Annotated in this window: 20 protein-coding genes and 1 riboswitch; of the genes, 11 read left to right on the top strand and 9 right to left on the bottom strand. The window is 67.2% G+C overall.

The window, feature by feature from the left end:
• Positions 1-2,730 (top strand): translocation/assembly module TamB domain-containing protein (locus tag QMX83_RS05630; RefSeq protein ID WP_282295670.1); only part of this gene is annotated, 2,730 nt, incomplete at its 5' end.
• A gap of 784 nt (positions 2,731-3,514) precedes the next feature.
• Positions 3,515-3,808: a hypothetical protein gene (locus QMX83_RS05635; RefSeq protein ID WP_282295671.1), complete on the top strand. Its 294-nt coding sequence runs from the start codon at positions 3,515-3,517 to the stop codon at positions 3,806-3,808.
• A gap of 40 nt (positions 3,809-3,848) precedes the next feature.
• Here QMX83_RS05635 and QMX83_RS05640 read toward each other — a convergent pair whose 3' ends face one another.
• The 5 genes from QMX83_RS05640 to QMX83_RS05660 form a co-directional block, all read right to left on the bottom strand.
• Positions 3,849-4,835 carry a hypothetical protein gene (locus QMX83_RS05640; protein ID WP_282295672.1) on the bottom strand — a complete coding sequence of 329 codons (987 nt, stop codon included), beginning with the start codon at positions 4,833-4,835 and terminating at the stop codon, positions 3,849-3,851.
• Between the two features lie 159 nt (positions 4,836-4,994).
• Positions 4,995-6,422, bottom strand: a complete 1,428-nt coding sequence (locus QMX83_RS05645) for a hypothetical protein (protein WP_282295673.1) — start codon at positions 6,420-6,422, stop codon at positions 4,995-4,997.
• Positions 6,419-7,828: a heat-shock protein gene (locus QMX83_RS05650; RefSeq protein WP_282295674.1), complete on the bottom strand. Its 1,410-nt coding sequence runs from the start codon at positions 7,826-7,828 to the stop codon at positions 6,419-6,421. Before QMX83_RS05650 ends, QMX83_RS05645 begins: the two co-directional genes overlap by 4 nt.
• Positions 7,825-9,225 carry a hypothetical protein gene (locus tag QMX83_RS05655; RefSeq protein WP_282295675.1) on the bottom strand — a complete coding sequence of 467 codons (1,401 nt, stop codon included), beginning with the start codon at positions 9,223-9,225 and terminating at the stop codon, positions 7,825-7,827. Before QMX83_RS05655 ends, QMX83_RS05650 begins: the two co-directional genes overlap by 4 nt.
• Complete coding sequence (locus QMX83_RS05660; RefSeq protein WP_282295676.1) at positions 9,225-10,901, bottom strand: molecular chaperone HscC; 1,677 nt, start codon at positions 10,899-10,901, stop codon at positions 9,225-9,227. Before QMX83_RS05660 ends, QMX83_RS05655 begins: the two co-directional genes overlap by 1 nt.
• A 123-nt stretch (positions 10,902-11,024) precedes the next feature.
• Here QMX83_RS05660 and QMX83_RS05665 point away from each other — a divergent pair, with 123 nt between their 5' ends.
• From QMX83_RS05665 to QMX83_RS05685, 5 genes are all read left to right on the top strand, one after another.
• A complete protein-coding gene (locus tag QMX83_RS05665) occupies positions 11,025-13,172 on the top strand; it encodes a S46 family peptidase (protein ID WP_282295677.1) in 2,148 nt (715 codons plus the stop codon).
• Between the two features lie 102 nt (positions 13,173-13,274).
• On the top strand, positions 13,275-14,024 hold the full coding sequence (locus QMX83_RS05670) for a response regulator transcription factor (RefSeq protein ID WP_282295678.1): 750 nt from the start codon (positions 13,275-13,277) through the stop codon (positions 14,022-14,024).
• 313 nt (positions 14,025-14,337) lie between these two features.
• On the top strand, positions 14,338-23,883 hold the full coding sequence (locus QMX83_RS05675) for an SdrD B-like domain-containing protein (protein ID WP_282295679.1): 9,546 nt from the start codon (positions 14,338-14,340) through the stop codon (positions 23,881-23,883).
• Positions 23,880-27,233: a hypothetical protein gene (locus QMX83_RS05680; RefSeq protein WP_282295680.1), complete on the top strand. Its 3,354-nt coding sequence runs from the start codon at positions 23,880-23,882 to the stop codon at positions 27,231-27,233. The genes QMX83_RS05675 and QMX83_RS05680 overlap by 4 nt, the downstream gene beginning before the upstream one ends.
• A gap of 10 nt (positions 27,234-27,243) precedes the next feature.
• Positions 27,244-28,257 (top strand): OmpA family protein, encoded by a 1,014-nt coding sequence (locus tag QMX83_RS05685; RefSeq protein WP_282295681.1) that lies wholly within the window; start codon positions 27,244-27,246, stop codon positions 28,255-28,257.
• A 27-nt stretch (positions 28,258-28,284) separates the two neighbouring features.
• Here QMX83_RS05685 and QMX83_RS05690 read toward each other — a convergent pair whose 3' ends face one another.
• A complete protein-coding gene (locus tag QMX83_RS05690; protein WP_282295682.1) occupies positions 28,285-30,165 on the bottom strand; it encodes a diguanylate cyclase in 1,881 nt (626 codons plus the stop codon).
• 87 nt (positions 30,166-30,252) lie between these two features.
• On the opposite strand from QMX83_RS05690, the gene QMX83_RS05695 reads away from it, so the two are divergent.
• The 3 genes from QMX83_RS05695 to QMX83_RS05705 all read left to right on the top strand — a co-directional run bounded on the left by QMX83_RS05695 (position 30,253) and on the right by QMX83_RS05705 (position 36,263).
• A complete protein-coding gene (locus tag QMX83_RS05695; RefSeq protein ID WP_282295683.1) occupies positions 30,253-31,608 on the top strand; it encodes an ATP-binding protein in 1,356 nt (451 codons plus the stop codon).
• A 41-nt stretch (positions 31,609-31,649) separates the two neighbouring features.
• Positions 31,650-35,090, top strand: coding sequence for a PAS domain-containing hybrid sensor histidine kinase/response regulator (locus QMX83_RS05700; protein ID WP_282295684.1), 3,441 nt, complete (start codon positions 31,650-31,652; stop codon positions 35,088-35,090).
• 75 nt (positions 35,091-35,165) lie between these two features.
• Positions 35,166-36,263: a hypothetical protein gene (locus QMX83_RS05705; RefSeq protein WP_282295685.1), complete on the top strand. Its 1,098-nt coding sequence runs from the start codon at positions 35,166-35,168 to the stop codon at positions 36,261-36,263.
• Between the two features lie 5 nt (positions 36,264-36,268).
• On the opposite strand, the gene mntP is transcribed toward QMX83_RS05705, so the two are convergent.
• The 3 genes from mntP to acs all read right to left on the bottom strand — a co-directional run bounded on the left by mntP (position 36,269) and on the right by acs (position 39,775).
• Positions 36,269-36,847, bottom strand: coding sequence for a manganese efflux pump MntP (gene mntP / locus QMX83_RS05710; RefSeq protein ID WP_282295686.1), 579 nt, complete (start codon positions 36,845-36,847; stop codon positions 36,269-36,271).
• A gap of 52 nt (positions 36,848-36,899) precedes the next feature.
• Positions 36,900-37,026: riboswitch (yybP-ykoY riboswitch) on the bottom strand.
• A 124-nt stretch (positions 37,027-37,150) separates the two neighbouring features.
• On the bottom strand, positions 37,151-37,816 hold the full coding sequence (locus tag QMX83_RS05715; protein ID WP_125360565.1) for a response regulator transcription factor: 666 nt from the start codon (positions 37,814-37,816) through the stop codon (positions 37,151-37,153).
• A 15-nt stretch (positions 37,817-37,831) separates the two neighbouring features.
• Positions 37,832-39,775, bottom strand: coding sequence for an acetate--CoA ligase (gene acs, locus QMX83_RS05720; RefSeq protein WP_282295687.1), 1,944 nt, complete (start codon positions 39,773-39,775; stop codon positions 37,832-37,834).
• 271 nt (positions 39,776-40,046) lie between these two features.
• Here acs and QMX83_RS05725 point away from each other — a divergent pair, with 271 nt between their 5' ends.
• The gene (locus QMX83_RS05725) at positions 40,047-41,468 is read left to right on the top strand and encodes a DcaP family trimeric outer membrane transporter (protein WP_282295688.1); all 1,422 of its coding nucleotides are present in this window, start codon (positions 40,047-40,049) and stop codon (positions 41,466-41,468) included.
• Positions 41,469-41,598: the final 130 nt, after the last annotated feature.

Below are 41,598 nucleotides of genomic sequence, written 5' to 3' on the forward strand. Positions count from 1 at the left end.
CGTTTCCAATTCGCGCCCCCCGACCTGACTCCCGTGCCGCCGCCCCCCCCGCCCACCCCGGGCGCGGCCGCGCCGGTACCGGTGACCCTGAAGGAAGCGCGCATGGGTCTGGCCGGCACGCTGAAGCAGTGGGCCGCGGTGGGTGAGGCCTCGGTCGAGCGCGAGCAGCAGAGCGCCGACCTGCAGTTCGACATCCGCGGCAGCGACCAGGCGGCACAGATCAAGCAGCTGCAGGCCAAGACCCCGGGCGGCACGCTGGACGCTACCGGCCAGGTGGCCTGGGCTCCGCAGCTGGACTGGGACGTGGCCGCAAAGCTGGCCGGGTTCGACCCGGGCTATTTCGTGCCGGGCTGGGACGGACGCCTGTCCGGTTCGCTGGCCTCCAAGGGCCGGCAGGTGCCGCCGCCGCCGGGCAGCGCGCCCGGCACCGCAGCGACCTATGAAGCGACTGTGGACGTGCCCGGGATCAAGGGCACCCTGCGCAGTCGTTCGGTGGACGCACAGGGCCGCTTTGCCATTCGCGGCGCGCAGGGCGAGGGTGACGTGCGCCTGGCCGTCGGCAACAGCCGCCTGACCGCCAAGGGCAGCGTCGGCGACCGCCTGGACGTGCAGGCACAGCTGGACCCGGTGCAGCTGGATGACCTGCTGCCCGGCAACAGCGGCACGTTGCGCGGCTCGGTGCAGGTGCGCGGACCGCGCACCGCGCCGGACATCACCGCCGATCTGGTCGGCAACGGCCTGCGTTACGGCGATTACAGTGCCGAGTCGGTCAGCCTCAAGGGCCGACTGCCGTGGCAGGGCGACAGCGGTACGCTGGCGCTGCAGGGCACGGCGGTGCAGGTGGGGATGCTGCTCGATACGCTGAGCGTGAATGCGAGCGGCAGCGTGTCCAACCTGCGGCTGGACGCGCAGGCGCGCAACGAACTGGGCGCGGTGGCGCTGCAGGGTGGGGTACGTCAGCAGGGCAGTGCGTGGCGCGGCGATGTTTCGCAGTTGAACATCGCGCCGGTCAAGGGCGACGCCTGGAACCTGCGCGGCCCGGCGACGTTCGCAGTGCAGGGCAGCACCTTCACTCTGAGCGACACCTGCCTGGGTGCGGCGACCGGCGGCGCGCTGTGCGCCAGTGCGAACTGGCCGCGCGACGGGCTGGTGGTGCGCGGTGATGCCTTGCCGCTGGCGCTGGTGCAGCCGTGGCTGCCGCCACAGTCGGGCCGACGCATCCATCTGCGCGGCGAAGTGACCATGGATGGGCGGATCCGGCCGCGTGGCAATGCGTGGGAAGGCAGCGTTCGGATTGCCTCGCTGGAAGGCGGCATCCGCCTGGGCGACAACGCGCGTGGCGAACTGGTGCGCTATGACCAGTTCTCGGCGAGCGTGGAGATGACGCCGGCGCAGATCGTGGGCAAGCTGGGCGTGGGTTTCCAGGGCAACGGCTTCGTTGACGCGAAGTTCCAGACCGGTTGGGAGCCGAGCGCGCCGCTCAATGGCGAGCTGTACCTCAACATGTCGCGGTTGTACTGGCTGGAGCTGTTCTCGCCGGACATCGTGCGGCCGACGGGCCTGATTGAAGGCCACGTGAGCCTGCGCGGCACGCGCGGGCAGCCGTCGCTGGGCGGCGATGCGAAGCTGAGCAACTTCAAGGGCGAGTTCCCGGCGCTGGGTCTGACCTTCGACCAGGGCTCGGGCAGCTTCGTCGCGCAGCCGGACGGGTCGGCGAAGATCCAGGCGCAGGCGAACTCGGGCAAGGGCACGTTGTATGTGGACGGCGGGTTGTCGTGGTTCGGCGACGCGCAGCCGCTGCAGCTGCACATCCACGGCGAGAACGTACTGCTGTCGAACACGCCGGAACTGCGGATCGTGGCCAACCCGGACCTGGACTTCACGCTGGCCAAGGAAGCGATGCAGCTGCGCGGTCAGGTGCACGTGCCGGAGGCGGACATCGACCTGGAGCGCCTGGACCGTGGCACGTCGGTCTCCGAGGACGTGGTGATCCTGGACCCGGCAGACCCGGAAGAAACCCCGACCTCGCCGCTGGACATGGACCTGACGGTGAGCCTGGGCGACAAGGTGAACATGGCCGGCTTCGGCTTGAAGGGCGGTCTGGGCGGCAAGATGCAGGTATGGGCGCGACCGGGTCGTGAGATGACGGCCAACGGTGCGCTGGAAGTGCGCGGGCGTTACAAGGCGTACGGCCAGGATCTGACGATCACGCGTGGCAACCTCAACTGGAACTACAACGCGGTGAGCGACCCGCGCATCAACATCCGCGCGGAGCGTCGGATTGGCGATGTGACGGCGGGCATCGACGTCACGGGACGGGCGCAGTCGCCGCGCGTGGACGTGTGGTCGGAGCCGGCGATGTCGCAGTCGGAAGCGCTGGCCTACCTGGTACTGGGCCGCAGCCTGACCAACGCGAGCAGCGACCAGACGCAGCAGGTGACGGCGGCCTCGGCTGCGTTGTCGGCGGGCAGTGGCCTGCTGGCGTCGCAGCTGGGCGCGAAGCTGGGCCTGGACGACGCGGGCGTAAGCCAGTCGCGCGCGCTGGGCGGATCGGTGATCGGCTTCGGCAAGTACATCTCGCCGAAGTTGTACATCGGCTACGGCGTGTCGATGGTGGGCAGCGGTTCGGTACTGACACTGAAGTACCTGCTGCGCCGCGGCTTCGACCTCGAACTCGAATCGAGCACGGTAGAAAACCGAGGCTCCCTCAACTGGCGGCGCGAGAAATAACCTCGCGCCTGGCACCGCATCGATGGCTATGCGATTGCAATGATCCGTAGAGCCGGGCTCTGCCCGGCTGCTGTTGGTTCCTGGCGAACAGCCGGTGGTCATCGGTTCTCTGTGTTGGCGGCTCGGGATGGGCGTTCCGGGGGACGCCGTGAATCCATCCATGGAGGCTCGGTCGCCGCATCCATGCGGCTCACGCCCCCTCCAGCCCACCCCAATCCGCCACGACAAATGGTCGGTGGCCAACGGAAATCAAAACCCAACGGCGTCGCTGGCGCTGGACCTGCTTCTGGCTTTGGCTCTGGCTTGGTAGCGTCGGTCGACAGACGACGGCCCTGAAACACCCCACATCCGGTAACGCATGACCCCGGATCGAAACGCGCTTCCCGCGCGAAACCATGCCAATCGCGCCACCGCAAAAATTCTGCTCCTCGACATGCGGCCACCCATCCAACGACGGCTGCGACACCCATCAAAATCCCGAATGGCCCTGTGTCACAACGCCCAATCGCGTTCCGCGATCCGATCACGTCATGCCGCGAAACGGAATCACGCGCACCGCCAACATCACGCAAAAATTCCTACATCCGCTATGGTGGCGTCTGTTGCATGGTTAGCCCAAGAGTCTGAAAGCTCTCGCATATCGAAGTAACAAAGACCGTGCCGGGAGGGTGGCGCAATACAACACCTTCGCGGAAATACGTCACGCCGTTTGGATATGCACGGCTTTCAGCCTCCCGGCTTCCCCGCCATCCCGGCGGGGAAGAATCTCCAATCGAGGCTCTCCATGCAGAAGAAAGACAAAACCCGCATCACCTACCACTGGCACACCCCGCGCAGCGTCCAGGTCCACACGCTGCGTCACGAAGGCATCGAACCCCAGCCCGGCGATCCGCTGATCCCCTGCGTAAAGCTGCGCGGCATGTGGATGGCGCGCGCAGGCATTGAACCAGGCACACGCTTGAAGGTGGAAGCCGGCCCCGGCTTCGTCATGCTCTCAACGCACGAACCCAAGATTGCGGTGACGTACCGACGTGAGGGACAAGCGCCCACAAGCAGCATGACGACGGCTGCCCGATGAACTTACGCCAGTGAATCCCTGCGTGGACGCATGCGGGGATTCACGACTGGGGAGCGCGGGTATTGCCCGCAAAGTTCATCCGCAGCTGCACCTTGGGTGCGGCGCTGCGATGCTCCAGAATCTCCAACACCTCGTAATCGGCTTTCAACCCGTCTTTGGTGATGCGCTGGGTGCGACGGATGCGCGCCTTGATGATGTCGTCCTTGGCGAACTTCACCTGGTTGAGATGAACCCGGCTGAGGAAGTCCTCATCCTGCACAACGGCATAGTAGGTAACGCCGCCGCCTTCGGTGAAGCGCCACTTGTTGCCATCCTGGAACGCGAGGGTCAGTACCTGCAAGGTATCGACGTACTCGTCGCTCTGCAGCGTTTCGTCTTCCGGGCTGGGTGCTTTGAAGTACACCGCCTCAGCGCGCTCGATGGACAGCAGCACACGCTGGACCTGGTGATCCACCACGGCGACGCAGTCGATGCCTTCGTTGCGCAGTGGATCGGTGATGACGGCCTCAAGTGCTCTACGCACCCGGTAATCCTGCAGCAGCACAAGGACGGGCTCTTCAATGTCCAGGTGCTCCCCCTCGACGTGCAGGCGTGATTTGCCCTCGCCAAGGGATTCGATGCGATCTACACCGCGACCGCGGAGCCAGCGAATGACCTGCACCATGCCGACGCCCGCGGATGTACCGATACCCAGCAGGCCAACGAGATTCAGAACGCCCGAGACTGAACCGCCATTGGCGAAATCCATTGCCTTCTGCCACAGCGACTGCGCCAGTTCCAGATCGATACCGAACGAGCCCGACTTGAACGACGCGTGGACATTCAGCGTGACCTTGGCTTGGCTGCCATTGATCAGTTCATTGGCGCGCTCGACCAGTTCACCCATGGCGAGCAGGGCAGGAGCGAGGGCACGCACCTCCATCTGGTGCTGCACCAGGGCGGGGCCGTCATAGACAAGGTGAAAGCGAGCGTGTTGAGTCATGTCCGTCACGTCAGTAGCGTTCCATCGCGGCGTGCGCAATTGCACGATGATCCGTCGGAGCGGAGTCTAACGACGCGAGCGACATCGCCCCAAGGGCGAACGTCGCGATCACCCCGTACGCGATGCGCGCCGCTGAGCACCTCAGGTGGTGTCGATCGACGAACGACGGCCCTGAATTACCTGCATCCCCGTGGGCGGCAAGCGCTAACCATTGGACCAGCGCAATCGCCGGCCTTGATACAGCAGATCCAACGTCCAGTAGAGCAGGGCCCAGGCCAGGGCCGGTGCCACCAATGCACAGGCGGCCAACATCCAGAACAGCCTGAAACCATTGATATCAAGAGGCTTGTCGCGACGGTGCCAGAAGCGGACCTGTGCTAGTCGCAACAGCTTCCAGGACAACGGCCAGCCAACCAGCATGAAAGCCGCCCCATGCCCGGTCAGCCAGGGCCACGCCAAGGCGCAGAGGGCAAGCACCAGCGGAATAAACAGTATCCGTAACCATGGATGCCGTGTTGGCACACTCTCGTCGGCACCTTGATACCGGTACAGACAGAGCTGGGTGAAGTTCACCAGCGTGATCACCGGTGGTCCCAGAAGGGCTGCCAGATACCCAACGGTCACCGTTTGCAGATCAGATCGGGTGGGGGTCTCGCCGCTCCACGCCAGCCACAGCAGGATGGTCCAGCCGATGCCGAGTGCAGTACTGAACGACAGTGACCGCAGCAATCGCGACTGCAGGCGGAATCGATGCGTGACATCGCTTTCGACCGCCATCCAGAAGTGCATCTGGACAGGATCAATGCCTTTGGGCGGCGGTAGGCCGGGCTGGCAGCCCAGCACCTCCATGATGCGGAGAATGTAGTAGGTACGCGTGGAGCGGAAGGAGGCCAGCAGATTGCGCAGATGCGATCGCGGCCGCTGCAGCTGGTCCAGCATGTCGGCAATCTCGGCCACCCCTGGGCGACCCTGGGGATTGCTGGTGAGAAGCAACGACAGAGTGAACTGCTGGGATGGCCGTTGCAGCCAGATGGCATTGGCACGCTGAGCCAACCAGTTCAGCTCATGTACGTCAACGCCTTCGGCCACCTCGTTCCATCCGAACAGTGCATACAGTTCGTACAGATTGGAGTCGCGCATGGCGACTTCGTCACGACGAAGCGCGTCGAGCAGCGCCCTGGATATCGAATCACGCGTGACCAGTGACCAGTCCTTGCTCTGCTGTTGCAGCCAACGGGGAAAATGCGCGTCCTGCGGCTGGTCGCCTTCCTGCAACACCCTGCTCAAGGCCACGAACGGTTCCGGCTGCGGGGGCAAAGGACCTCCATCCGCAGTGTGAACCTGATCTGCCGCGTCGGAGGCGGGCTGCTGCACTGAAGAGGGCGGGGTATCAGCTGCATGCATACGTGATGCGACGCCTGCAGGTGCTCCGAGCGGGAACGCCGTTGATGCCGCTTCGGGTGCTCCTGCACGGCACGCCGCCAGTGCGTCCTGATACGCGTCATGCAGCTGTTGGAAGCCCGCCGGATCTTCATCAGGGCGTGTCTGCCGAAGACGCTGCGCATAGGCGCGTTTGATCGTGCGTTCGTCTGCGTCGGGCTCCAGCCCCAACCACTCCAGTCCCCAACTCACCCGCGCTTCCTCGCATGCCCCGGCGCATTCGCCAGCGGAACCTGGTTTACTGCGTCAACCACCCAGAGCAACAGGGCAATCGCCACCGCGACCTCGCCCACCATCAGTGCGGCCGCGCCCAGCTTCACCACAGGAATGGCGACGAAGATCATCCATGGGCTGAAGCTCACCGCGAACTGGCCGCGTACCCATAGTCGAATGCCAGCCAGTGCCATGGTGCCCCACGCCAGCACACTTCCGAGCATGCGCGCATCCGCCATGTGAATGATCAACAGCGCACCAATCGCAAGTACCGGAATGAACAACAGCCTGGCGATCCAGCTGCGTGGCCTTGGATGCTCCGCGCCCACCTGCCACTGGATGAAGGCGATGACGGGCAGCAGCAGGGATCCAAACAGCAGGATCGCCGCGCTGCCGAACAGGGCAACCTCGTTGATGCTGGCGACTCCGCCGCTCCGCCGTCGCGTCGGATCATCCACCAGGCCTATCGCCCCGAGCAGGGCCAGCCAGCCGAGCGCGCACAGCAGGCTGCGCAGGAGTGCCAGCTGAAGCTTGGGCGCATTGATCTGGTTGCGATGCGCGACGGCCAGCCAGAACCCAACCTGGGCAGGTTGCATCGGCGACGGGGTCTGGGCGGCGTCCCGCACGTCCAGCATCTCCAGGGTGCGTCGCATCGCATCCACGCGCCCGGGCGGTAGTGCGTCAAACAGGCATCGCAGTCGTGATCGTGGCTGGGTAAGGCGTTCGACGCGCGCTCGGGCCTCAGTCGGTGTCACGGCGGGCCCTTCGTGGCTGAGCAGAGTGGTCAGGTCAGTCGGGTCCTTCGCCTGCAGCAGCCAGCGCCGATGCAGACGCCAGCGGCATGCGCTGGCGACGTCGGGGTCCACTCCGCCATCCAGCACGTTCCAGGAAAAGAACGCGCTGAGCTGGTTGAAGTTGCGGGCGTGGATCGCCGCGTCTGTGTGCAGTAGCTGGTGCAGCACCTCGGCACCGATCTGCGGCTTGTCGCGCAGCGACCACAACTCAGGCTGCTGCTGCAGCCAGTGTTCGAGTTCGGCCGGTGCTGCGTCCGAGGCCGCCGCGACCACGCGCTGTGCGAACGCGGAGGCGTCCACTGCAGGATCGATCACCTCGGTCTGGCGAATGGCTGGCCGCACCGGATCGTGCGGGACCACTGCTTCGGCGGTGACCGTCTCCACGGCTTCGATGGCGTCGTCGCTCGACGACGCATGCTCCGCACGCGCCTGCACCCATGCCAACGCGGCCTGGTAGGCCTCATGCAGCTCCTGGAAGCCGGCGGCATCCTCGTCGGGTCGCGTGACGCGAAGACGCTTCGCATAGGCGCGCTTGATCGTGCGTTCGTCTGCGTCGGGCTCCAGCCCCAACCACTCCAGTCCCCAACTCATGCGTTCCGATGCACCCAATGTATTCTGCCGCGGTGACGGTACAGGTCCATGCCCCAGTACACCAGCGCGGCAACCAGTGCCGGCAGGACCAGCATCGAGGCAGCCACCATGACGAACAAGGCACCGCTGCCGGTCGGTGAGGCAACGCCCTTGCGGGCGCAGCTACGCAGCTGTGCAATGCGCAGAATCTGCCAGGACAGCATCCACACGGCACCCAGTGCCAGCGGGCCGCCAAACTCCACCAGTGGCAACAGCCCGCATAGGATCAGCACCATGACCGGGACGCCCAGCGCACGCAACCAGGGATGCCGAACGCGCACCTCCTCGGGGTCCATCTGCCAGTAGTAAAGCGAGCGCTTGGCAAAGCCCAGCAGCACCAGTGCGGGCGGCAGCAGCACCGCACCGGTGGTGAACAGAAGCGTCTCCGCACTCGGCATCTGGGTCAGCCCTTCCGCCCACAGTGAGAACACGATGATGCCCAGGATCACGGCACTGATCACAGACGAGCGCAGCAGCGCCACCTGCAACGCCAGGCGGTGCGTGGGTACCGACTGCCCGCCCCAGAAGTTCGCCTGTCCTGGGTCGATGCCGTCGGGCAGGGGGATGTCAGGATGGCAGCCCAGTACCTTCATCAACGCGACCACCCGGCGCGCGCGCACAGGACGCAGCGCATCCACCAGGTTGCGCCAGCGTGGACGCGGAGTGCGCAGGGCATCCAGTGCCGATCGTACCTGGCGCGGAGTGGGGCGCGACACGTCGTAGCTGGCCATCAGCGCCGATAGTGCGGTGTTCTGCGCCGGCAGCTGCAACCAGGCTTGTCCCGCGCGCTGGACCATCCACTGCCACTGACGCGGATCCACGCCACCGCTGACATCATCCCAGCCAAACAGGCGCTGTAACGCGGTCAGGTTGTCTCCGTTCATCGCCACCTGGTCGTGGCGCAGGGCATGCAGCACGAGCGCACCGATGGCATCGCGCGTGTCCAGTGACCACTCGCGGCTGTGGTCGCGCAGCCAGTTTCGGTAGTCCAGATGGGCCGTATGGCTGCCTTCACTGAGCAGCACGGCGGCCACCGCGCGGGGATCGGGCTGCGCCGGCAAGGACAGCGGTACGCGTTGGCTGGGTGCGAACGTAGCGGGGGGCGACACCGCTGCTGCGGTCTGCGCGGACACCGGGGCCTCCCGTCGCAGCGGCGGATCCTCCAGCGCTACGTTGCCGCCGCGCTCCTGGATCGACCGGCACAGCGCCAACGCCTGCTGATAGGCGTCGTGCAGCTGCTGGAAACCGACCGGATCATCCTCAGGGCGGGTCACCTTCAACGCGCGTGCATAGGCACGCTTGACCGCCCGTTCGTCTCCGCTCGCGGCCAGTTGACGCAGCTCCCGCAGGTTGCTCATCAGAGCGTTTCCAGTTCGTCCAATGCCGTGGCAAAGCGCTTCCGGTCCTGCTCGATCCGGGCCAGATCCTGCGATTCCAGCGTATTGCGGAAGTGCGCGATCCACTCCTGCACACTGCTGCGCATCGCCACGTGCTCTTCGTACACGCGCTCGGCGCGGGTGATCAGGGCCAGGTTCTGCTGCTGTTCGCGCGGATGGATCTTCAGTGACTGCAGGCGTTCCAGACGCTCGCGGATCTCCGCGTCGTCCATCAGGCCCGGGTTCTGCTCGATCAGCAGCTCGTGGCGCTTGCCCGAGCCGGTTTCGGTGACTTCGACCTGCAGCAGCCCGTTGATGTCATAGGTGAAGCGGACCAGGACGCCGCTCTCCCCTTGGCCGGCGGTCAGCGGCACGTTGATCTCGCCCAGCTTGATGTTCTTTTCCACCATCGGACTTTCACCCTGGAACACATCGATGCGGACCTGCTTCTGGCCATCGTGCATCGGGTAAAAGCTGTCCTCGCGGCTGACCGGCACCACACTGTTGCGCGGAATGATGGGATGGAAATACCCGGCCTGGATCTGGTTGCCGACGCGATGCGCCACCTGGGTGCCCAGCGTGTACGGGCACACATCGGTCAGTACCACTTCTTCCAGGGACTCGTCGCGGCTCTTCAGCCCGGCGGCCACCGTCGCGCCCAGCGCAATCGCCTGGTCAGGGTGGATATGACGCAGCGGCAGGCGACCGAACATGCGGGTGACCAGACGCGCCACCATCGGCATGCGCACCGCGCCACCGACCAGCACGATGTCGTCCAGGTCGGACGGCTTCAGCTTGGCGTCGCGCATGGCGCGTTCGATCGGCGCGCGCATGCGCTGCAGGAGCGGCTCGGCCAGCTGGGCGAAGCCGGCTTCGTCCAGTGACCAGGTGAAGGCGTTGCCTTCCAGCTTCAGCTCCAGATCGATGCTGCGCTCGTCAGTGAGCGCACGCTTGAACTGCTCCATGCGCTGACGCAGCACGGCCAGATCCACCGGCTTGAGCCGGCTCAGCTCAATGCGGTTGCGCTGGCAAAAGGTCTTGATCAGCAGTTCCAGGAAATCCTCACCGCCGAGGTAGTTGTCGCCGGCGGTGGCATTGACCTCGACCACGCCGTCGAACAGCTCCAGGATCGACACGTCGAACGTGCCGCCCCCGAGGTCCAGCACCAGCACCCGGCCTTCGCCGGCGCGGTCGCGCAGGCCGTAGGCGAGGGCGGCCGCGGTGGGTTCATTGATCAGGCGCTCGACCTTGATTCCGGCCAGCTCGCCGGCGGCGCGGGTGGCCTTGCGCTGCGCATCGGTGAAATACGCGGGCACGCTGATCACGGCTTCCGTGACCCGCTCGCCCAGTGCCGCCTCGGCATCGGCCAGCAGTGAGCGCAGCACCAGCGCGGAAAGTTCCTCCGGACGGAAGCGGCGGTCGCCCAGCTTGGTCTCGTGGGAGGTGCCCATCAAGCGCTTGAAGGCCGCCACGCTCAGGTGTGGGTGCGTCACCAGCCGGTCCTGTGCCGGCTTGCCGACCAGCACGGTGTCACCGTCCAGGCTGACCACCGACGGGGTCAGCAGGTCGCCGTGTGCATTGGGGAACAGCTCCCCTCCCTGGGCCCGGTGCACGCCGATCAACGAATGCGTGGTCCCGAGATCTATCCCTACGATCATCTGCAATCCCCCTTGCTCAGGGGGTGATTCTAGCCAGCGGATGTCGCCCCTGACCATTGGCCGTTGCCCCCACATGCCCCAGCGGCTATGGTCCCGGGCTGTTTCGTACTGCCGGAAATGCCGATGTCCGCACGCACTGCCCTCTCCACCGCCCTGGCCCTGGGGCTGACCCTGGCCGCCAGCGCCCACGCCGATGAAGGCATGTGGATGCCGACCCAGCTGCCCGAACTGGCCAAGCCGCTGAAGGCGGCGGGCTTCAAGGGCAATCCGGCCGACCTGGCCAACGTGACCGCGCCGCCGCTGAGCGCGGTGGTCCGTGCTGGCGGTGGCACCGGTTCGTTCGTGTCGGCCGATGGCCTGCTGCTGACCAACCACCACGTGGCGATGGGCGTGATCCAGTACAACAGCTCGCCCGAGCACAACCTGATCGACAACGGCTTCATCGCCAGCGGCCGCAGCGACGAGCGCCCGGCCAACCCGGACTTCCGCGTGCTGGTCACCACCGGCTTCGACAAGGTCACCGACGAGGTGCTGGGCGAGGCCCGTGGCAAGACCGGCCGCGCCTATTTCGATGCGGTGGACAAGGCCAGCAAGCGCCTGGTGGCCGAGTGCGAAAGCGCCGGCAACGTGCGCTGCAGCATTGCCGACATGTACTACGGCACCGACTTCTACCGCATCCGCCAGCTGGAACTGAGCGATGTGCGCCTGGTGTATGCACCGCCGCGCGCGATCGGCAACTACGGCGATGAGATCGACAACTTCATGTGGCCGCGCCACACCGGCGACTTCACCCTGCTGCGCGCCTACGTGGGCAAGGACGGCAAGCCGGCGGCCTACAGCCCGGACAACGTTCCGTACCAGCCGCCCGCGCACCTCAAAATGGCGCTGGATGGCCCCAAGACCGGCGATTACGCGATGCTGGCCGGCTACCCGGGCATCACCTACCGGCACCGCACCGCCGCCGAATTCGCTGGCCAGATCGACGCGGTGCTGCCGCGCCGGGTCGACGTGTTCCAGCAGATGATCGACACCATTGAAGCGGCCACGGCCAAGGACGCACAGGCGCGCACCCGCTATGCCTCGCAGCTGCAGTCGCTGAAGAACAACCGCAAGCGCGCCGCCGGCGAGCTGGAAGGCCTGCTGCGCAGCGACGCCAAGGCCCAGCGCGCCAGCGACGAAGCGGCCATGCTGAAGGCCACCGATGCCCAGTACCAGGCCGACATCCAGGCGCTGTTCGCGTCGCTGTCGCAGGGTGCGTCGGTCGGCGAGCGCGACCTGCTGCTGGACCTGGCCGCCAGCCAGAGCCAGCTGCTGCGCTCGGCGCTGATGCTGGAGCGCCTGCGGATCGAGTCGGCCAAGCCGGACGCGGAGCGCGAGACCGGGTATCAGCAGCGCGACCAGGCCCTGATCGAGGGCACCCTCAAGCAGGTCCAGCGCCGCTATGCGCCAGCCGTGGAAAAGGCCCTGCTGACCACGCTGCTGACCCGTTACCAGCAGCTGCCCGACGCGCAGCGCGTGCCCGAGTTCGACGCCGGCTTTGGCCGCACCCCGGCGGCGCTGGCCAAGGCGCTGGATACGCTGTACGCCAGCACCACGCTGGGTGAGGAAGCGCAGCGCTTGAGCCGCTTCGCCGCCGCGAAGGAAGGCAAGGCCCTGGCCCGCGACCCGCTGATCGACCTGGCCGGCCCGCTGGTGGCCGCGCAGCTGCGCCTGGAAGACCAGCGCAAGCAGCGTGAAGGCGAGCAGCTGCGCCTGCGCCCGGCCTATATGCAGGCGCTGTTCGCCTGGCGCGCCAAGCAGGGCCGTGCGGTCTACCCGGACGCCAACCGTACCCTGCGCATCAGCTACGGCAAGGTGGAGGCGCTGTCGCCGCGCGATGCGGTGCATTTCGATCCGGTCACCACCGTGGCCGGCATTGTCGAGAAGAACACCAACGCCTATCCGTTCGACGCCCCCAAGCCGCTGCTGGCAGCCATTGCCAAGGGTGACTTCGGCAGCACGGCCGACCCGGTGCTGAAAACCCAGACGGTCAACTTCCTGACCAACCTGGACACCACGGGCGGAAACTCGGGTTCGCCGGTGCTGAATGCGCGGGGCGAGCTGATCGGGCTGAACTTCGACAGCAACTGGGAGTCGGTCAGCGCCAGCTGGTGGTTCGACCCCCGCTTCAAGCGCGCCGTGCACGTGGACATGCGCTACCTGCGCTGGCTGCTGGCCAAGGTCTACCCGGCCCCCGAGCTGTTGAAAGAGATGGGCGTTCCGGCCGAATGACGGCCCCCCGACCATGGTCGGGGCACCCTTGGGTCGCATTTGACTTCATTCCGGGGCAGACTGGCCCTGGAATCGAGTAGATGTGACAGGTACCGGGTGGCAGTGAAGGAAGACGGTCGCGGTGATCCCGCGGCCCCGCAGACGACATTGGAAGGCCTGCACGTCTGGGTAGTCGAGGACGACCCGGAGCTGTTGGCCCTGAGCGTGGATGACCTGCGCTGGCGTGGTGCAACGGCGCGCGGGCTGGACAGTGCCGAGGCGCTGTACCGGCATCTGGCCGTGGAGCGCTGCGACATCGTGGTGCTCGATATCGGCCTGCCGGGCGAGGACGGCTACGCGGTGGCCCGCCACCTGCGCGGCATGGCCGACATCGGCATCGTCATGCTCACCGGCCGTGGCAGCACCCACGACATGACCCATGGCTTGGCGCTCGGCGCGGACGTGTATCTGGTCAAACCGGTGGCCGGCGACCTGCTCGCCGCTGCATTGGTCAGCCTGCGCCGCCGCCTGCACCGTGATCGGCCGGCATCGGCGGCAGGCACGGCCCCGGCCGTTCCCGGTTGGCAGCTGCAGAGCGACGGCTGGAACCTGCAGGCCCCCAACGGCAAGAACCTGGCCCTGACCGGCGCAGAGCGCGGTTTCCTGCGCGCGCTGATGACGCCATCCAGTGCGCCGGTCGAGCGCGAAACACTGATTGCTGCCATCACTGACACGCCCTGGGACTTCGATCCGCATCGCCTGGACGTGCTGGTGCACCGACTGCGCAGCCGGGTGCAGAACGCCACCGGGCTGACCCTGCCGGTGCGCGCGCTGCGCGGGGCGGGCTATTTATGGACGGAAACCGGCACCTGAGGTGCCAGTTTCCGTTCGCGCATTCCACCTTATCCCCGCGCCGTTGGCGCGCCCCCTTTAACAAAAAGGGGGCTTTCCACCAGATGTACGACGTGCATCCGTCTGCCGTGAGCAAGTGTGAGCGAGGGTGAGTCGCGCGGCACTGACTTCACGATTTATTCACAACACAATGCGCGCCGCCCGGTCCTGCCGGCGACGCCGGTCGCCTGTACGCCCGGGATCCAACCGACAGGGACTGTCCGGGCCGGCTGCGACCATCACGCGCTGACCCACCGCCCCTGCCAGGCCGCAACCGGAACAGGGGAAAACACGCATGTCCAGCCAAAGCGATCGCGCAGTCATCTGCGCGGCGGTGTCGTTGTTCGAGCGCGCGCGCGGATCACGCGTGCGCCACGCCTGGCTGCGACGTGCGCTGACCACCCTGATGCTGCTGCCGTTGCCGGCGCTGGCCATCGACCTGCAGATCACCGACTTCTCCGACACCGGCTACGACCCGGTGCCGGCGGGCACCACGGTGATCTACAACGTCAAGGTCGAGAACGGGGCCAACGACAACGCCACCGGCAGCGTGACCATCTTCGACCTGCCGGCCGGTACCGCACTGGGCAGCACCGCCCCCGCCGGCTGCAGCAGCTCGGCCGGTGCCAACGGCATTACCCGCGTGGTCTGCACCAATCCGTCGCTGTCCGCCAACGGCACGCCGTATGAATTCAAGCTTCCGGTGACCACGCTGGCCTCGCAGCCGGCCACCATCACCGTGCGCGCGGCGATTGGCTTTGCCTCGGCGCTGCCCCCGGCAACCTCCCCGATCAGCGACCTGCAAAACAACGACCCGTTCTTCGGCAGCGACACCAACGTTCCCAACAACCGCACCAGCCAGAACACCACCATCCAGGCGGCGGCAGATCTGGAACTGGAAAAGACCGCATCGCCGGGCCAGGTCATCGGCGGCGGTGAAGTGCTGTACCGCCTGACCGTACGCAACAACGGCCCCAGCGTCACCACCGGTTTCAACGTGGTCGATACGCTGCCGCCGAACGTCACCCTGGTCGGCACCCCCAGTGGCGCGGACTGGTCGTTCAGCCAGCAGAACGGCACCTACAACGGCACCCTGGCGGTGGGCGCAACCACCAGCTACACGTTCCGCGGCAAGGTCAACGTGGGCACTGGCAACATCGTCAACTCCGCGGTGGTCAACGCCGGCTCGGTGCCGGACGCTGTTCCCAACAACAACTCGTCCAGCGTCACCACGGCGGTGACCGCCGGTGCCGACCTGCTGCTGTCCAAGTCGGTGTCACCGGCTCCAGCGGCCGCCGGATCGGAAGTGACCTATACGCTGACCGCGCGCAATGATGGCCCGAGCGCGGCCAGCACCGTGGTGATCGACGATCCGCTGCCGGAAGGTTTCCTCGTCAACGGTGTGTCCGGTCCCGCCGGCTGGACCTGCAGCAACAACGTCGAACGCACCCGGGTCACCTGTAACGCGGCCAGCTTCGCGTCCGGTACGCAGGCCCAGATCCGCATCCAGGCGCAGGTGCCGTCCACCGGTACCAACAGCAGCGGCACCGTCACCAACACCGCGGTGATCAGCGCGGCGACGCCGGACCCGGCCAGTGCCAACAACACGGCCAGCGTCGGCTTGACCGTCATTCCCGACGGTGCCGACCTCCGCATGACCAAGAGCAAGACGCCGCAGCTGGTGCCGGTCTGGAACAACACCGGCCTGCGCACTGACAGCGTCATGACCTCCTCGATCCGCGCCCAGAACATGGGGCCGCGCACGGTCACCGCCAATCTGCAACTCGTGGACACGCTGGCCGTGGGCGAGGAGTGGGTCGATGCCAACGGCAACCCCTACGCCGCCAACACGCCGATCACTGTGGGCAACTTCAGCTGCAGCGTGGACAGCGCGTGGAGCGGCACGGCAGCGCAGGTGGTGACCTGTACCCAGACCACCAACTACCCGGTGGCGGTCAATGCCTACTCGCAGATGCTGACGCTGCGCACGCTGGCGCGCCTGCAGGGCACGCTGACCAACACCGCCTGCACCGGCGGCAGCGGCGGTTCGGCCGAGCCGACCACCGGCGGTGGCATCAACCTCGACCCGAATACCACCAACGACTGCACCGGCGCATCAAGCCGCTCCACCGATGCGCGCGCCGACCTGTCCATCACCAAGCGCACCAATGAGGTTGGCGATGCCGACAACATCCTGCGTGACACCGATGCGTCGGTGACCTACACGCTGGTGGTGACCAACACCGGCGCGCCGACCACCGGCGTGGTGGTCAATGATCCGATCCCGGGTTTCGTATCGGGTGCCACCACGGTCACCGAGGTGACCAGGCCGGCGAACTGGAGTTGCGGTCTCAGCGGCAGCAGCTGGATCTGCCGTTCCCTGACCACCCCGCTGGGCACCAACGCGACCGCGACCATCGCCTTCCGCGTCAACCGCGCGCTGTACGACAGCCAGGCCCAGGGAGCCGTCACCTGTGCCGGTCAGCTGCAACCGGCCGGTCGCTTCTGCAACACCGCCGGTGTCAGCGTGGACCCGTCGGTCACCGGTGCCATCGGCGAAGCCAACCCGAACAACAACTCGGCCTCGGACTGGGTGCAGATCGACCCGGTGACCAACGTGGCCACTACCGCCAAGGACATCACGTCGGGCAGCCCGGGCCGCGTCGGCGTCAACACCACCTACCGCATCACCTACCAGAACCGCGGTCCGTCCCTGGCACGCGGCGTGGTGTTCAGCGACACCTTCACCCTGCCGGCAAACGACGCCGGGTTCGTGCTGGTGTCGGCCTCGCGCACCGGCAGCGGCAACACCGCCTGTACGGTGACGTCGTATGACGCTTCGATCAGTTCGGCCACCGCGCCGGGCGGTACCTCGTGGTTCAACACCGGTGGCACACCGGCCACGCTGCGCCTGACCTGCGCGCCGCTGGACATGGCCTACGACTCCACGCAGACCATGAACGTGGTGATCCGCCCGAACGTCAACAGCGGCAATACGGGCCGCCAGTTCACCAACGTCGGCACTTTCCATTTCGACCCGGACAACACCGGTACCGCCATTCCCGCCAGTGGCACCGACAGCAGCGGCCGCAGCTACAACTACAACAGCAACACCACCGACGACGTGCGCAACGCGGTGCTGGTGTTCGAAGCGGGCGAAGTCGACCTGATCGTCAACAAGATCGACCAGAACTTCGTCGGCGGTGTCGACCCGCTGGGCTTCGACTCGCGTCCCGGGCAGGAAACCAACAACTACATCCTGTACCAGGTCAGCGTGCGCAATGAAGGCCCGTCCCTGGCCACCCGCACCGTCATCGAAGACACCATCACGCCCGCCGCTGGCGCGAACGTCGCCTTCGTCGGCAGCCGCATCGGCACCCAGACCACGCCGCAGGGCGCGCTGGAAGCGCCGGGTGACCGCTGCACCGTGGCTGCAGGCAGCAGCAACCCCACGACTGCGCCGCAGACCCTGTCGTGCAGCATGCCGAGCATCGGCGTGTCGACCACCGAGCAGGGTGTGATCGCGGCCGGTCAGACCAGCTACCTGTACCTGATCTATCAGTACCTGAACTCGCCGCCGGCGACCGGTGCGACGCTGCTCAATGCGGTGACCGCACGCTCTGCCGAAACCGAGCGTGACACCAGCAACAACAACGCGGTGCAGGAAACCAGCATCCGTACCCGCGCCGACCTGGCCACCAGCAAGTACAGCGTGGTGCTGGCTCCGAATCCGGACCCGATGCAGCCCCTACCCGCCGCGGCCACCACCATCAGCCTGCGCCAGCCGTTCTGGTTCGTGGTGGACGTGGTCAACAATGGCCCGGGCCACAGCCTGTCGCGCGACCGCAACGGCGACTCGCCGATGCGCGGTGATGGCGTGGTGGTCACCGATACCCTGCCGACGGGACTGGAAGTGCTCGGCGGTGCCGAAGCGATCACCTGGCAGAAGGCCGGCAACACGGCCGACGCCGGTGTGCAGAGCAACGGCAACGGCAACTGCACCCTGAGTGGCCGCAACCTGACCTGCCGCATGGGCGACCTCGCCCTGGACGGTCGCACCCGCGTGCTGATTCCCGCGCGCTGGACCACGCTGCCCACCAACGGCAACGGCACCAACACCGCACGCGCCACCAGCGACCAGGTCGACCCGGTGCCGGGCAATGACGAAGGCACCACCACCCACACCGTCGTGCGCTCGTCGCTCGCGGGCGTGGTCTTCCAGGACCGCGACCGCGCCGGTGCCAACGGCGGCACCGTGCAGGCCGGCGAACCGCTGATCTCCGGCGTGGAAGTACGCCTGACCGGTGAGGACGCCTACGGCAACCCGGTGTCGCTGACCGCTACCACCGATGCCAGCGGTGCCTATCGCTTCCAGAATCTCGCGCCGGCCAATGGCGCGGGCTACACGCTGACCCAGGTGCAGCCGGCGACCTACGTCAACGGTCCGGTGGCACCGCCAACCAGCGGCGGCCAGGCACCGTCCGCGGGCGGCACCTTTGCCGCCGTCACGCCGGTCGCCACCGCCGATTCGGTCTACACCGGCATCGCGCTGACCGCCGGCGTGGACGCTGTGCGCTACAACTTCCCGGAAGTGCGTCGCCCGTCGCTGGCCGGCTTCGTCTACGTCGACAGCAACTACAGCAATACCCGCAACGCCGGTGATGCGCCCATCGCCAATGCGACGGTCGAACTGCTCGACACCACCGGCAACGTGCTGGCCACCACCACCACCGGTGCGGACGGCAGCTACACCTTCAACGCGCTGGATCCGCTGCAGACCTATACGCTGCGCGAAGTGCTGCCTACCGGCAGCTATCGCAACCGCCCGAGTGCGATCAATCCCGGCCTCATCGGCGGTGTCGCGTGCACGGGCTGCACGGTCAGCACCGGTGTCTCCGGCGATGCACCTACCACCGACCGTATCAACAACATCGATCTGTCCAGTGGCCTGGACGGCACCGCGTTCAACTTCGGCGAAGACGCGATTACCGCCATCAGCGGCCACGTCTACCTGGACCGCAACGGCAACGGTGATTTCGAAGCCGGCGACGCCGGCACCCGCAACTCGCAGCCGAACGGCGGCCTGCAGGGCGTCACCATCACCTTGACCGGTGCCGGTGCAGACGGCGCGTTCGGCACCGCCGACGACCTCGCCGCGGTCACTGTGCAGACCGATGCACAGGGTCGCTACGAATTCGACGGACTGGTCGTTGGCCAGAACTACCGCATCGTCGAGACCCAGCCGCAGGGCTATGCGAACGCGGCCGAAAATGCCAGCAATACCATCACCGTCAACGCGCTGGCATTGACCGGTTCGAGCGGCAACGATTTCGGCGAGAAGCTGGGTTCGTTGGCCGGGCAGGTGTTCGAGGACTTCTCCAACACCGCGGCCGGCAACAACAACGGTCTGCGCGACGCGGGCGAAAACCCGATCGCCAATGTCGTCGTCACCCTGACCGGCATCGACCTGCGTGGCGACGCCGTCAACCTCACCGCCACCACCGATGCCACGGGCGCGTACCGCTTCACCGACCTGCTGCCGCCGCAGGCGGGCACCACCTACACGCTGACTGAAACCCAGCCGGCCGGCTACCTGGACGGGAAGCACACCGTGGGCGATGCCGACACGCGCGGCAGCAACGCCGTGGCCAACGTGTTCTCCGGTATCGCCATCCTCGCCGGCCAGGACGCCAGCGGTTACCTATTCGGTGAGCTGGCCAACGCGCCGATCACCGGCACCGTGTACCTGGACCGCAACGACGACGGCAGCCTCAACGCCGGCGACGTCGGCATTCCGGATGTGTCGGTGCGCATCGTCGGTGCGGGTGCCGATGGCGTGTTCGGTACCCCGGATGACACCACCGTCGACCTGGTGACCAACGCCGACGGTCAGTACAGCTACCCCGGCGCGATTGCCGGGCAGGACTACCGCATCACCGAAACCCAGCCGACCGGTCTGGCGGACGGCCGCGAGCAGCCGACCAACCGCATCGACGTCAGCAACCTGCCGGCGGCCGGTTCGGCCGGCAACAACTTCGGTGAGCGCGCCGCAGCGCTGGCCGGCACCGTGTTCCTGGACCGCAACAACAACGGCCTCCAGGACGCCGGCGAACCCGGCCTGGCCGGCGTGCAGCTGCAGCTGCCGGCGGGCACGGTGAGCGCGCTGGGGACCGCGGTGACCGCCGTGGCCACCGATGCCGACGGTCGCTACCGCTTCGACGACCTGCTGGCCGGTACCTACAGCGTGACCCAGCAGGCGGCCCAGCCGCAGTTCAACGGCGTGACCACGCTCAACGGCGAAACCCGCGCCGGCACGATCGACGCGGCCGCCGCCGGCACGGCGACCGCCGTGGCCGTGCTGCCCAGCGCGATCAGCGCGATCGTGCTGCCGGCCGGCAAGGACGGCATCGCGATGAACTTCGCCGAGATCCTGCCGGTCGCGGTGAGTGGCAGCGTGTTCTTCGATGTGGACAACGACGGGGCCCGCAACGGTGCCGCCGAAACCGGCATCGAAGACGTGGTCATCCAGATCACCGGCACCGACGACACCGGGGCCAGCGTCGATCTGCAGACCCGCACCAATGCCGACGGCGAGTTCACCTTCGTAGGACTGCGTCCGGGCATCTACACCCTGACCGAGCCGCAGCAGCCGGCGGGCACCAGCAATGGCATCACCACCGCCGGCACCGTGGGCGGCACGCCGCAGGGCACCGCCACGCCGGTCACCACCGTACCCAGCCGGATCAGCACGATCGATCTGCGCGTGCCGGGCACCACCTCGGTTGACAACCTGTTCGGCGAGCTGCCGCTCAACAGTGGCATCAGCGGCAAGGTGTGGCTGGACCGCAACAATGACGGCGTGGTCGACCCGGCCGAGACCGGCCTGGCCGGCGTGCGCGTGCTGCTGACCGGCACCGACGTCACCAGCAACACGATCACCCGCAGCACCGTGACCGATGCCGATGGCAGCTACAGCTTCGCCGAGCTGCCGCCGGGCACCTACGTGGTCAGCGAACCCGACCAGCCCACCGGCACCCGCGACGGCCGCACCGTGGCCGGCAGCACCGGTGGCACGGTCACCGCGCCCGGCACCCCGGTGTCGCAGATCAGCGCCGTGTCGCTGGGCGTGAACCAGCAGTCGATCCACAACAACTTCGGCGAGATTCCGGTCAGCCGGATCAGCGGTCGCGTCTACAACGACAGCAACGACAACGGCCGCGTGGACGCGGGCGAGGGCGGCATTGCCGGCGTCAGCATCGTGCTGGACGGTACCGACGACCTCGGTCAGCCGGTGTCGCTCAGCCAGACCACCGATGCCGAAGGCCGCTATCGCTTCGACGACCTGCGCCCGGGCACCTACCGTGTGACCGAGCCGACCCAGCCGCCGCAGACCCTCAACGGCATCACCCGCGCCGGCACCATCGACGGCACGCCGGTGGGCGTGGTCACCGACCGCGCCACCGTGCCGTCGGCGATCAGCCAGATCGTGCTGCCGCTGGGCGTCGATTCGATCGACAACGACTTCGGTGAAATCGGCGACTCGCCGGACCTGATGGTCACCAAGGCCTCGACCGTGACCCGCTTCACCGTCAACAACGTGGCCGGCTACACCCTGCAGGTGCGCAACGGCGGGCAGCAGCCCAGCCGTGGCGAGTACACCGTGCACGACCGCCTGCCGGCGGGGCTGAGCCTGGACGGTGTGCCGGTGGGCACGGGCTGGACCTGCACCGGCGAGCCTGGCGCGGTCCGCTTCAGCTGTGCCAGCCAGCGCGTGCTGGGGGCCGGCGAGGTCTCGCCGGACACCATTGCCGTGCAGGTGCGCGTGAGCGCGTCGGCTGCCGAAGCCGGCACCGTCAACAATGCGGTGCTGGTTGAAGGCGGCGGTGAGAATCCGTTCCGCGCCCCGACCCCGACCGAGCGCAGCGCCTTCGAAGGCGAGGTCACCGACCTGCCGCTGTGCGATGTGGCGATCACCCAGAACGCCTGCCGTGTGCCCAATGCCGTGCAGCTCAGCGCATCGGTGGGCGGTACCGTGTGGTACGACGTCGGCAACGACGACCAGCTGCTCGACGGTGCCGACCAGCGCCTGTCGGCATGGATCGTCGAACTGGTTGACGCCACCACGGGCCGACAGGTCGCCACCACGGTGACCGCCGCCGACGGCAGTTACCGCTTCGGTGACGTCGTGCCGGGCGTGAAGTGGAACATCCGCTTCCGCGATCCCCGCTCGAACGTGCTGTGGCCGTTCCCGGTCACCCGCGAAACCGCCAACGGCGTGCAGACCGCCTGCGACGCGGATGCTGCGATCGCGCGCAGCGGCGTCAGCGCCTGCCGCACCAGCGACAACGGAGTGAGCCAGCTGGAAGTGGTGCTGGCCGCTGGCCAGCACCTGGCCCAGCAGAGCCTGCCGGTGGACCCGTCGGGTGTGGTGTACGACGCCACCACGCGTGACGTGGTGCCGGGTGCGGTGGTGACGCTGAGCCCGGTGGGGATGTGCAGCGGCTTCGACCCCGCGACCAGCATCCTCAACGGCAGTGGCGGTGGCTATCGCATCGAAGGCAGCAGCATCGCCATGACCGTGGGCAGCGAAGGCTTCTATCAGTTCGCCTTCGGTCCGGCCGCGCCGGCGCGCTGCGAGTTCCAGCTCTCGGTCACCCCGCCGGGCGGCTATCAGTTCGTGTCGACGATGATTCCGCCGCAGAGCGGTGCGTTGTCCCCGGCCGGTGCCGCCGGTGCCAACCACGTGGTGCAGCCGAACAGCGAAGCCCCGACCGGTGCGGTCGGTACGGCGACGCAGTACTACCTGAACCTGTTCGCCGGTTCGGCCACGGCGGCCATCGTGCACAACCATCTGCCGCTGGATACGGCGGTGGCCACCGGGCTGGTGATCAGCAAGAACGGTGACCGCCAGACCGCCGAGATCGGCGACACCGTGCAGTACACCATCACCATCCGCCAGACCGCCGGCAGCGCGCTGCAGTCGGTGAACGTGATCGACCGCCTGCCGCGCGGCTTCACCTACATCGACGGCACGGCACGTGCCGACGGTCGCGCGGTGGCTGATCCGGCCGGAAAGCCGGGTCCGTTGCTGGGCTTCGGCGTCGGTCCGATCAGCGTCGGCGGTCAGATCGTGCTGACCTATCGCGTCCGCGTGGGCGTCGGTGCGCAGCAGGGTGACGGCGTCAACCGCGCCCAGGCGCACGGCTGTTCGATTGCCGGTGGCTGCATCGATCCGGTCGGCATCACCCCGTTGCCCGGCGCGCTGGCCTCCAACCGCGCCGAGTACCGCGTGCGCGTCACCGGTGGTGTGTTCACCGACCAGGCCTGCGTGCTTGGCAAGGTGTTCGTGGACTGCAACAACAACCACGTACAGGACCGCGAAGAGCTGGGTATTCCGGGCGTGCGCATGTACTTCTCCGACGGCACCTGGGTGATCAGCGACTCGGAAGGCAAGTACAGCTACTGCGGCCTGCCGGCACAGAGCCACACCTTGAAGGTGGACGCCAGCACGCTGCCGCGTGGTGCGCGCCTGACCACCAGCAGCAACCGCAACCTCGGCGATGCCGACAGCCTGTTCCTGGACCTGAAGAACGGTGAGCTGCATCGCGCCGACTTCATTGAAGGCAGCTGTGCCAACCCGGTGCTGGAGCAGGTCAAGGCCCGCCGCACCCAGGGTGAAGTCAGCGCGCCGGAAACCGAACCGGGCCAGGGTGCGCTGCGCTTTGAAAGCAAACCCGCGCGTGCACCGCAGCAGGCGACCGACACGGCCAACCAGAGACCGATCGTGCAACCCCGAGAACTGAAGCCCGCCCAGGACGCGGCGGCGGAGGGCCAGCCATGAGCCGCGCCCCCCTGATGCGCGGCCTGCCGCGCCTGAGCCTGCTGGCCTGTGCGCTGGCAGCGGTGCCGGCCATGGCGCAGAGCACCGGCACCCCCGGCCGCTTCACCCCGGTGCTGGGCGATGCCAGCACCCTGTACCCGCGCAGCCCGTCCAGCCTGGACACTGCGCCGCACGCTGTGGCCGCGCGCCCCGACGTGCTCGACCGCATCGTGGTCGAACTGGACCGCGACGGTGTACCGGCCGATGGCCAGAGCGCCGTGCACGTGCGCGTGCAGCTGCTCGATGGCAACGCGCGTCCGCTGACCGGCACCACCTTCGTCACGATCGAGAACAGCGGTGGCCGCATCCGCCTGCCGGGTTCGCGCACGGATGAGTTCGGTCCCGGTGCATTGGACGCCGACAAGGTCACGCCGGGCGTGCAGCTGCAGGTGGTCGACGGCCAGGCCGAGTTCGAGCTGATTGCCCCGCATGATCCGCAGGATGTGCTGCTGCGGGTGACCGCCGGCGACCAGACCGCGCAGGGCAGCATCGGCTTCCTGCCGGAAATGCGTGAGCTGCTGGCCACCGGCCTGGTGGAAGGCATCATCAACTTCCGTCGGCGTGGCAATGCCAGTGCGATCGCGCCGGTGGAGAACCACGATGCCTTCGACCGCGACATCCGCCGCTGGGAGCGTCAGTTCAACAACGGCAAGGCCAACGCCTCCGCGCGCACCGCGTTCTTCGTCAAGGGTCGGATCAAGGGTGAGTACCTGCTCACCGCCGCGTATGACTCGGACAAGGACACACGCGGTCGCCTGCTGCGTGACATCCAGCCGGAGGAGTTCTATCCGGTCTACGGCGACAGCTCGCTGCGCGGCTTCGATGCGCGTTCGGCGGAGCGCCTGTACGTGCGTATCGACAACAAGCGCAGCTACCTGCTGTACGGTGACTTCCAGACCGGCGACGGCCTGGCGACCGCCACCGGCATCGGCGGCAGCGGCCCGATTCCGCAGCGCAGCCTGGGTACCTACAACCGCACGGCGACCGGCCTGGGCTGGCACTTTGAAAGCGAGCGCGTGCGCAGCAACGTATTTGCCATGCAGGACTCGCTGCGCCAGGTGATCGAGGAGTTCCGCACCCAGGGCAGCGGTCCCTACGCGCTGCGCAACAACGCAGTGCTGGAAGGCAGCGAGCGTGTGGAAGTGATCACCCGCGACCGCAATCAACCGACCCGCATTGTCTCGGTGCGCGCGCTGGCGCGGCTGGTGGACTACAGCTTCGAGCCGTTCTCCGGTCGCATCCTGCTCAACCAGTTCCTGCCGGCGTTCGACAGCGACCTCAATCCGGTGTCGCTGCGCATCACCTACGAGCTCGACCAGGACACCGAGAAGTTCTGGGTCGGCGGTGCCGATGCCCAGGTCAAGCTGACCGAGCGCATGGAAGTCGGCGCGGCCGCAGTGGAAGACCGCAACCCGTACGCCGCCTTCCGCATGGGTAGCGCCAACGCGAGCTATCGCTTTGGTGACAACACGCTGCTGGTGGCGGAGTTCGCCCGCACCCGCAGCGAGGTCAACACCAACACCATCAACCAGGTCACCTCGCAGGGCTTGAAGGACGTGACCGGTGAAGTGGAAGGCGACGCCTGGCGGGTCGAGTTCGCGCACGACACCGAGCGCTTCGATGCGCGCCTGTTCGCGGCGCGTACCGATCCAGCCTTCAACAACCCGGCCGCACCGCTGTACGGCGGCCGGGGCGAATACAACGCGCAGGTGAGCTACCGCGTTGGGCCGCGACTGGAGCTGTATCTGGAAGGCCTGCGCAGCGAAGACCGCAATCCCGACGGTGGCGAACGCGATGCCGGCGGTGCCGGTGTGCGGGTCAGCGCCACCGAGCGCCTGACCGTGGACCTGGGCCTGCGCAGCATCCGCGAAACCATCGGCGTGACCTCGCCGTGGTCATCGGGCGTGCCGTTCGGCAACGCCGGTGGGCTGACCGGCGGTTTCGCCACCGGCTCCGGTGGCGGTGCACTGGGCTACGGCCAGCAGGCGCTGGATCCGGCCACCGGATTGATGGTGATCAACAGCAGCAGCACCGGCAGCCCGCTCACCAGCGACCTGCCGGTCGGCACCGAGCTGGAATCGAACAGCGCCCGCATCGGCCTGGGCTATCGCCTGACGGACCGCTTCAGCGCCGGCGCTGAAGTGGAGAACAGCGTCAGCGGCGAGGATCGTCGCCGTCTGGCGGCGGGTCTGGACTACCAGGTGTTCGAACGCAGCCGCCTGTATGGCCGCTACGAGAAGCAGACCGGCCTGACCAGCGCCTACGGCATCACCACCACCGACCGCGAGGCCGATGCGCTGGTGTTCGGTATCGACAGCAACTACCTGCGCGATACCCAGACCTTCAGCGAGTACCGCCTGCGCGATGCGATCAGCGGACGCGACGTGCAGACCGCCTCGGGCATCCGCAATACCTGGGACATCGCCCAGGGCCTGCGTCTGAGCAGTTCGGCCGAGCACGTCAAAGTGATCGACGGCAGCACCGGTGACAGCACCGGCCTCGCGCTGGGCCTGGACTACAGTGCCAACCCACTGTGGCGCGGCGCGTTCCGTGTCGAGCACCGCATTTCCGATGATGTGCCGGACACCGAGACCAACGAGGCCTTCGACACCACGCTGGTGCAGTTCATGCTGGCCCGCAAGCTCAGCCGCGACTGGACGCTGCTGGCCCGCAACTACCTGTTGAGCACCCGCTACGACGCGCGCGGTGACGTGCTGCAGGACCGCTTCCAGCTCGGCGTGGCCTACCGCGATACCGACCGCAACCGGATCAACGCACTGGCGCGCTACGAGTACAAGCTCGAGCGCGATGAGAGCGGACTGACCCTGGTCGATGGCGGCATTGTCGACGGTAGCAGCCAGGACGTGCGCACCCGCGCGCACATCGTCTCCACCCATGCCGACTGGCATCCCTCGCGGGCGTGGTGGCTGACCGGGCGCGTAGCCGGCAAGTGGCAGCAGGACCAGTTCGCCTACAGCGACGGTGCACGCGTGAACAGCCGCTTCCGCGCCATGCTGTTCTCCGCGCGCGTGGTCTACGACATCACCGAGAACTGGGACATCGGCGTGCTCGGCTCCACCTTCCGCGGCCAGTCCGGTGCCAACCAGTACGCCTATGGCCTGGAAGTAGGCCGTCTGCTGCGCCAGAACCTGTGGCTGTCTGCGGGCTACAACTGGACCGGCTTTGCCGGCGACCGTGACCTCAACGGTTACGAATACACACAGCAGGGCGTGTTCCTGCGCCTGCGCTTCAAGTTCGACGAAGACCTGTTCCGGCCGGACCCTGTCCGCTACCGCGACCCGGCCCGCTGAGGATGCCCTGATGAATGACGCCTACCGCATGACCCGTTGCACCCGCACCACACTGGCCATTGCCCTGCTGACCGGCCTGGCCGGTGCTGCATCCGCGCAGCAGACCCAGCTGGTTCCGCAGCAGCAGCGCATCACCGATACAGCGATCTACGCTGATCACAGTGCCTATGAAGCGACCCAGGGCCGCATCCAGGCGCTCAATGATGGCGGCCGGCCGATCCGTGATTACCATCTGTCCAAGGCCCAGTGCTGGCTGGATGTATCGTTCCATGAGTACAGCCGCAACGACCGCAGCGATTTTCCGCAGCTGGCGCTGACCGAATCGGAGAAGCTGATCAACGACATGGAGCAGGGCGTGCAGCCGATGCCCACCGATACCCCGCTGGTCAACAACGCCAAGTACCTGCGCGATGATCTCTGGCAGCGCCTGCGTGTGCTGCACGGCGCGCCGGGCTTCATGTGCGCGCAGCAGCAGGTGGCCTGTGGCGAAGTCGAGCTGGTGCATGCCGGCAACGAGTTCAACCAGCAGCAGTGGCGGCATTCCAAGCCGTACATCCAGATCGCCGAGGAACTGGTCAACGACGCCGAAGCGGCAGCGCGCCAATGCGCGGCCGCGCCGGCGGCGAGCAGCGCCGCACCCGGCCCGCTGGTGGCCAATGTGCTGTTCGAGTTCGACCGTGACGGCTACCGCGACATCCGCACCTACTCGCTGGAGAGCGTCGACCGCGCGCTGGCCAGCATCGCCGCGGAAAAGCTGCAGCTGCAGTCGGTGGCCCTGGTGGGCCATGCCGATCGCATGCAGGGTCGCGGCTTCGATGCCAACCAGGCGCTGTCCGAACGCCGCGCCAGAACGGTGCGCGAGCTGCTGATCGGGCGTGGCATTGATGCCGCGAAGATCCGCTACGAGTATCGCGGCGATACCCAGCAGGTGCAGCAGTGCGCAGGCGTTACCCCGCGTGCGGCACTGCTGGAATGCCTGCTGCCCAACCGCCGGGTCGAGGTGCGCTTCGAAGTTGCGCGGTAACGGCCTGCGGCAGGTACGCCGGACCCACTAGTAGCGGGCCGGCGTCCACGGCATCGGCCGGCTGCCGGACAACGACAGCCAGCCACGTGCCATGGCATCGGCCGGGTCATGCAGCAGCGCGTACAGGTCCACCTCCGGGCCGGCCTGCTCGCCCCACAGGCTGGCCCACGCGTTGTGGCCGCTGCGGCGTGCGCTCTGCAGGGCGCGGTCGGCCGCACGCAGGCTGTCGTCCACGACCGCAGGCGCATCGGCGAACAAGGGCAGGGGGGCCAGACCGATACTGGCGGTGACGGTCAGGTGCTGGTCGGGAGCCAGCGCGATCACCTGCCGCTCGATCTGCAGGCAGAGGTGACTGGCCAAGGCCTGCGCCGCCTGTGCGCCGGTGTCGTGACGCGCCACCAGGAAGCCGGCCCCACCCCACCGTGCGACCACGTCGTGGCGGTCGCAGGCGTTGCGCAGGCACGTTGCGACCGCACGCAGGATGGCATCGCCGGCGGCTTGACCGTGCTGGTCGTTGAGCGCCTTGAAGTCGTCCAGTTCCACCAGCAGCAACGCGGTGCGCCGCGCGCTGGCCATGATGGGCATCTCCGCCTCCAGCAGCCGCTCGGCCTCGCGCCGGTTGGGCAGGCCGGTGAGACTGTCGGTGCTGATCAGGGTGGTCAGCTGCTGCCGCTGGCGGCGCAGGCGCAGCACCATCACCAGCGCCACGGCCGCCACCAGCGCCAGCGCGACCACTGCGCTGTTGCGGATCACACGCACACGCTCGAGGTCCTGCACGGCATTGACCTGGGTCGGGTTGATGCTGCGTTCTGCACTCGCCTGCAATTGGGCCAGCTGCGCCAGCGCCTTGTCCTGCGCGCGGCGCTGGTCGAGCTGACGGGCCTCACGCGACAGCGCCACCGCTTTGTCGCGCTCGCCCAGCAGCAGGTGGATGTCGCCCAGCAGTTCCAGGCCCTGGCGGACTTCCTCGTCAAAGTGACCGCGCTTGGCCAGCCCCAGCGCCTGCTCGGCCAACGGCAGCGCGGCCCGGGCATCGTCCTGGTCGAGCTTGACCTGCGCCAGTCGCTGCAGGGTGACCACCTGGCCCTGTGGATCCTGTGCCGCCTGCCACACCAGGGCACCGCGCAATCCGGATTCGGCCGCCGCCAGCTCGCCGCGTGTCCGCGCGATCTCGGCGCGGTGGCTGGCCATGCGCTGCATCATCAGGTCCTGGCCGCTCAGTCGCGCGCCGACCGCTTCGGCGCGCTTGAACGCGACGGACGCCTCGTCATAGCGCTGCAGCAGCAGCAGCGCATAGCCGTAGTTGTAGTAGACCACCAGGTCGCCGGGCGACGGCGGCCGGCGCAGATGGTCGGTCAGCTCGGTGGCCTTGCGCAGGTAGGTCAGCGCACCGGCCGGGTCGCCCATGGACTCGCCACGGATCATCGCGATCATCATCAGCGCGGCAATCTGGCCCTGCACATCGCCCTGCTGCACCGCGTCGTCCAGAAACGCGCTGATCAACGTCAGTGACTCGGCCTGTTTGCCCTGCCAGAGCAGCAGGTGTGCCGCCAGCGAGTGCGCGCGCATGCGGTCCTCGACACCGGCATCATCACGCTGCGCGGCCGCCAGCAGCCGCGCGGGCAGCGCGGTGGTCTGGTCCAGCTGGCCCTGCTGGCGCAGCGCGAAGCCCAGGCAGCCGACCGCGCTGATCTCCACCGAAGTGGGCAGCGACGGCTGCGCGAGCAGGGTCTGCGCCAGTTGCAGCGAGGTCTGCGGCGCGCTGCTGAGCGTCGCCTGGCATTGCTCCACCTGGGCCGCGAGCGGACCCCCGTCACCCGGGCGCTGCGCCTGGGCGGGTAGGGCGCAGAGCGCCAGCAGGCAGGCCAGCGCGGGTACGGCGCGCCGGATGAACGGCTTGATGAGCATGAAAACAGCGACTTCCCCGGGTCGATGGCTACTATACCTGCGTTACCCCCGAGCGCCGGCCCTTCCGGCAGGGACTTCCTGAACCACATGCCCGTTCCGCCGCTTCCTGATCCCGCCGCACCCGCCGCCAGCGGACTGGGCCGCCGCACCGACGCCATGCTGCGTGGCCTGATGCTGCTGGTCGCGCTGTTCCACGTGATCTACGCCGGCTGGCTGGCGCTGCGGACCGGCCCGGGACTGGACCGGATGGTGCCGGCGATGGCGATTCTGCATGTGCTGGTGTGCCTGCTGTGCCTGCTGGAGCACCGCGCCGGACGCAGCGTGCGCGCGGCCAGTACCTTCGTGCTGGCCCAGCTGCCCCTGCTGATGCTCACCTATGGTTACTGGGGCCTGGGCGCGCAGCTGCGCCTGCAGTTGCTGCAGATGGTGCCGCTGCTGCTGGTCGCCGCCGTGCTCGGACACCGCACCTTGACCTGGGCGGCGGCGGCCTTGTGTGCCGTGCTGCTGCTGGGGTCGTGGGTGGATGCATCGGGCGCGATGTTCCGCGGCGACCGGCTGCTGCTGGTCGGCACCGACCTGGGCATCGGCCTGTTCGGCGTGCTGTTCACCGCCTGGCTGCTCCACCACAGCGTGACCGGTCTGCGCGAAAGCCTGCAGGTGGTCCAGCTGCGCAGCCAGGAACTGGCGCGCAAGCGCGATGAGCTGCAGCTGGAGATGCAGGAGCGCGAGCGCGCGCGTGACCAGCTGGTGCACGCCATGAAGATGGAGAACGTAGGCCGCCTGGCCAGCGGCATCGCCCATGATTTCAACCACCTGCTCGGCTTGATCCAGATGTACGTGGCCAAGGCCGGGCGCAGCGAAGGCGCGCCCCAGCAGACCGCGCTGCAGGGTGCCGACGCGGCCGTCCGCCGGGCCAGCGCCGTGAGTCGCCGGCTGATGGATTTCAGCCGTCTGGAAGCGGCGCGGCCCCAGTTGCTGGACGCTGCCGCCACGGTCAATGCGCTGTTGCCGCTGCTGGAACAGGTGTTCGACCGACGGGTGGACGTCGAACTGGACACCGCCGGGGTGCAGTGCCTGATTCACTTCGACCCGGCCCAGCTGGAATCCATCCTGCTCAGCCTGGCGGTCAACGCCCAGCAGGCCATGCCGGAGGGTGGTCGCTTCAGCGTCACCGTTTCCCCGGAGAGTGCCGGCGATGCCGTGACCCTGCGCATCCAGGACACCGGCCACGGAATGAGCGAAGAGGTCCGCCGGCGCTGCCTGGAGCCGTTCTACACCACCAAGCCGGTGGGCCAGGGCACCGGCCTGGGGCTGGCTGTTACGGCCAGCCTGGTGGCCGCGGCCGGCGGCTCGGTGCAGGTGGACAGCCGACCCGGCCAGGGCACCCGGGTCGACCTGCGCCTGCCCTCGCGTCCGCGATCGGCGCGCCCATCTTCGTTATAACCCACTACACTGCTGCCACTCCTGTTCGAGGAAGCTGGCCCTTGGTGTCAAGCTGGATCCTGCTGCTGGTCTCGGTGGCCTACGCCGCCCTGCTGTTCGGCGTGGCCTGGTGGGGTGACCGACGGCCGATGTATCCCGACCGTCCGTGGCTGCGCCCGGTGGTCTACAGTCTGGCGCTGGCGGTGTACTGCTCCTCGTGGACCTTCTATGGTGCGGTCGGCACCGCGGTCCGCAATGGCATCGGCTACCTGCCGATCTATCTCGGCCCGCTGCTGATGCTGCTGTTCGGCTGGCGCATCATCGAGCGCCTGGCGCTGATTGCGCGCAGCCAGAACGTGGTCTCCATCGCCGATTTCATCTCCTCGCGCTTCGGACGCTCGCGGCGTCTGGCGGCCCTGGTGGCCGGCATCGCCCTGATCGGCATCGTTCCGTACCTGGCCCTGCAGTACAAAGCCGTGGCGATGAGTCTGGAAGTGCTGACCGGGCACCACGGCCCGACCGGCTACTTCGAGGACCCGGCGCTTTACGTGGCGTTGTTGATGGCGTTGTTCGCCACGCTGTTCGGCACCCGCCAGATCGATGCCACCGAGCACCACCACGGCATGATGCTGGCCATCGCGTTCGAGTCGATGGTCAAGCTGCTGGCCATGGTCGCGGTGGGCCTGTTCGCCTACCTGTGGCTCAACGACCGCGGCGAGGCGGTGATGCGCGGTGCGCACACGCTGTTCACCGGGCTGCCCCCGGTCGGCTTCATCTCGCAGACCCTGCTGGGATTCCTGGCCATCATCTGCCTGCCGCGCCAGTTCCACGTGGCCGTGGTGGAATGCGCCGACGTCGGCGATGTGCGCCGCGCGCGCTGGATGTTCGGTGGCTACCTGATCGTCATTTCGGCGATGGTCATTCCCATCGCCACCGCCGGTGTGTCGCTGTTTGGGAGTGGCGGTACCGTCGCCGATGACAGCATGGTGCTGGCCCTGCCCTTGGCCGAGGGGCGTCGTCTGCTGGCGCTGGTGGCCTACGTGGGTGGCTTCTCGGCGGCGACCGGCATGGTCATCGTCACCTCCATCGCACTGGCCACCATGGTCAGCAACGACCTGGTGATGCCGGTGCTGCTGCGCCGCAGTGGCGACCACCGCGAAGCGGCGGAGGTTGCCTCGAAGGTGCTGTGGATCCGCCGCCTGGCGATTCTGATGCTGGCCTTCGCCGCTTACAGCTACTACCGCGGCAGCAGCAATGACAGCACGCTCGCCTCGTACGGTCTGATGGCCTTTGCCGCCGTGGCGCAGTTCGCGCCCGGTCTGATTGGCGGCCTGTACTGGCGCGGTGCCAGCCGTCGCGGCGTGGAGGCCGGCATTGTGCTCGGCTTCGGTACCTGGATCTACACGTTGCTGCTGCCGGCACTGACCCACGCCGGTTGGACCGACCCGGCATGGCTGACCGCCGGACCCTTTGGCCTCACCTGGCTGCAGCCGCAACGCCTGTTCGGCATGAGTGGCTGGGATCCGCTGACCCACGGCACGTTCTGGTCGCTGCTGGTCAATGTGGCCGTAATGGTGCTGGGCTCGGTGCGCTGGCGGCCCGGCGTGGACGAACGTCTGCGTGCCGCCCCGTTCCTGGATCCCTATGCCGAACGTCCTTCGGTGGCGGGTGCCTGGCCGGGCCATGTGCACGTGGGCGACCTGCTGGCGCTGGCTTCGCGGGTGGTGGGTGAGCGTCATGCCCGACGTGCCTTCTTCGAGCAGGCGCAGCCGATGGAGCGTGACCTGCAGGCGTCCGCGCCTGCCGACCGTGCCTGGGTGCAGTTCACCGAGCGCCTGCTGGCGGCGTCGATTGGTGCGGCGTCCGCACGCCTGTTGTTGACCAGTCTGCTGCGCGGCTCGGGCATGGACCTGGGCGAGGTGGTCGCGGTGCTGGACGAAGCCGGCCAGGAACTGCGTTTCAACCGCGAGATTCTGTCCACCACGCTGGAAAACATCAGCGCCGGGGTCAGCGTGGTTGACCCGGAGATGCGGCTCACTGCGTGGAATCGGCGCTACCAGCAGATGTTCGGTTATCCGGACGGCATGCTCTACGTGGGCCGGCCGGTGGCCGACCTGATCCGCTACAACGCCGAGCGCGGCGAGCTCGGCGAAGGCGACATCGAGCTGCAGATCAACCGCCGCATCGGCTACATGCGCGCCGGCTCACCGCACATCTTCGAACGGACCCGCAGCGACGGCAAGGTCATTGAGATGCGCGGCCAGGCGCTGCCCGGCGGTGGCTATGTGACCAGCTACAACGACATCACCGACTACAAGCACGCTGAAAAAGCCCTGCTGGAAGCCAACGAAACGCTGGAACAGCGTGTGGCCGAGCGCTCGCATGAAGCCGAGGTCGCGCAGCAGTCCAAGACCCGGTTCCTGGCCGCCATCAGCCATGACGTGCTGCAGCCGCTGAATGCCGCGCGCCTGTTTGCCTCGGCGCTGCGCGACAGTCATCACAACAACGAAGAGCAGCGCCACCTGGCCGAGCGCGTCGATGCCTCGCTGCGTGCGGCCGAGGAACTGCTGGACGGGCTGCTGGACGTCTCCCGTCTGGAGGCCGGCGGCCTGCATCCGGTGGTCGGCGAGTTCGATGTCAGCCTGCTGATGCGCGAACTGGCGGCGCAGTACTCGCCGGTCGCCGCCGGTCGTGGCCTGCGCCTGGACCTGTTCGCGCGACCTGCATGGGTGCGCAGCGATCGCCGCTTGCTGCGCCGGGTGCTGCAGAACTTCCTGGCCAACGCATTGCGCTACACCCGCCAGGGCCGCATCGTGATGGCGGTGCGGCACCGTGGCGACACGATCGAGTTGCAGGTCTGGGACACCGGACCGGGCATTCCCGAACACCACATGCAGCAGATCTTTGACGAGTTCCACCGCTACCAGCAGCCCTTCGACTGGGGCGAACAAGGCCTGGGCCTGGGTCTCTCCATCTGCCAGCGCATTTCGCGCCTGCTCGATCACCAGCTCAATGCACGCAGCCGGGTCGGCAGCGGCAGCATGTTCTCGATCCTGCTGCCGCGCGCGCCGACGCCGCAGTTGCCTGCGCCGGCACCGGCGTCGGTGGAGCGACTGCCCCGGACTGACTCGTTGGCGGGCATGCGCGTGCTGTGCGTGGACAACGACCAGGAGATTCTGGACGGCATGCGCGCGCTCCTGGGGCGTTGGCAGGTGCAGGTGATCACCGCCAGCACGGTCGACCAGGCACTGGAAGAAGTGCAGGCGCAGCCGGACGTGATGCTGGTGGACTACCACCTGCACGACCGTCTGGATGGGTTGGATGCACTGGTGGCGCTGCGCGAGAAGGCGGGGCGCGATATTCCCGGCGCGCTGCTGACCGCCGACGGCCGCGACGAACTCAAACGGATGGCCCGCGAGCGCGGATACCGCCTGCTGACCAAGCCGATCAAACCGGCGTCGCTGCGTGCGTTCCTGACCGCCCACTCACGCCTGGCCGGCTGATTCGGAGTCGTCTCAGTTCTTTCCAGTGCCGTCCTGCCTATCCTGCGCCACCACTCACCTTGGCCGGGAACCTGCATGCCCTCCATTCCCTGCCGTGCCGCACTGAATTTGCCGCTGCAGTCGAACTGGGCGCTGCCGGCGGCGGCCGCCGTCGGGGCCGTGGTCGGAGGCGGCTTTGCGCTGGCCTTCCAGGGCGCGTCCAACCTGCTGCCGGGACTCACCTTCGGCAGCCTGCTGGGGGTGGGCTGCGGCAGTGTGCTGCGTCATCAGGACGCGCACGACACGCGCCTACGTGCGTATCAGGCGCACGTGCGTGCGTTCGCCGACTACCCGTCGGTGCATGCGCTGCTGCGCAGGGCAGGCACCACGGTCGAGGATGATGCGGCGCTGCGGCGCTTGTCGGAGAAACTGGAGGCCAATGTGCTGCAGATGGTCGACCGCTTCAACGCGCATTGCGAGCGGTGGGGATGGACCCCCCACCGTCTGATCGGCGATGTCATCCGGCATTTCTACCTCAGTCACTGCGCCGACCGCGGCGTGATGTTGCTGAGCAAGCGCAGCGTGAATGCCTGCTATCTCGTCGCGGCCCACATCGCGAATCAGGAGGCAATTACCGCGGCGCTGAACCAGGAAGACGTTGCGGCCGGCACCATGCTGCGGCGCATGCACTGCCCCTATCTACGCGTGGACCTGGCCAACGCGCGGCTGGCCGATGCGCACGCCTTCACCACCGAGGTGTGTGATGGCGAATGGGAGGTGCGTCCGGCCAGGTCGTCGACGGGCCTTCGCATCGAGCCGCAGGTGACCGTGATCCGACGCCGACGCGTGCGGGCCGATTGCCACGGTGGCGAGCGCGTGATGCCGGAGGCCGCGGCCATGCCGGTGAACGATGCGCCGTTGCTGCTGCGCGGTCCCCGGCTGCGCGCCAAACTGGCGGAGCTGCCGGCCAGCAGCCGTACCTGGCGCGAGCTGGAACGGATTGAACAGGACCTGGCCGCCAACCGCCCCTGCGGTCATCTCATCCGTTACCAGGGCGAGGAGTACCTCGCCAGCGACCTGCATCTGGAAGGGCGTCGGTGCCCGGGGCGCAATGCGTGGCGACTGCTGCATCGACGCATTCCCGGCGGGTACGAGCTGGTCGACATCGTCGATCCGCACACACCACGCCGGTGAGGGGATCAAGCCCCGGCCGCGCTCAGGTGCTCATACAGGATCGTGGCACCGACAATGATGAGGATCACGCCACCCACGATCTCGGCGCGCTTGCCGACCAGATTGCCCAGCACCCGGCCCAGCATGACCCCGGTGGTGACCATCAGCAGCGTGCACAGGCCGATCACCGCGGCCATCACGCCGATATGCACGTCAAGGAAGGCCAGGCTCACGCCGACCGCCATCGCGTCGATGCTGGTGGCAAAGCCGGTCATGGCCAGGTGCCAGAAACCATGGTGTTTGTCGGGATCTTCGTCGGCATCGTCGCCTTCGGGTTTCACCCCGTTGATGATCATGTGCACGCCCAGCGCACCCAGCAGCACGAAGGCGATCCAGTGATCGAACGCCTCGACATAGGACGAGGCGGCACGGCCCAGCAGCCAGCCGATCACCGGGGTGACCGCCTCGATCACACCAAAGATCAGGCCTGCGCGCAGGGCATCGACGAAACGTGGCTTGCGCATGGCGGCACCCTTGCCGATCGCCGCAGCGAAGGCATCGGTGGACATGGCAAAGCCGATCAACAGCATGGAAACGGGGGACATGGCGTCACACAACAGGCTGGGCGAGGACAGGCAACGGTCCGCGTTCGCGCCCAACCTGACGTTGCGCACGCGGACCGCTGGTCTCGCCAACCATCACAGGCTGCCCGCACCACGGCGCACTGGCCGAGTATGTTGATACGGGCGTTTCCTTTGCAGGAAACAGGCTACTCCCCAAGGGGACGCGAAGCTTAGCACCGCGAATGCGGTTTACGGCTTGATGCGGTGAATTGCGCAGGGGATGCTGGGTTATATAGCTGCTGCTATATCGGTCCCGAAAGCAGCGGGGCAGAGCCCCGCTCTACGTCAATCTTCTTCCGGCGGAAGTACCAGCGGCTCATCATCCAGGGTCAGCTTGCCGGCCATCAGCACCGCCTGGGTGCGGTTGGTGACCCCCAGCTTGCGCAGAATGGCGGTGACATGCGCCTTGATCGTGGCTTCAGACACATTCAAGTCGTAGGCGATCTGCTTGTTCAAACGTCCCGCGCCCAGCATCTGCAGCACGCGGAACTGCTGCGGGGTGAGCTCGCGCAGGCGCTGCCCGACCAGCCGTTCTTCGTGTTCGGTCTCCGGCACGCTGTGCGCTTCTGGCGGGGCCCAGGTTTCGCCATCCAGAATGGTGCCCAGCGCGTGGCCGATCGTGTCCGAATCGGCCGACTTCGGAATGAAACCGAACGCGCCGTGGTCCAGCGCCCGCCGCATGACGGTGGGTTCTTCGCGCGCGGACACCACCACCACCGGCAGGTGCGGGTGCAGGGCGCGCATGTGCACCAGCGCGTTGAAGCCCTGTGCGCCGGGCATGTTCAGGTCCATCAGCACCAGGTCGGCGTCGTTGTGCTCATCAGCCAGGTGATACAGCGCTTCAACGCTGTCGGCTTCGTACAGTTCGACGCCGGGAATCACCCGCTGCACCGCGCCGCGCAGGGCTTCGCGGAACAGCGGATGGTCATCGGCAATCAACAAGGTCGGCATGTGGGGGAGCCTACCTTATTTGACCTTGCGCTCTTCCACCAACGACGCCACCACCGAAGGATCGGCGAGGGTCGAGGTGTCACCGAGCTGATCGGGTGCGTTCTCGGCGATCTTGCGCAGGATGCGGCGCATGATCTTGCCCGAGCGCGTCTTCGGCAGGCCCGGGGCCCACTGCAGGTGATCCGGCGCGGCAATCGGCCCGATCTCCTTGCGCACCCACGCCACCAGTTCCTTGTGCAGTTCGTCGCTCGGGGCTTCGTCGGCCACCAGGGTGACATAGGCATAGATGCCCTGGCCCTTGATGTCGTGCGGGAAGCCGACCACGGCGGCTTCAGCGACCTTCGGGTGCGAGACCAGTGCGCTTTCCACTTCGGCGGTGCCGATGCGGTGGCCGGAGACGTTGATCACGTCGTCCACGCGCCCGGTGATCCAGTAATAGCCATCCTCATCGCGACGGCAGCCGTCGCCGGTGAAGTAGCTGCCCGGGTACGTGCGGAAGTAGGTGTCGATGAAGCGCTGGTGGTCACCGTAGACGCTGCGCATCTGGCCCGGCCACGAATCGCGGATGATCAGGTTGCCTTCGGTGGCTCCTTCCTGGATCTCGCCTTCCGCATTCACCAGTGCCGGTTGCACGCCGAAGAACGGCAGCGTGGCCGAGCCCGGCTTGAGGTCGATGGCACCGGGCAGCGGTGAAATCAGGATGCCGCCGGTTTCCGTCTGCCACCAGGTGTCCACGATCGGGCAGCGGCTGTCGCCCACCACCTCGTAGTACCAGCGCCACGCTTCCGGATTGATCGGCTCGCCCACGCTGCCCAGCAGGCGCAGCGAGCTGCGTGAGGTGCGCTTGACCGGTGCCTCGCCTTCGCGCATCAACGCGCGGATCGCGGTCGGGGCAGTGTAGAAGATGGTCACCTGGTGCTTGTCGATCACCTGCCAGAAGCGCGAGGTGTCCGGATAGTTCGGCACGCCTTCGAACATCAGCGAGGTCGCGCCATTGGCCAGCGGGCCGTAGACGATGTAGCTGTGGCCGGTGACCCAGCCCACGTCGGCGGTGCACCAGTAGATGTCGTCCTCGCGCAGGTCGAACACCGATTCATGCGTGTACGCGGCATACAGCAGGTAGCCGCCGGTGGTGTGCAGCACGCCCTTCGGCTTGCCGGTGGAACCGGAGGTGTAGAGGATGAACAGCGGATCTTCCGCGTTCATGCGCTCGGGCTCGCACTGTGCCGGCTGCGGGTCCACCACATCGTGGAACCAGCGGTCGCGCGGAGCCTGCATGTCCACCGCACCGCCGGTATGGCGCACCACCAGCACGGTCTCCACCGTGGTCGTGCCCGGAATCTTCAGCGCCGCATCCACGTTGGCCTTCAGCGGAATCTTGCGGCCGCCGCGCAGGCCTTCGTCGGCGGTGATGATCAGCTTGCTGCCGCAGTCGATCACGCGGTCGGCAATCGAATTCGGCGCGAAACCACCGAACACCACCGAGTGGATCGCGCCAATGCGCGCGCAGGCCAGCATGGCAACCGCAGCGTCGACGATCATCGGCAGGTAGATGGTGACGCGGTCGCCCTTCTTGACGCCGAGGCTGCGCAGCGCATTGGCCAGGCGGCAGGTGCGCTCGTACAGCTCGCGATAGGTCACGCCCTTGGCCGGTGCGTCCGGGCTGTCCGGTTCGAACAGCAGCGCGATCTTGTCGCCGCGCGCGTCCAGATGCCGGTCCAGGCAGTTAACGCTGGCGTTGAGCTCGCCATCCTCAAACCACTTGATACGGAAATCGTCCAGCTGGTAGCTGACGTTCTTGATCGTCTTGGGCGCGGTGTACCAGTCCAGCCGCTGCGCGGCCTTGCCCCAGAACGCGTCCGGGGTCTCCACCGACTCTTTGTAGAGCTGCTGGTAGGTGTTCTTGTCAATGCGCGCCTTGGCGGCAACGTCCGCCTTGACGGGGTAAAGATCAGCCATGGCACCCTCACTTGCACGTGGACTTGGGTTGTGCAGTTGCAGCATAACCCGCGAATGTTCCCCCTCAGTTTGCCGCATCCATCGCACCCCGCGTTACCCCGGCGGTTAGACCTTGGTCGTAAAACAGCGCATGCCAGGTGGGGCAAGGCTCCTGGCGACCTCCTGCCTTCGACCAATGGCGAATAGCCAGGGTGCGTCAGACGGCCGCACGCTCGGCTCGACCGTGACCCCACACGCGGCGATCACTTTGCCACCCGGGAGAGAGGGCAACATGAGTACCCGTATGTTGAAGACCGTGCGTAAACCCCTGGCGACCTGCTTGCTGGTCGCTCTGGTTGCGCCCGGCATGGCGTTTGCGCAGACCGCCAAAGAGCAGGCACTGGAGGCACGCGTCGCTGAACTGGAACGCCAGGTGCAGCTGCTGTTGTCTTCGCAGCAACAGCAGCAGACGCAGATCACCCAGACCCAGCAGGACGTCACCGCGGTGCGCACGGTGCAGGCCGAGCAGAAGCCGGCGGTACCGGCTGGCAAGCAGCCGATCCAGGTCACCACCATCACCCCGGGCGCAGCACCGGGTACCACGGTCAAGATCGGCGGCTTCATCAAGGCCGACTTCCTGGCCACCCAGACCGACGACGGTCAGCTGGCCGACGACGCCACCGGCCGCGCGCTGTATCTGCCGGGTCAGACCCCGGTGGCCGGTGCCGGCGGCAGCGGCGAGCGCTCCGACGTGGACTTCAACGCCCACGCCAAGTTCTCGCGCTTCAACCTGGGCATCGACAACGTGAGCGAATCGGGCAACAAGGCCGGTGCGTTCTTCGAAATGGACTTCTTCGGCAACTCGCTGGGCAACCAGACCGCCACCAACACCTATGGCGTGACTCTGCGTCACGCCTACATGTACTGGAACAAGTGGCTGGCCGGCCAGACCTGGTCGAACTTCATGGACGCGGCTTCGCTGCCGGAGGCGGCCGACTTCGTTGGTCCGACCGACGGCGTGCTGTTCGTGCGCCAGACCCAGATCCGCTACACCAACGGTGGCTTCAGCATCGCGCTGGAAAACCCGGAAACCACGGTACTCACCGGCACCCGCAATCCGGTCACCGGTGCCTGGACCAACGCGGCCAGCAACTCCGACCGCGGCAGCCTGCCGGACCTGACCGCGCGCTATGGCTGGAAGGGTGACTGGGGCACCTTTGGTGTCGGTGCCATCGTGCGCCAGCTGAAAGTGGACAACCAGGCCACCGGTGCCGACGCCGACAAGATCGGTGGCGGCTTGACCCTGGGCGGCAAGTGGGTGATGGCTGACAGTGACACCCTGCATTACCAGATCAGCGGCGGCGAAGGCATTGCCCGCTATGTGGGTCTGGGTGTCACCGCGGATACCGCCTACGACGTCGCCCGCGACGAACTCAACCCCACGGGCGTGCTGGCCGGTTATGTCGGTTGGCGGCACGCCTTCACTCCGAAGCTGCGCACCAACCTGATCTACGCCCGCAGCGATTACGACAACGATGGCAGCCTCGGCCCGCTGGTCACCAAGAGCGTGCAGAGCATCCGCGGCAACATCTTCTACACGCCGATGCCCAAGGTCGATATCGGTGCCGAGTACATGTACGGCGTGCGTGAGATTGAAGACGGCCGCAAGGGCGACATCAACCGCGTGCAGTTCACCACCAAGTACAGCTTCTGACAGATTTGCCGGGTAGAACCCGGCACTACAAAAACGTGCCGGCGTAACGCCGGCACACCACCATGCTTCGGAGGGGAAGCGTCTCATGTCCAGCACACCTAGTACCCCGCACGATCCCGCGGGGTCCCGG

It is taken from the genome of Stenotrophomonas sp. PS02289 (assembly GCF_029960115.1).
Taxonomy (GTDB): Bacteria; Pseudomonadota; Gammaproteobacteria; order Xanthomonadales; family Xanthomonadaceae; genus Stenotrophomonas.

Coding starts and splice junctions, on each gene's coding strand:
- QMX83_RS05635 (WP_282295671.1), top strand. CDS start 3,515: ATGCAGAAGAAAGACAAAACCCGCATCACCTACCACTGGCACACCCCG.
- QMX83_RS05650 (WP_282295674.1), bottom strand. CDS start 7,828: ATGAGTTGGGGACTGGAGTGGTTGGGGCTGGAGCCCGACGCAGACGAA.
- QMX83_RS05655 (WP_282295675.1), bottom strand. CDS start 9,225: ATGAGCAACCTGCGGGAGCTGCGTCAACTGGCCGCGAGCGGAGACGAA.
- QMX83_RS05660 (WP_282295676.1), bottom strand. CDS start 10,901: ATGATCGTAGGGATAGATCTCGGGACCACGCATTCGTTGATCGGCGTG.
- QMX83_RS05665 (WP_282295677.1), top strand. CDS start 11,025: ATGTCCGCACGCACTGCCCTCTCCACCGCCCTGGCCCTGGGGCTGACC.
- QMX83_RS05675 (WP_282295679.1), top strand. CDS start 14,338: ATGTCCAGCCAAAGCGATCGCGCAGTCATCTGCGCGGCGGTGTCGTTG.
- QMX83_RS05680 (WP_282295680.1), top strand. CDS start 23,880: ATGAGCCGCGCCCCCCTGATGCGCGGCCTGCCGCGCCTGAGCCTGCTG.
- QMX83_RS05685 (WP_282295681.1), top strand. CDS start 27,244: ATGAATGACGCCTACCGCATGACCCGTTGCACCCGCACCACACTGGCC.
- QMX83_RS05690 (WP_282295682.1), bottom strand. CDS start 30,165: ATGCTCATCAAGCCGTTCATCCGGCGCGCCGTACCCGCGCTGGCCTGC.
- QMX83_RS05695 (WP_282295683.1), top strand. CDS start 30,253: ATGCCCGTTCCGCCGCTTCCTGATCCCGCCGCACCCGCCGCCAGCGGA.
- QMX83_RS05705 (WP_282295685.1), top strand. CDS start 35,166: ATGCCCTCCATTCCCTGCCGTGCCGCACTGAATTTGCCGCTGCAGTCG.
- mntP (WP_282295686.1), bottom strand. CDS start 36,847: ATGTCCCCCGTTTCCATGCTGTTGATCGGCTTTGCCATGTCCACCGAT.
- QMX83_RS05715 (WP_125360565.1), bottom strand. CDS start 37,816: ATGCCGACCTTGTTGATTGCCGATGACCATCCGCTGTTCCGCGAAGCC.
- acs (WP_282295687.1), bottom strand. CDS start 39,775: ATGGCTGATCTTTACCCCGTCAAGGCGGACGTTGCCGCCAAGGCGCGC.
- QMX83_RS05725 (WP_282295688.1), top strand. CDS start 40,047: ATGAGTACCCGTATGTTGAAGACCGTGCGTAAACCCCTGGCGACCTGC.